The sequence below is a fragment of the Rhizobium sp. FG113 genome, from assembly GCF_057809895.1.
Genome location: NZ_JBMDKV010000013.1, coordinates 112,169 through 166,718, shown reverse-complemented (window position 1 = coordinate 166,718; position 54,550 = coordinate 112,169). Strand labels below are relative to the sequence as shown.

Genomic DNA, 54,550 nt, shown 5'->3' with positions numbered 1-54,550 from the left:
AACCCATGTTGATCGTCTGGGGGCCAGACCAGGTTACCTTGTACAATGACGGCTATGCACAGATGTGTGGTGCGCGCCATCCGGAGGCTTTCGGCAAACCGTTTCATGATCTCTGGTTTGACATCTGGGATCAGGTCGAACCAATCATCACCGCCGCGTACAACGGTGAAGGCACTGCGATGGATGACATCCAGTTCACCATGCACCGCAACGGATACCCCGAGGAAACACATTTTGCGTTTTCTTATACCCCGGTTCGCGACCCATGGGGAACAGTGCTCGGCATGTTTTGTGCGTGCACTGAAATCACGGCCCGGGTCGCGTTAAGCCGGGAAGAACGAAGCCAGCGGGAGCGTTTCCGCCAGGTCTTTGAGTTGAGCCAGGGCGGCATTGCTATGCTGGTTGGTCCGGACCACGTTTTTGACTACGCCAACGAGGCCTACCATTCAATGATCGGTGCTGGTCGTGAGATTATTGGCAAGACTGTCGCAGAGGCCGTGAACGAAGTCGTCAGACAGGGTTACATCGGCATCCTCGACGAGGTCTATCGAACTGGAGAGCCTTTCGTCGCGAAAAGCCTTTCGATCGATCTGAACCGGGGACCCGCAGGTGAATTGCAGACACGTGCGATCGATCTAGTTTACCAGCCGATGCGGCACGAGGGCGGAGCGGTCACCGGCATTCTTGTGCAGGCTCTGGATGTAACCCAGGTTCGAGCGGACGAAGAACGCCAAGCCCTGCTCTATCACGAGCTCGGCCACCGGCTCAAAAACCAGCTTGCCATGGTGCAGGCGATAGCGTCGCAGACACTTCGCAGCTCACCTGATCTGCCGACCGCGAGAAAGCGCCTCTCCGATCGCATTGGAGTACTCAGCGATGCTCACGACACTATTCTTGAAGGGGGGCGTGGTGCATCGACAGTTCCACAGATCGTCGGACAGATGGCCGCACTCCACGACGACCTGGGAAGTCCGAGGATTAGGACCAGCGGTCCGCCGCTGAAGATTGGCTCTCGTCCGTCACTGTCGTTATCTCTGATCCTTCACGAGCTAGCGACCAATGCCGTCAAGTTCGGTGCTCTCTCCGTCCCCGGCGGGCGCGTCGATCTTCGATGGGCCGTCGCTGGAGAGCAGCGGGACCGCTTTGAGATGACGTGGACCGAAACCGGTGGCCCCACTGCTCTCAAGCCTGGGACTACTGGGTCGGGGATGCGTTTGATCTCGGCAGGGCTCAACGGCACGGCTGATAGCAGCGTAGCCATCGACTATCCAACAAGTGGCATTGTCTGTCGTATCGCCGCTGATCTCCAGAGCTTCCAGAAAGAGCATTGAATGGCGAATCGTATTCTTGTCGTCGAGGACGATGGCCTTATCAGAATGGACCTGGTCGACATGCTCGAGGACATGAACTTTTCGGTGCTCGACGCGGCCAATGCCGATGAGGCGATGACGATCCTCGACGCGGAACCGGACATTACCGCCCTGTTGACCGACATCGACATGCCAGGTTCGATGAACGGCCTCGAACTAGCCCGTCAGACCGCCGCCAGGTGGCCGGACTGCAAAGTCGCCGTGATCTCCGGGCGCTACAACCCGGCCCAGGGCAAGATGCCCGACACGGCTCTTTTCGTTTCCAAGCCAGTGTCGGAAGTCGCGCTTTCGAAAGCCCTTCAAACGCTGGGCTTGCTGGGTTAGGTTCCGAAATGTGCTTCGGCAAGACTGTTTGAGCCTAAATAATAGAAAGTCGAGCTATGCTCGCTGAAGAACTCAACGATTTCGCACTGACACCCTCAGGATGGGACGAGGAAGCCCGCTCAGCGGCCTTACACTCTTTCAATATCCTTGATACACCTCGCGAACATGACTTTGACGATATCGCCAAGATCGCGTCGCATATCTGCGGCTCGCCGGTAGCGGTCGTCAATCTCGTAGACACGAAGCGACAGTTTTTCAAAGCCGAGGTCGGCCTTGGAGTTCGGTCGACGCCGCTGGAAACAGCATTTTGCCGCCACGCGTTGCTTGAGCAGGACGTCCTTGTTATCACTGACGCGACGATCGATCATCGCTTGGACGACAATCCACTCGTCACTGGTGAACCGCACATAAGGTCCTATGCCGGCGCGCTTTTGAAGACGGCCGATGGGCACCCAATTGGAACGGTTTGCGTTCTCGATTACAGAGTACGAGAATTCTCTGACGACCAAGTCGAAATGCTCAGGTTCCTTGCGCGGCAGGCGATGGTTCAACTAGAGCTTCGGAGGACAGTCGCGGCGCAGCAGAAACTGTTATCACGAACGAGGGCGGCTGAACGGCAGCGCGCGAATTTCGAAAGAGTGGTGCGTCAGGCGTCCGACTTCATCGGGATCGCCGATCCTCAAGGCAAAGTTCTCTTCTTGAATGATGCCGCCCGCGATCTCGTCGGACTACAGGCGGAGGAGCCCCTGCCCCCTGACGTCATGGATTACATTGTCGAGGCGGACCACCAGCTATTCAAAGAGCAGGTCGTTCCAGCGGTCAAGTCCGGACAGAGTTGCGAACAGGAAATCCGGCTTCGCCACTTCGGGACCGGCGAAGTAGTGCCGGCCCTTTACACCATGTTTCCCATGCGCGACGACGAGGCAGACGTAATCGGCTACGGAGTCGTCACCAAAGACCTCACCCAGCTCAAAGCGGAGGATGCTCGCCGAGACGGCATGATGGCCGAGGCAGCGCACCGGATTAAAAACACGCTCTCGATCGTTCAAGCCATCGTTTCGCAGTCTTTGAAGCGAGCCACGACAGTGGAAGATGCCAAAGCCGTCATATCAGACCGCGTCGCTGCATTGGCGAAAGCGCAAGACGTACTCACAGCGACTGACGGCGCTGTTGCGGATATATCGGATATTGTAGCTAGCGCACTCGCCCCGCATGACGCTGGTGCCAACCGTTTTTCCGTAAAAGGTTCAGCGCGCCATCTGGAAGCACGTCAGGCGTTGGGTCTCTCACTCGCCTTGCACGAACTTGCCACCAATGCCGCGAAATATGGAGCTCTGTCGGCCGACGACGGCAAGGTCGAAATCGAATGGACGATCGGCGATGACGGCGCATTCAAGTTCAATTGGACCGAACGCGGCGGACCCCTCGTAAAAACGCCGATCAAAACAGGGTTTGGTTCACAGCTGATCACGAGGATGGTCTCGCCGTATTTCGCGGGTAGCGCGGCCCTCGAATACCATCCCGAGGGAGTTTGCTTCACGTTGCGTGGCACCCTTGCGGTCGCACCACGGTAACAACCAATCGCTTAAAACGCCTCAGTCAGAGCCACAACCCGGTCGATCAATGTGAACGGCTTATCACCCAATCGGTGATGCCGACGTTTACACATGGCTTGCGAAAGCGAAGCTCTCTACCTCACGGATTTGACCACGAATATGCCAGCGGCAACTGCGGCGCGCCAAGGAAAAGCTTCCCGTTCGCAAGATCAAGTTCGTACCATTCTTGATTAACAATGTCCTCAACCCCTTTCCGGACGTATCGCTCGCGGCCGCATGAGCGCGCGCGAGGCTGAAGCCTCCCCAGCAACAATTTCGGGGAGCCCGAGGCGATTAGGGCTTCTTCTGCTTGCTGGATTCTACTGCCTTGGCCCCAAGCTTAGCCGGCGCTGCTGCTGGCGCGGCCTTGTCCTTCTTCGGCTTGCGGACCTCTTTGTTGCTCTTAGCTTGCCCCTTGGCCATCGATTCCTCCTGGTCGAGATAACGGCGCATTACCGATCAGCGCTGGAGAGAATGCAACCTATATCTTTGCTATAAAGCTTATAGATGGCAGGGCCACCGTGCGGGCCGGGCGGGCGTCTCCGGCCGAAGATCGTAGGTGAAATGAGATCGGTCAGTGGTTGCGACCGACACCCCACACCATGAACAAGAACGAGGCTGTAGCGGCAACCGCTGCGATGGCGAGATTGGTATCCATGGTGACCCCTGTCAATTTGTGCGCTCTGAACGCGCCAAAAGACGAGATAGTTCCAAGCGCGTATGACTTCCCCGCGCGCACCTTGTTATCGATATTATTGCCGCCGTCAGGCGACGCCAGCGCTCACCCACCCGTCCTCGATGCGGACTAGCGGCCGACAGTTGCCCAGCAACTTGGCGGGGCAGCCAAACGACAAATATCAACGGCTGATGAACGGTGCGATGTTGCCTGGGCCGTGCGCCTAATGTCAAATGTGAAGCAGTTCGTGGTTGGTCAAACCGAAACGCGGCAGGGCAAAAGGTGACGTTCGCCAGTTAAGTCCTACGTCCTCGCGTCCGCCCCGAAGACTGTCGGGATTCCTTCGCCGAATCCGAAAAACCTGGCGGTTTGCCTTTTACCCAGGCCACGAATGTCTGCACCGCAGGGTCCTCAAGGAGGGCCTCTACTGTTGAGAACTTCTTGGCGAGCTGGGCATCCGAAAAGATCGCATGTATCTGGTCGTGGCAGATGCGGTGCAGACAAACAGTTTGCTTTCCGCCCTTGCTCTTGGGGACGAGGTGATGATCGTCTTTCTGATCATCGGGTATCACCCTTTCGCACAGCGGGCAAAACACGGGTTCCGGCTCCGCAATGTCCCAGGAAGCCGGTTCAACTCGGTACTTGCGTGCCATCGGTCATCTTCCTCGAGCTTCTGATGTTGCGTCCATGTCGATTGGAGTGGTGCCCCTCCGTTTACCGAACCGATAGCTGGTCCTTCGAGCTCGAGCAATGCTGAGCAGGTTGACGCCGGCTGGCAGCGATCGCTTAACGCGCCGAGACAGCTGTCGGGCCCAAACCGGACATCGATAGACCCATCACCAAGCTATAGCTTGCTTACGGCATCGACAATGTCGCGGAGCGCAATCGGCTTCTGCAACCTTTGCACATCAGCCAGTTCATCCGGTATCACGTCTGGATCGTATCCTGTCATGAACATGAAGGGGATACCGCGCTCGATGAGGAGGCGTGCGATCTGGAATCTCGGACCGCCTCCACCAAGATTAAGATCAAGCACCACTGCTGTCGGGCTCTCATCCTGTAGAAGATGGAGCGCATCTTCCTCTGTGCCGCAGGGCCCGAGCACCGTCGCGCCTGCGCCACGCAGTGCCGCCGCCACGTAGTAGTCGTCTTCGACCACCAGAACCGTCTTTCCGCTGAGGTCTGGTGCTCCGGTCATGTCCACAGTTCCTCCATAAAGCTTCGTTGGCATTGGTGCATCTGTTTCGAGTATGCTTTCCGCGTCGCGAAGTGGGAGTTCGATACGGCATTGCGCGCCTTCGGGCGTGATCGTCGTGCTGCCTGCTCCACGAAGCTCGTAGGGGATTTTGCCTCAATGAGTTCAGAGCCAAACCCCCGGCGGGTTGGCGGCGGCCGCGGTGGCGCGCCTTCCTCCACCCAGTCGATTGCGAGCCACGGCTTTTCCCGCTTTTCGAACGGTGTCCACCGCACCGTAATTTTGCCATCGCTCACCGATCAGCGATGGATTGAGAGCCGCCGTTGAGCCGGGGGCCCTCCACCGAATTGCCTGCCAGCTCACGGCCGAGCATCTCGACGTCGGTCGGGTTGTTTATGCCGACGTCGTCCACGAGCCCGAGTTGACAGCGGTTGTTGTGGAACATCCATGTTCGTTTTGACAGACATGCCAACCCGCCCTCGAAGTCATTCGGGACGTACCTATGCAACTGGCGATTTGAGTTTGAAAAAGCACGCTGATACAATGGAGGCTGTCAGCGCAGCGGTTCTGGCACTCAGGCGAGAGCGGCCGGGCGACAGCCGGCTTTCCGCGAGTGGAGCGGTAGGGCCATGAGCCGACGATGCTCTGCTTCGGGCGTGCCGTAGGATTCACCTGCGAAAGCCAAGAGCTGCGGCCGATCCCTGATTTCCAGATGGCTTCTTGTCGATCGGACCAAATGTTCGCCCTCAAGAACGTGAAGGGCCTCCGTTACAGATGATCGTCTCGCGCCGAGCATGATCGACAGGTACTCGTGGGTTAGGCCAAAGGCGCTGGTCGCGGAGCGATCGTCGACCATCAGCAGCCAACGAGCCAGTCGCGTACGGACGTCGAACTTCCCATTCGCAAGGGCTGTATGGCTGACCTGGATGCCAAGCGACCGCGCGAAGCGGCCTGCGAGAAGATCGAGTTCCGGAAAGGTCGCCAATGCCTCTTCGAAATCTCTTGCAGCCATTACGAGCGTGTCGCCTTCGATTTGATTGATCAACTCATGCGGTGTGCGGTTATCGCCAAGCGCAATCCCCGTACCCGTCATTCCCTCGTTGCCGATCAATCCTGTCTCGATCCTGGTGCCTGCCGCACCGACTGCCACAAGCGACGCGATGCAGTCGATCGGAAAGTACACTCTACTGATCGTCTGGTTTGCGACTTCAAGCACTGCTCCTCGAGGCATACGGATCACACGAAGCATGGGAAGCAATTCGTGAACAATTGAGGTAGGCAGTAATCCCAGAATTTGGTTTCGCGTCGCTTGCTCAATGGAAACTGCCCGTGGGTGCGCGGCGTTGGACAGTCCGACCGCTAATCCCTCCTCATCGAAAGGCTTTCGAAGAACAATCTTGTCGGCGTGGCGAGCGGGGACGACCTCTGGATTGTAAGCAGTGGCAAAGACAAAAGGGAGTCCCAGTCGTTCCAGTTCATCGGCGACGGGAAAAGACATCTCACCACCAAGATTGATGTCGAGAATTACGCCGTCGAGATCGGGCGTCGATGCGATCAGCTCAAGCGCCTCGTCGACACCCGGCGCGGCTCCAGCAACGACAGCCGCCATCGCCTCAAGTCGCGACGCCAGCTCCGTAACTGTATAATAGTCGTCTTCGACGACCAGAATGCGCTTCCCGGCAAGGGATTCCTGCGCGACCATGAGGATTCAAAGCTCCTGTGTGGTTCCGGCTCAGTAAATGGAGCAGCGTGATCGGCTGACAAGCACTTTGATCCAGCGGCACCTTGTTGAGTGACTTGGCTATCAGGACGCCAGTTGCAGAACCGACGATTGATTTGCCGGGTCGGTAGCCCCATTGCGCATTCGGCCGACGAGGATCGCGACCGTTGCCCAGTCCGTGGGCTTGCTGCACACGAGGCTGGCTCGATAGAACGCGGGTAGGACACGGTTGTCATATCCGCTGACGAAGGCGAACGGAATTTGCTTCATCTTGAGAAACCCGGCCACGGGATAGGACATCTCGCCGTTGAGATTGACGTCCAAAAGCGCTCCGTCGATTTCCGGACCATGCTCGATGAGTTCCAAGGCTTCGCTGACCGTCGGAACCGGCCCTACTACTTCCGCGCCAAGGTCTTCCAGCCGACCCTTCGCCTCGATCGCGATAAGGCAGTCGTCCTCGACCAGCAGGAAGCGATACCCTTCGATCTCTGACTTCAAGGGGCGATATCTCTTCCATGCAGCAGCACGGCAGGCATTCGCGAGCCGTTCTGGGTCGACGAGCCCTTGTCGGTACTTATCGATCACATAGGTGGCGAAGTTGGCTCGATAAACCGATCCCTTGGAAAACCAGGGCTCGGCGACGATGCGGTCGTAAATTGCCTGAACCACAAGCAGGTCATCCGGTGAAAAAATGCCATGAGAAAGTATGGGCGAAACCATCGCAAACTCCTCCCAAAAGCTGTGCGAACGCCGAAAAAATGTGCCATGAGGCTGCAGCGGGATCAATCCAAAGCATGTGCTACAGGAGCTTTGGTGCGAAACCGACAAAGGCGATCTCTCGGCGCGGTATGACCGTGGTTGGCGCACTCCTGCCGTGAGCTTTCGGCTACGGGCCTTTGAAATCGATCCAGCCAGAAGCTCAGGGTGGGCTGCCAATCTACGAGCGATAAATTCAGTAGAAGGGCGCACACACGTTTCTTCTTGCGGGTCTCGCCTTGGGTTAGAAGCCTTAGCATGCACCGCCAAGCGACACTCGAGTGCCCTGCTCCACTCGAGACGACGGGAACGAAAACCTGCCGCACCCAGTGTACGCAAACGTACCAACATTTTCAGTTGAACATCAATGCTTTGCGGATATCTCTGGATATGGCTTCCAAGCCGCTTCAGTTATTATGGCTCAGCTTTTGCCTCGCTTAGTTGCGAGGCATTTTTCTTCTTGATAGCTGTCCGATCACATACCGAGGGACATCGCTTGACTAAGACCGACTGGCCGAAGGAGCCGCTTACGACCGCGGACCTGCAAATGTTACACGGCGTACTCATCGAGTGGTGCCGCAACAACGAATGCGATCCCTCCAGCGATCGCGGACGGCTCGCCGCCAAGACACTGGTGGGGTGGCATGAGTTCGGTATCCACGATGCGGCCGAGCTTGCCCACCTCATGCGCGATGAGGTTGCAACCCCGAAATCCTGAGAATTTTATGCGCGATCGGTCCCAGCCTCTTCGTCGCGCTTTTCGCCGTTCTCAGCGCTCTTGATATCCGGCTACCGGGCCCCAGCTTTTGCTAATGGGACATCTTCGATACCAGGTGAGCAAAAACGGGGCAGACGCCTACTTATCAATCGTAGACATATTTACGGGTTGGACTGCCGTTTATCATGGCGTGCGCCTGGACACGTTGGAACCTGGGGAAGCTGATCGGATGGTCGACGTTGTCAATCTCGCCGACCTCGCCAAACGCGGACAGCTCCGGCCCCATCGATGATCTATTTTACCAGCGACACCCACCTGGCCGATCCCCGCGTTCTGAGGATCGACCGAAGACCGTTTCCGAACATGGTCGAGCATGACGCAACTCTGATTTCAAGCTGGAACGCGGTAGTTGGTCCAGATGACGAAGTCTGGCACCTCGGGGATTTCATGGCAAAGGCTGCAGGGGATTGCGGCCAGATGCTACAGCGACTCAACGGCGTCAAGCACCTGATCATCGGCAACAACGATCCCGAGACAGTGGTGTCCTGCGAGGGCTGGACAACGGTGCAGCACTATAAAGAACTGAAGATTGACGGCATACTGTTGGTGATGTGCCATTACCCGTTACGCACCTGGAACCAAATGGGAAAGAAGTCGATCAACCTTCACGGACACTCACATGGCCGGCTAAAACCGCTCCCTCGTCAGTTTGATGTTGGGGTTGATGTTTTTGATCTCAAGCCTGTCGCACTCAACGATATCTTGTCATCGCGTTCGAGACGATTGCCCAGACACTAGGTGGGTACGCCGACCGGTTAGCAGCCGACGCACTGCGCAGGATACTTCCCCAGCCAGCGGTATTCCACGGTGGAGACTTTTGTCTTGCTCACCTTCCCCTTGCCGTCGTTGCCATCTGCGAAGCAAGCTCGCGACGGGCGGACGTCAACAACATGGTTGCGGTAGCGCTTTCTTTACCACGTCTCAATCGAATTGAGTTCGATGTGGCGCATATTAAGGCCCTTGTCATGTGGCCTCGATAAACCCTCTCTAAAAGTCAAAGCAGAGAGCTTGGATGGCCCGTTACGAAGTCGAGATGTCGGACGACCGATGGGTGGTCATTGATCGCATCACTGGGCTAGCTCTCCATAATGGTTCCAGTGAAAGGTGCACTCGACTAGAAGCTCAAGCTCTTGCTGATTTCCGCAATGGCATTGGAACCTCTACGCAATACCGTGTCCACTCACGCCTGCAATCCATCCGAGTTGCATGGAAAGCTATCTTTGGCAGCCATCTATAATTGGAAAATCATTGTGTTTGCCGATGAAACGAGAAAAACCCGCTCATCGCTGAGCGAGCCTTTCACTTCTGCCCGAACGCGTGGTCACTTATCGGACGCGCGGCCCTCGTTGCCGCCTTCGAAATCTAGCTAATCATGCTTTCCACCACGTTAACGGAGTTGCATAAGCAGCCCGCAAGCTCCGGTCGCGCCGGGGCGATCTCAGATCGCACTCCGATTACTGAACTGGGCTACTTTCCCGAGAGGCTAGGCTGTCAAGGATAACTTCGCCCGATAGTTGCGTGGGGCGGGAATCGAACCGCACAGGCGGGTCAGGTCGAGCTTGGGCATACAAAGATTGAAGCGCCAAGTTCTGTTTCTGCTCCAAGTCACGGAACACACGGAACAATGCCTGCTCTGGGTGCTTTAGGCTTTTACACTCATCCACAGGAAGAAAACGATGTCCAACGACCCCAAAACCGATCCAGCTCTCGCGCCATCCTCAGATAGCACAGCTCAAAACCGGGCGAAGCTGCGGTTCGGTCGAGCTGCACTCTGGGTGGGCGTAGGCATCGCAATTTTCGCTTTCGTCTTCTACATCGGCATCGGAATATATGGCGGATATCACGCGGCGGGATGACGGCTGAGCCAGCCCGCTTCATTGCTCCATATCGCGCTTGACGTCGGCGCGTTGCGATGGACGGCCAAGGTCGTCGGCATTTCGAAGCTCGTAATCGGACGCGGAAGCCATAAACAAACACCGTTCTAATGGGCCCTATCGCGAAGCGCGTTGGCACAGATGGTTCCCCCGACACCCGAGGGGCTCAAGGAGCATTTTTAGTGAAGTTCAGCTGTCGCGCTCATGCGACCGCACCCTGCGCAAAATTTGCACCGGCCTTTCGAAAGCTTGGCACGCATTCCTCCGATCAGCCAAGGAACCGAGACAACGCAGCCGCTAGGTCGGTAGGTTTCTCTTCCGCGACGTGATGCCCGCTGTCGATGCCAAAGCCGCGAACGTCCCTCGCCCACTTCCGCCAAATTTGCAGAGGGTCGCCTACAGTCTCGATGAGATCATCTTTTTTCGACCACAGGCAAAGAAGCGGGCACTTTATCTTCTGACCGGATGCGCGCGTCTCCATTTCATCGCGTCTGTCGACCGTCAGTCCGGCCCGGTAATCCTCGATCATGCCATGAACGACATCCGGGTTGGATATGGCTGCAACAACGTCCTGATAAGCGTCGTCACCCATCAAACTCGGGGACAGCTTGTCGTACCAGGCCAGCGGGTCGGAGTTGATCGCCCTCTCCGCCTTTTCGGGCTGTGCGAAGAAAAACCAGTGATACCAATCTCGAGCGAACCGCCAGTCCGTTCGCTCCAAGTGTTCGGTAATCGGGACACAGTCGATGACCACAACTTTATCAATGGCGTCGGGATGGTCCACCGCCAACCGAAACGCCACATAGCTACCTCGATCATGACCCACGACCGAAAAGCGGCTATGTCCAAGATGTCGCATGAGGGCTATGCAGTCATTCGCTTTTGCGCGTTTCGACGAATTTACATGCTCTTTTGCGTCTTCGGGCTGAAAGGATTGTCCGAACCCACGGATGTCGGGACAAACTACTGTAAAATCTGAAGCAAGCATCCCCGCAACTTGGCTCCAGGTCATGTGCGTCCGCGGGTGTCCGTGAAGCAGGAGAACGGGTGGCCCGGAACCGCCGTGACGAACTCTGAGCTTTCCCGCACCGACATCAATGAATTCAAGCGAAAACTCAACAAACACTGACTTCACTACCAGACCTCACGATCCTAAAATGCGCCATCGACATTGTATGAACTCGCTCGTTCAGCGGGTATTGCTACCTGGCCGCACAAATGCGGAGCTCAGTCTTTGTTCACTACGACTTTTCTAAACGAGAGAACCCTCGCCAGGGCTAAGCGAGGGTTCTCAATCGTGTCGCGACCTGTAAGGAGCAGGCTCATCAGATGGGCATCCGAAGATACGACTGCTAACGTAATCTCTGGAGGCGATCCTTGTTCCAGCGGGATGGCGCTTTTATTCAAACCTGTGGACTCTCAAGGGGTTTCGGTGGGGAAAAAGGTATCCACTCGAGCCACGGACCATTTGCTCTTCATCGCAAGAGCCCCTGCCCGCCGTCGACCCAAATTGGTGAGCCGGTGATGTGCCTTGCCTTATCTGACGCCAGAAACGCGATGACATCCGCAACATCCGAACTCGTGCCGGGTCTACCGCCGGTGATGGGAACCTGGCCTTCTGGCCAGATGACGGGGATAGCGGTTTGATCCTCCTGACGAAGGGCGGTGTTTGCGTCGATGTTCGTCTCGATCTCACCCGGGCAGACCGCGTTGATGCGAATGTGATGACGCGCGAGTTCAAGCGCCAGCTGCTGCACCATGGCGACTTGTGCAGCCTTGGTCGCCGTGTATGCAGTCGCACCCGGCGTTGTGAAGGTTCGGGTGCCGTTGATAGAGGAGACTACAATGATCGACCCACCACCTGCGCGCTTCAAGAAGGGGACTGTAGCGCGGATTGTCAGGAAGGTCCCGGTAAGGTTCGTGGAGATGGTCTTATTCCATTCTTCCAGTGTGAGATCATCGATGGGAGCCCAGACACCGTTGATACCGGCGTTTGCGACGACAACGTCGAGGCTCCCGTATCGATGCACCAGCTCCCTGGCCGCCTCTTCTATCTGCCTTTGGTTGGCTATATCGGCATTTAAGACAAAGGAGTTGCCACCACTTTCTGTGATTTCAAGCATCGTTGCATCAAGATCGTCCTGGCTGTGTCCAAGCAAGCCGACGCTGTAGCCTTCCAAAGCTAATGATCGGGCTGAGGCCCTGCCGATGCCTGATCCCGCACCTGTAACCAAGGCAACTCTATTCATGTGACCCTCATATACGGCTCGGCTGAACAACGTGCTCGTTAACTCGGTTCCGTTCAGACAGTTCCACGTACGCTGCGGTACCAAGATGGTCGGCTTGATGAGCTATTAGGAAATGACCAAAGTGCAGTCTGGGAGTCAGCCTAACTTAGGTAAGCGGTGTTTTCCTCGGAAATTGACCGATCGCGACTCGCGCCTCAAGTCACCAAGGCGAAGCGTATTTATGTTAATCTCTCGACTTTTTAGGAACCTCGAAAGTTGTCATAGACTCTAGGAGACTTAAATGCCCAATACTGCCGGTTTCGGCCCTGTGGCGGCGGTCGATGACGTCCTGATTACCGCAGAGCTGGCGAACCGCCCAAGCCGGACCCCAGACTATGAAAGCGAGAGCCAAGTGCTCGGGCTTCTGGCCCAAGAGATGGCTACCAATCCACGCGGCGTGCTCCAGAAATGCGCCGAACTGGTTCTGGAGCTGTGTCATGCGGATTCTGCCGGGATTAGCATTCTGGAGCCCGGCGAAACAACCGATACGCTCCGTTGGCAGGCAGCAGCTGGCGCTTTCGCGCCCAACCTTCATGGTACGATGCCCCGTGAAGCGAGCCCCTGTGGGACCGTGATGGAACGCGACTGCGTCCTCCTATTCAACGAGGCCGAGCGTTTCTTTCCAGCTCTCCAGGGGGTCGAGCCACGTATCTACGAGAACCTGCTTGCCCCTGGCATGTGAAAGGCAAGGCGGTGGGTACCGTCTGGGCCATCAAGCACACCGCCGATAGCCGGTTTGAAGCAGAAGATGCACGCGTCCTGCAAAGCCTCGCGCGGTTCGCCGCAGCCGCGTTCCAAATGGTCTCGGCTCTCAATGAGGCCATAGCGGAACGATCAGCGGTTCGCGAGCTCGAAAAACGCCAGTCCTTCCTCCTGGAACTGAGCGACGCGTTACGACCGGTTTCGGAAGCGCGAGAGGTGCAGGCTATAACGACGCGGCTAGTCGGCACTTACCTGGAGGCCGACCGCGCCATGTACGCTGAAGTCGATGGTAAGCCCGGCTTGGAGGCAGGTACAATTCGCGCCCAGTTCGTGCGACAAGCGGCTGATGGTGACACGCCGGTCGCACGGTTCCCTGATCACTTCACCTTCGACCCTTTCGGCGCTCACACGATGGCCGCCCGCTATCGCGGCGACCCGCTCGTCGTGACGGACGTCGCCAGCGATCCGGCCTTCGGAGCTTCGGAGCGAGCGGCGTGGCAGAAGGCGGGCGTTTGTGCCGCTATTGTCGCCCCACTTTCCAAGGGCGGCCGACTGGTCGCGGAGTTCGGCGTGCATAGCGTCGGACCGCGCGATTGGACGACTGACGATGTGGCTTTGGTTCAGGAGGTCGCCGAACGCACCTGGGCTGCCGCTGAACGAGCTCGAGCGGAAGAGGCGCTGCGTTGGAGCGAGGAGAAATACCGAACGGTCTTCGAGTCGATGGACGAAGGGTTCCTCGTGCATGAGATGATCCGAAACGAGGAGGGCAAGGTCGTCGATTACCGGTTGCTCGAAGCCAACCCGGCGCATCAACGCGCCACCGGTTTGCCTTCGGAAACTGTCGGCAAGCTTGGAAGCGAGTTCATGCCGGAAGTCGAAACGCACTGGCTGGACCTTTTCCATCGGGTCTCCACCGCCGGCGTCGCAGAGCGCAGCGAGATGTACAACGCGCCGACCTCCCGATGGTATAATGTCCAGGTCTCACCCGTTCGTGGCCATGATCGCATTGCCATCGTCTTTGACGACGTCACGACTCGCAAGCAGGCCGAGACGCAGTTGCGCGAGAGCGAGGAGCGGCAGACATTCCTGCTGAGGCTCTCCGATGCGATCCGACCTTACTCTGATCCTACCGACATACAGGGCGAGACCACCCGGCTGTTGCGCGAACATCTGAACGCGGGTTGGTGCTATTACGTTGATTGGAACCTGGACCGAAAGACCGGAGTCGTGCTTCGCGACAGCGCGCGTGAGGGACTTTCATCGCTCGCAGGCGTGCATGACGTGTCCGATGCGCTCGAGTTCCTCCAGGTTCTGGAGGGCGGCGCAGTGCTGACGGTTCGCGACTACGCCAGCTATGACCGGTTGAGCATGCGCATTCGTCAGCAGTTCACGGCTTTGGGCTTTCGGTCGATGGTGGTGGCTCCCCTGTTCAAAGGGGACCGTCTGATCGCCTCATTGCTTGTAGGCGACACCGAAGTTCGAGATTGGTCTGCAAGCGAGGCGTCACTCCTCCTCGAGGTGGCCGAGCGGACTTGGGTCGCGATTGAACGCGGGCGGGCGGAAGAAGGGCTGCGCGATAGCGAAGCGCGTTTTCAGCAGTTCGCCAACGCATCGGCTGCTGGCATGTGGATACGAGACGCCAAGACACTCGGGATGGAGTACGTCAGCCCGGCGATCGCACGCATCTACGGGGTCGAGCCGGACGCTTTCCTGGGTGACATGAAGCGTTGGGCAGCGCTGATCCTGCCAGAGGATCGTGAGGTCGCGCTCCGTCATATCGCGGCGGCCCGGTATGGCGAAGCCGTCGTGCACGAGTTCCGCATCCAGCGTCCCGACGACGGGACCTTTCATTGGATTCGCAACACTAACTTTCCGCTCTTCGATCCCCAAGGCCGAGTGCAGCGCATCGGAGGCCTTGCTGAGGACGTGACCGAAGCCAAACTGCTGACTGAGCACCAGCGCGTTCTTCTGGCCGAGCTGCAGCACCGGGTACGGAACATCATGGCCATGATCCGCTCGACGGCGGTCAGGTCGGCCGACGGCGCAGGAAATGTTGAAGATTACAAAACATCGCTCGCTGGCCGCTTGCTTGCTCTGGCCCGCGTGCAGACGCTGTTGACCCGCGAGGCCAATGCTGGTGGATCAATGCGTACCATCCTCGAAAGCGAGATCGGTGCACAAGCGCACGCTGAGAACCAGTACGAGTTAACCGGCCCCGATATCATGCTGTCGCCCAAGGCTGTGGAAGTCCTGACGCTGGCCTTCCATGAACTGGCCGCGAACGCCTTGAAATATGGGGCCTTGTCAGTCAGCGATGGCAAGATCACCGTGCAATGGACGCCCTTCGAGAAGCGGGAAAAGCCGTGGCTCGCTATCGACTGGGTCGAGGAAGGCGCACCGCCGCGCCCGCCACCGACCCGCCGCGGATTTGGCTCTGAGCTGATTGAGGCAAAAATTCCCTATGAGCTTCGTGGTACAGGCAAAACGACGATCACGTCTGAAGGAGCACGGTGCCATATCGAGTTTCCGCTCCGCGAGGCAGAAAGTATTCTCGAAACCGATGCACCGATGCCAACCAAGATGTACGGAGGAACTGTTGATATGACCGGAGCACCTGACCTCAGCGGAAAAACAGTTCTAGTCGTCGAAGACGATTACTACGTCGCATCCGACACGGCGTCGGCATTGCGCAGTGCGGGGGCGATAGTGCTTGGCCCGTGTGGCACGGAGGAGGACGCGCTCGAAATACTTCAGGATAAGACCCCGATGGCCGTCGTGCTCGATCTCAATCTGGGCGGGGGAGGTCCAAAATTTGAAATCGCACGCCGGCTCATTGGGCGAGGCATCCCATTCCTGTTTCTGACTGGCTACGATCCGGACGTAATCCCGGATGAACTGGCTAATGTACAAAGGCTTCAGAAGCCGATTGCGCTGCGCGATGTTGTCGAGGCTGTGAGCAGACTATGATCCGGGGCGTCTCCATCAATATCCGGCTTGCGTGACGTCCGACTTCAGCCGTTTGTTCGCCCAGAATTATCCCACGGCAGGAGTTCATCGATCTGACTTTGTGTGGCCGTGGACGATGGCGTTGAGCGTGCCGGTCAAATAGGAGAGCGGATCGACCGAATAAGCTTGCAGGTCTCGATGAGCGATGCGATGGTTGCCCAGTGCTTTTCTCCCGCATCGTGTCCGGCGGAGAGAGCATTCTTATGATTGAGGGCGATCGGCCTGATAGTTCGCTCAACCGTGTTGTTGTCGATCTCGATCCGACAGTCGGTCAGGAAAACACAAAGCCCATCCCAGCATTTGGCGATATAGCCCAGAGCTACGCCGACAAGCCAAGTCGCTCGGCAACCTCATTGACCATCACTGCGCCCCGAAGACTCTCGGAAACGATCTGTGCCTTTACCTCGTCCGGCCAGTGCCGGTGAACCTCACGTCCAGACTTCCTGGTCGTGATAACCTCCAATGTACTCTCCATGGGAAAACTCCCGTTGCTCGTCCATAGATAGGCGATTACAGATCAGGGCGGCGAGGACAACGTGGGTACGGAACACCGGTTACGACCTTAGCAAGCAGCTCTTCCGTAGAAGTCATATCCACCTGCACGGAAAATCTCGCCCCGAGCAGCTCCAGCGCGGCATCGTGAGTAGTGTCCGCGCCGCTACAGACAGCGTCGTGCGGAATAATGACGCGGTAACCAAGGTCGATCGCACCCACTACAGTCGCAAGGACACAGACGTCTGTTTCACCGCCCGTGACGATAACGGTATCAACGCCGCCCTGCGCTAAAAGGTGATGCAAGCGTCCATCGATCCAAGGAGAATATGTCCGCTTATCAAACAGTCGGGCGGGCGGAACAAATCGGTCTAACGCTGGAATTAGATCGACAAGCTCGTGGGGCATGCGATCCAGCGTCATTTGATCCCATTTTTCGTAGTATACCTTCCATGCACCGGGCATGTGGCTCGCCGAATGCGGCGGGATGAAGCGGGTGAAAATGGTATCGGCGGTGAGCCTAGCTGCCAATTCCTCGATTTGATCGGATACCTTCGCCATCCATGGCACGTTCCACGCGGTCTCCTCGTTGAACATGCGCTGCATATCAATACACAGGTGAGCCCACCGTGGCATGATCTCCTCCATGTTTGCTGGCGACTTCGAGGCTGTTTCCTACAGACCAAGTCCGAGTAATAGAGCCATTGCCATCAAAGCGATGAGGCCAATCAGCGCCAATCCCGTCGTAACGTAGTCAGAAAATCGGCTTGGCTCCGCGTTCCTGATTTCCCCCTTGGTCCCAAAAACAGCGGAGAAGCCGGCCAGCATCCAGCATAACAGCGTCAACGACCCTAAGATGATCGCCCAGTTCAATGTCACCGCTGAAATGGCTGTCATGCGAGCACCTTCGCCGCAACCGCGGCATCTATGAAGCTTTCGCGAGCCAGTTCTGCACTTCCGTGCTCGGTTAAGGCTTTCAGGCATCTCAGCGTTGCCAACCGAAATTCCGGGCTATCCTTCGATGGCCATTGGCATCGCAATGCCAGTAACGCGGCGTCTGGGCCATCGATCCTATCACGGGTATCGCCCCTCATCCGCACGTGAACCGGAACCGCCCATCGGAGTTGGAAATCGACATCTATAACCATCGGCATGAGGCACCTCTTTCTGAGACCTCATGTGAAACCTCATTGAGCACAGCGAGTTCCTACGGTTAGGGTTTGGTCCGCAACCGCACGAACGCCTGCTTCGCACAGGTCATCTGGAGCAAGCCGATTTCTGTCGGTGCGCTTGCTAGAGTCTGGGGAATGAATTCGTCCAGCTACTGGTTTGGCGTCTTTCTCTTAAAATCCGCGACCTTCACTGCTTCTCACCCGGATATTGGGTTTTGCTCAACAGACCCGCGAGATGAATCGTGTTGCGTACGAGCATGTCGACGGCTGTTGAAACCACCTCTGGGACCTCATCGAGGTCTACAAAGTTCTTGCTACCCATTGCTTCGTCTACCCAATAGGCAACTGCGTTGGCGGGGATGGTGAAGCCGACATCGTTCAGGGCTTGGTAAATCTCCGCAGAAACGTGATGTGCGCCGTCCTCGTTTCCTACCACGGCGACGGCAGCAACACGGCCATAGGAGACCATGCGCCCCTCGTCATCCGTTTCCTCGAGGAAAGCATCCATTCGCTCCATAGCCCGCTTCGCGACTGAAGATGGCTGCCCCAGCCAGATCGGTGTCCCGATTATCAAGATGTTCGCATCGAGGATCGCCTTTCTGATGTCAGGCCACGCGTCGCCCGGTCCTTCGTCGGAAGTGACGCCGGGTTTGATGTCATGATCAGCCAAGCGGATTGTTTCAACCTCGACATGGCTTTGGCGAAGCCCATGCGCTATCAGGTCGAGCATTCGGTCAGTGGATGACGGCTCGTCTCCGCTGGATTTCAGGGTGCCATTCAGAGCGATTGCCTTGAGGGTCATTGGTTTGTCTCCTTTGATGGACGCGACGGAACAAACGCGTAAGGTCCGCCTTTCGCTAGGGCCCGATGGTAGGCCGGACGGGCGTGGATACGCGTCAGCCAGTCTGCTACCGCTGGGTGATAACTTCCGAGAAGCCCACGAGCCGCTGCCGCCTCGAGCGGAAAGCTCATCATGACGTCGGCCGCGGTAAAATCGGAACCAGCGAACCATTCGCGACTTCCAAGTTCCTGCTCTACGAAGTTCAGATGGGCATCGAGCATCGGACGTATACGCTTCAACGCGAACCGACCGAAAAATGGAATCTTGGATGCGAGGAGGCTGGCGAACAGGATCGGCATGAGCGAACCTTCCGCATAATGGAGGAACTGCCGATATGAAACGACATCCCGCGGCGTAGCCGGGACGCCTAATCTGCCGCCTGCCGTGGCAACCAGATATTCGACGATTGCCCCGGTCTCTACCAACACCACACGGCCAGCAGGGCTGTCGAGGTCCTCAACGATGGGCGATTTTCCGAGCGGATGAACTGCCTTCAGCTCGGTGGGCGCAGACATATCCTTATTGCGCTTGTAAAAGCGGATGCCGTAATCGAAGCCCAGTTCCTCCATAAGCCAGAGGACACGTTGGGAGCGGCTGTTGTTTAGGTGATGGACGATAAACAGGTGCATTCTCCGCGGTCAGGATCAATGGAGAAGATGGACGGCAGTCAATAGTTCCATTGGTTATATATCGCCCTGCTCCGAGCTCAGCCGCCGAGCCAAAAATCCAGGCGCTCGAGTTCAAGGGATACCGGCCCCGACCGCACTGTGGTCCTAATGTTTCACGCGACTGGGTCGCGCTGCTATCAACTGATCACCCGTGCGAACCACCAAAATCTTGAAGCTGCAATTGTACGTTATGGTACAGAGGCTGATCGCAGCGTCATTGCCCTACGTGAATCGACGAACCTTGCATTAGATATCGTTTTGTTTTCAACGACGTTCCGAACAAGGGCCCCATGAAATCCATCCAGGTGTTGGCTGGCAAGCGCATCCTCGTCGTGGAAGATGAGTACTACGCGGCGGTTGAGTTCTGCTCGCACCTGCGGGAGTTGGGGCTGGACCCAATGCCGCCTGCTGCCAGTGTCAGTGAGGCTCTACGCCGGATCGAGGAGATGGACGACGCTGGCGGCGCAATTCTCGACATCAATCTTGGAGGCGAGATGGTATTTCCTGTGGCCGACGCACTTGAGCGAAAGTCCGTTCCATTCGTTTTCGTGACCGGCTACGAACCGGATGTCGTTCCCCATCGGCACGCGAATAAAATTCTACTTAGAAAGCCTCTCGCCAGCGCTGATCTAGCAGCCGCCTTGCTAGGCAGCACGAACTACAGTGCTGTCAGTCCACGTCACCTGGAAGGCAACGGCATACTGCGCGCTCTTCCTCCGGCTCAGTTGAAGCGCCTCGCACCTAAGTTCAGGATGGCGAGCATTGGTAGAGGGGCCGTTTTGAAACGGCATGCCTCGGAGGCTCAACACGTCTATTTTCCGCTGGAGTGCGTGGTCGCGATGATCGCCGTAGGTCGATCGGGCACTAGGGTCGAGACAGGAATAATCGGCAGAGAGGGCATTACGGGCTTCGACATCGCCCACGACGACAGACATACCCCACACGAGTTAGTGGTCCAAATACCTGGTGCCTGCCTTTCCCTTTCGACAGACGACTTCCAGTCGGCGATCGCGGCAGTACCTGAACTGGCGGCACTTACGTCGCGCTTCGCGCGTGCCATGGCCACCCAATTGGCCTACACTGCTCTGGCAAACGCTAAGCTGGACGTCCGAAGCAAGCTCGCCAGGTGGCTTCTGATGCTTGACGATCGGTCCGCTTCGCATGCACCGCTCGAACTGACCCACGAGCACTTGGCATCCATGATCGGCGTAAGAAGATCGTCAGTTACCGATGCCCTGCACCTGCTGGAGGGCGACCATCTCATTCGGTCGTCCCGGAGCGCCGTCGAGATACTGAACCGGAAAGGATTGATTGCCTTCGCTGGAGAGGCTTACGGAATTCCTGAAGACGAGTTTACCCGCTTGATGAGCCTTCCACTTGCCGACCAACGCCTGTAGCAGGATCATCGGCGGTCGGGGCAGCCAACTGCTTGCTTTCCGCCCTTACAAGAGGTCGTGCGCCTTACCTGGCGTTGCTCCGCTATAGATACAAAAAGCCCCGGCAAGCGGGGCTCCTTGCAAGCTTGATAATCAAGGGCAATTGGTGGGCACCTGACTACCCGATGTGGAAGTGCCTGCGCCATCGGTGGCAGTAGACGAACTGCCTGCGGTTCCAGGCCCGCGGTTCGCTGCTCCAGCGCTGCAGTCCGTGTTGTTGGTGTTACCTCCATTCGACTGCCCGTCGCCCGTGTTCGAATTCGCTCCATTTGATCCGGTGTCGCTGCCGGTGCCGGTGCCACTACCGTTCGTTCCCGCTCCGGTTCCAGAATTGGTCCCGCCGTTGGTTCCGGACCCGGCCGATGATCCACCGGTCGAGCCACCTGCACCGCCGCCGGACGACCCGCCTGACGACTGCGCGATTGCCGAGGTTGCGAGACCAAGCGAGAGTACGGACACGGCGATCAGTTTGTAAACCATGATAGGCTCCATATTGGGTTGCTACCATTGCGCAACTTCGCCAGCTAGTCATTGTTCCCTACCCATCCAGCGTCGTCGCGATCCTCGAACAGTCATCTTCCGCACACCCTCACGCTGCATTCGGGAACCGTGTCGAATGCGATTTAGTTACCTCTTTCGACTTCTTGGAGGGATGAGGAATGACTGCTCACCGCGCTCAGTGGAAAGGCCATCTCAAGATCGGCGAACTAAGTTGTGCCGTCGGCCTCTACACCGCCGCTTCTACTTCCGAACGCATCAGCTTCCACATGTTGAACCAAAAGACCGGAAACAGGTTGAAGCGGGAATTCATCGACAGCGAAACCGAAGAGGTTGTCGAACGAGACCAGCAGGTGAAGGGTTTCGAGACGGGAAGCGGCGAGTACATCATGATCGACCCGGAGGAGGTCGCAGCGGTCATCCCGGATTCAGACAAGATGCTGGAGGCAGAGGCATTCATATCTTGCGGCGAGGTTGATGAAGTCTATTTCGACAAGCCGTACTACCTGGTGCCCGTTTACGACGGGGCCAACGACGCTTTCAACTGCATCCGCGACACCTTGGCCAAGACGAACGTGACAGCAATCGCCAGGACCGTTCTGTTCCGACGAATGCGTACCGTTTTGATCAGGCCACACGGAAAGGGCTTGATCGCAACCACACTCAATTTCGACTACGAGGTGCGGTCGTCCAGGGAGGCGTTTAAAAGCGTCGCGAAGGTTAAGGTCGAAGGCGAGATGCTCGACTTGGCCAAGCACATCATCGATACCAAAATCGGGAACTTCGACCCCGCCAAGACAGACGACCGGTATGAGGCCGCCCTCGCCGCCTTGGTGAAGGCAAAAGCTGAAGGAAAAGCGCTTCCGAAACCAAAGGCGGTCCAGGTCTCCAAACCCAATGATCTTCTGAAGGCACTGAGAGAGAGCGCTGGAATAAACGAGGCTTCATCCAAGAAGCCAAAAGCCGCAAACGCAAATGGTGGCAAAAAGAAACCCAAGGCGAATGCCAAGGCGTCGTCTAAGACCACTCATAAGAAGGCAAGCTGACCATGGCCCCACGTCGTCCGTACTGGCGAGGTTACTTGAAGCTTTCGCTGGTCACCTGCCCTGTGGCAATGGTCCCAGCGACCTCAGAAAGCGAGAAGGTCCGTTTTCATACGCTTAACGAAAAGACCGGCAACCGGGTTGTTTCGCAGTACATCGACAGCGTCACAGGCAAACCAGTCAAAGATGAAGACGAGGTCAAGGGATGTGAGCGCGGCGAAGATGATTACGTCATTCTTACCGATGAAGAACTGGAATCGGTCGAGCTCGAGAGCGTGCGCACCATCGACATCGAGAAATTTGTGCCTCGGGAGAAGATCGAGTGGATTTATCTCGACACACCGTTTTACCTGACCTCGAATGAGACAATAGGCGACGAAGCGTTTGCTGTCATTCGAGAGGCCATGGAAGCTAAGGACGTCGTGGGCGTCGCTCGCGTAGTCCTGGGGCGTCGAGAACGTTCTGTGATCCTCGAACCTCGCGACAACGGCATTGTCGTGTGGACTCTTAGATTTGGTGACGAAGTCCGGCCGGAAGGAGATTACTTCACCGGCATAGATAAGAATTCGGACGCCAAAGGCGTCGCCGCACTCGAAAAGATCATCAAGAAGCGGACCCAAAAATGGTCGCCAGCCATGGCGTCCGATCCAATCCAGGACAGCTTGCTAAAACTCATTGCATCAAAGAAGAACCGTCCAAAGCCCGCAAAGAAAGCTACATCAAAGACGAGAGGCTCTGATGACGAGAGGCAGAGCAACGTCGTTAACATCATGGATGCGCTGAAGAGGTCGGTCCAAAAGGAACTCAAGTCCCGCAAGGCTGGCTGATCAGGAGCCGCGTCACTTCGCGACTGCTTCGCGTGCAGCTCTCAGTCGCTCCGTCTTCTTTTTTCGAGCATCGGCTTCTGACGCTATCGTAGCCATAGCGGTTTCGTGGGTTGCTTCAAAGCGGTCACGACGCTCTTGGGACGTAAGCGCATTCCGGCGGCGGATATCTTGATCATTGCTTTCAGACATAATCCCTAACTGTTGGCCTACTCGCAGTTGGCAAGGATTTGTGCGCGACCGTACAAAGCACCGAAAGTGCGCTGAGGATTGCAGAGGCCGGAGGACGGGTGCATCGGCTAGATCGCGCTTCAACGCGGGCAATGATCGACCAGGGTCAATGAAGAAAAGCCCACGACGTGGAGGCGTGGGCTTTTCACTTCTCTGCTGTTGGGGGCTGGCAGAGTGAAACAGGTCCCGAGTTCAACAGGCCCGTTCAGAGGCAAAACTAGGTTTTCGCTCAAAGGTTCCTCGAACCTAAACAGATTTCTGGTCAAGGAAGGCGTGGTTTGCTCATTCGACAATTGCTCCAAGCAGACCGTGTTCCTTGGCTCCCCAACTCAGCCTCGACTCGCAACAACCCTTCTGTTCGCTTCCGGCGACGGGTTCGCCTCGCCACAGTCTTCCAGCTGGCACATACTCAACCAGTCAGGCAGCCCGCGTTTTAGCCTTGTTCAATCGCTTGATCGCCTGCTCCAGCGACCGCTGGCCGTCGCAATAGTCCTGCCACGCCGTGCTATTCTTGAGGATACCGGGGACCGTTCTGATCGTGAACCTCTTCGGATCAAGTCCTGCCTTGACCTGCGTCCAGTTGAGCGGCATCGACACCGTTGCTCCGGGCCGGGCTCGTGGTGAAAGTGGCGCGACCGCAGTCGAGGTGCGGTCGTTTCGCAGGTAATCCAGGAAAATGCGACCATTCCGCAAACTTTTCGTCATCTTGATGAGATAGAGGTCCGGGTTGTCCCTGGCCATTTCCTGGCAGACATCGTGCGCGAAGGCCTTCCCTTCGTCCCACGTCAGCTTTTTGCCCTTCGGCACGGACAATGGCGTCACCACATGGAGACCCTTGCCGCCGGTTGTCTTGCAAAAGCTGACGAGGCCGAGCTCCTCTAATCGATCTCGTATCTCGCGGGCACCTTCTATAACGGTGTCAAAATCGACGTCCGGACCAGGGTCAAGATCGAACACCAAGCGTCCGGGCACCTCGGGATGATTGGGCTCGCAATTCCAGGGATGCAGCTCTGTGCCTCCGATTTGGGCGATGGCGGCTAATCCTTCGACGCGGTCGATCTGCAGGTAGGGCTGTTTATCGCCCGACACTTTAACCTGCTCAATCAGGTTTGACGTTCCCTGCATTGCATGCCGCTGAAAGAACTGTTCGCCCTCGATACCGTCTGGCGTGCGAATGATCGAACAGGGCCGTCCCTGTATGTGATCGATCAGCCATGGACCCACGGCCTCATAGTAGTGAGCCAAATCAACCTTGGTGACCGGCTTCTTGTCCAGAACATCGGGCCACAGTGGTTTATCCGGGCTGGATATCAGGACGCCCATGACATCGACTTTCGCTCCCTTGCGGAATGTCGACGCCTTGGGCGGTTTCGGTGCTTCCGTCTCAGGATCGGGAACAACAGTTTCGTCTGGGCTCGCGGGTTGCTCTGCCTCAACCTCATCAGCAGGCTTGTCCTCGCGCAAACCTTTGAACGCGGCTTGTCGGACCTGGCCGTCCCCTGTCCACCCGGCAAACTCGATTTCAGCAACCAGTTCGGGTTTTAGCCAAACAATATCTGGCGTCTTCTTCGGAGCGCCGATGCCGGTGAACGGAGATTTTTCTGTCTCGATGTTTCTCAGCTTTGGCAATAATCTGTCGACAACGCTCGCCCTGTAGCCGGTTCCGACGCGGCCGACATAGACAAAGTGGTCACCGCGATTGACACCGACCAGCAGGGAACGAAATTTGCCGTTGGTGGTGGCATAGGCACCAATCACCACTTCGTGGCCTGCTCGGCATTTTGATTTTGCCCACGTCTTCGTTCGTCCCGACACGTAGGTTGCGTCGGCCTTCTTCGAGACTATGCCTTCAAGCGACAACTTGCAGGCCGATTTCAAAACCGCGTCACCGCCGGTCTCGAAGTGTTCGACAAAGCGTATACGCGGGTCGTCTCCTGCCTCCGACAGAAGAGCAGCCAGCCGCTCTTTACGCTCTGTCAGCGGCAAATTGCGAAGGTCTTCCCCGCCAGCAAACATCAGATCGAAGGCGAAGAAGACGAGATCGTCGGTCTTCCCCTCGGACAGCGAGGCCTGCAGCGCCGCAAAATCCGGTGCACCGTTCTCGTCGAGAGCACATATCTCGCCGTCGATTAGCGCGTCCGGGATATTTTCGCCAGAACCCGCGATAGCAGGATACTTCTTGGTCCAATCGAGGCCCTTGCGGGTCTTGAGGGTGACCTCACCACCCTGGATGCGCATCTGTATGCGGTAGCCGTCGAACTTGATTTCATGAATCCAGCCTTTGGCCGACGGCGGTCGTTCCAATGTTTCGCAGAGCTGTGGCTCAATGAAGAGAGGCATCGCAGCCGCAGCGGCCTTTTGCGCAGATTTCGGTTTCGCCTTGCTGCCTGCGTTTCGTTCGTCGGCGGCAAGGCCCTCGCTGCTGTCCCAGACCGCATCTGCCTCGACGGCCACACCTGTTGTCATGAACGGCTTCGGCTTTCGGCCTTTGCCGGATGCGATGACATCCATGCTCCGTCCGGAGGCAACAGACGTTTCATTCTCTTCGAGCACCGCCGCGCCGTTTCTGTCGACAGAGAAATCATCGTGATGTTTGATCAGAAGCCAGTTGGTTCGCTTCTCGCCTTCCCGTCCACGCATTCGCACGAGGACGAAGCTCCCGTGAAGTCGTTCGCCTTCAAGGGTGAATTTGAAATCGCCTTTGGCGAGCGCCTGCTCCGGCGTTTTGTTCCCCTCTGGCTCCCAGTAACCCCGATCCCAGAGCATGACCGTGCCTCCACCGTACTGGCCCTTGGGGATCGTGCCTTCGAAATCGCCGTAGTCGAGCGGGTGATCCTCGACCTCTACCGCTAGACGTTTGTCTTGCGGATCGAGCGATGGCCCTTTGGTGACCGCCCAGGATTTGAAGACCCCGTCTAATTCCAGCCTGAGGTCGTAGTGGAGGCGTGTGGCGTCGTGTTTCTGGATGATGAAGCGTCGGCGGTTCGAGGATTTAACCTGCGCCTCTCCGCTGGGCTCAGCGGTCTTCTTGAAATCCCGTTTTGCACGATATTTGGAGAGGTTATCGGCCATGGTTTTTTCTCGCAATCGATCACTAATCGAAATGCCTCGAATGCGACTACGGTTCCAAGACGGTTCAGACTTTGATCGGGGTGTTATAGTCTTGGCTGGCTGTGCGCTGTTGGGCGGCCTAGATCGAGGCCTGCCCCCCGATGCTTGGCGTCATCATCGAAAATCCGGGCGATGTCCGCTTTTCAAGTAGTGGTCGGCGCGGAACGAACTGCTCGGTCAGAGGTTCACCTTCCAGAGGCAATCAGGTCTCGCAAAGGAGTTTTTCAAATGGGCAGCACAGCTGACAAGATTTCCGGCAAGGCCAATGAACTCGCTGGCAAGGCTCGCCAAGGCGTCGGTGAAGCGACCAATGACCGTGAGATGCAGGCGAAGGGCATGGCACAAGAAGCCAAGGGTGACGCCCAACAGGCAAAGGGCGAGGCCAAGGACGCGATCAAGAAGGTCGTCGACAAGGCATAAAGCCGCCGACGGACCGACTGGTTCGCTGGAAGTGCTACCCTAGCGGACCAGCCCCTTCCACGAGATCGCCGCGGCACTTACGCGGGATAGGATTTTCAATGTCTCACGACGACAATCCGGCAATTGATCCGGTTTACGCCTTGCTCGCAGAACTTGGCATCGTTGATCCTGTCGCCATAGCAGATGCACAGGGAAAGCACGCGGAGGTCATTGCGGCCTACAGGGGCGGCAGGCTCACCGAAGCTGCACTTCGGCACAGCATCGCTAGGTCTTCTGGCGAAACGGACGTTGACACTTTCGACATCAAGGCATTTGATCCTGAGCAAAACAAACGATGATAGTCTCGCGAGGCCCCATTAATTGGTTTCGCTGGCTTCTCCGTTGCCAGCGTCTCGACGATACTGACTCCTCTCCGCCCCTCATCTGAGACCAAAGACGTGCGCCGAACGACATTCAGCTCGTCCATCATAATCTCAGCAAAGATAATAGCGTCTTCGTCATTCTGAAAACTACCGGCTGACATGCGGAATGCTGTCCCCATGAAACTCGACCGTGATCCTGCCCTCAGCCGGTACCGCTCGGGCATGAAGTTCGTTTCCTCCTATTGGTCCAATGGAGCCATATCCGTGCCCCTTCCACACGTAGTGTAGAGCGAATGCGGTCGGAAGGTCAGAAGGGCCAGTTGCGAGCAATAACGTAGAACGACGTGATCAGGAGAGCCACGAGGACTACCACCACCCAAGTAGAGCGTGCCTTTCCCGGTCGGGCTGGGTGCCGACCTTGTGCCTTGTAGGGCGTTTGCTCGTTCGCGGAACCTGATTGGTCTTTGTCCTTCAAGTCCCACCCTCCCCGATCGCTGGTTGAATATTCACTGACAGGCGAACGCTGCGTCGCGAGAGCGGTTCCGCCGGATATCTGGTACTAAGCCGAAATTGGTACGTGAGTTCCCGCAACCTTTCGTCGCTGCAGTGGTTGATAGATCGCCGACCCCCACGTTCGTCAGCCTGTTCGGACGTTCGGCCACAGAGGGGGGCCGCCTAACACCGGCCCTCCTCGCGAGTTTTTTCGTGGTTGCATGTATCTACGCCCAGCTACAGGAGACGGCCTTGAGCCGGCGTACGCTCCCGGGCAGGCATCTCGCCCCGTCGAGCGATCTCAGTCTCGGCGGTAAATCGGACATCTCGATCTCTATCCGAAAGGAAGTGCTGCACGATCCCCATGTCAACTTGATCCCACGGCTTTCCCCGATCTGGGCCGGATGGAATGCGCGGCAGAAGGCCTGGCTCAGCGCTCCACGCAAGCAACTGTTCCAGTGAAATCTCATTGAGCATGTCGCGGAGATGGTGGGCGGTGACGTAGGCGTCGGGTAGTGCGCGGTGGGCCGGGAGGCCTAACTCGTGAACCAGTCCGCGGGGCATGCGCAAGTAGCGAAGCATCTGGTTAGAAAAACGCGGCAGGTCAGGCCATAGCCTCAATGCGCACTTCCATGTGCAAATCCATTGAGCACCTCCGGTCAGACGCGGAGTGCAATAGCGTTGTTCGAACGCAGCGCGGTGAGCGGCCAGTGCTACCAAAGGCCGGCGCGGTTGCAGCACCGACGATGCGACTTCCCTCCACAAAGGCGCTCCGGCGATATCACTGTCGAGGATGTGATGAACGGCCATCGTTTCTGGCGAGATAGGTCGTCCCGGATTGACCATCAATGAGCCACGCTCAACATCAAGTTGCCATCGGCCATCTTGATTTTGGACCACGTCCTGCCAACCGATTTCGCAAACCTCGTGCGGGCCATTGCCGCCGGTCTCAAGATCGACAACGCGGACAACGGCGATTGGGTTTGGATTGGCTAAGGTCATCGGAAGCGTTTACGTCCTTGTGCTTCCCGGTATGCTGGTGACGATGGCCGAGATCGGATCACTGGCAGGAAAGCTGTCCTCAAGCCCCTCCTCAAGTTCGGCTTCCAGCTCGACTTTATCCTGGCTTCCACGAGCGCTCGGTACCGGTTCAAGGCCCTTGCTGCCTTCGTCAAAGTTGCCGTTACTCAAGGCGTCGTACCGATTAACGCTACCCTCCGGTCGCTCGGCCAGCATCTGGGACAAGGTCGTCGCTATCTCGCTGTTGCCTGTGCGGTCGGTTGCCAGTCGTTGGAAGACACCTGCCATTCCAGCGAATATGTCGGCAGCCGGATCATCTGCACCCAAGAACGCAGCAATCTCTTCCATTTCAGCGATCCAGCGATATGCTTTCGGGTACATGTCGGGGATGCCTTTTGCGAACTTCGCTACGAGCTGCGACTGACTTTCAGAAAGCTCGGCCATGAGAGCTTTGTCCGCTCCATTCTTCGCGGCAGCTAGGAGCATCGAGGTGCCGAGACCGATGAGGCCCTTGTTGATGCCCGCGTAGCACATTTTGAGGGCGGACGCGGCACCGATATCGCTGTCCAGGGCACGAGCACCCAAGCCGTATTCGACGAGAATCGGTACAATCTCTTCCGCGTCGCCGCTCAGATAGAATCGCGGACCTAGATTTGCCGTCGGCGGCCCGCCGATAATGCAGCCGTCAAGCACCTTGGCATTGGTATTGTCGAACGCCTGAGCGACCGAACGCATCGTCTGAGGTGAAATGGCATTGCAGTCGACAAAGGTCGCAGAAGACCGCGACGTGCGCATCGCCTGCGCAACTAGGTCGGCCACTTCCATAGCCTGAGACGGCGGCACGATTGATAAGATAATTTCCGTCTCAACCAACGCCGTCAGATCAACTTCGCGGATGCCCGCAGCTGCCGCGCGTTCTCGTGTTCCGGATGACCGTCCCTCTAGGTGGGTTACGATTTCCGCGCCAAATGACAGGAGAGCCTTTGCAACGGCACTTCCCATCGCGCCCATTCCGATAACTGCGATCCGGTGCACGGTCACCCCCCACAATTCAACTCACTCTGGAACTAGGGGCGATGAGGCTCGGTGCAAGGCTTCAAGACATCCAGTTTAGAGGGATAGCGCCGCGCCCCTGAAACAGCCTGCTAGCGTATAGTCCTCGCCGGCCTGTTCAGACGTGTATGCCTTTTGGGCACGGCTGCGCGTCCGCGTTACTGCGTTTCCGGACGTGGATGCCAAAGACATGGAGGGCATGGCCAGTCGCGTCTAGCAATAGTGCAAGGAAAGAATACGACGGTGCACAAGCTGTACAAGCCGATGAGTGTCAGCTTTGTCCGGGAGCTGTCGAACCGTTTTCGATGCGAACGCTGTGAGTGCTACGCCGTTAATAGGATCAGGGGACTCCAACCCTACACTGCTGAAATGCTGAGCTATCAAATCACATTCGCGTTCTCGTCGGTTGCCGCGCCACATAAATTAGCGAAGCCTTATTTGTCGGGCTCATGGCTGATAAGAGATCGCTTGGCTTCGACCCCAAACCGATGCCAGGCGATCTCAACGATCACAGTTAGTGTCTAACATCCGTCATTGAGCTGCCAAGCGCTGTTAAACTGGAGCGGATGTGTGACTTTGAACGAGGCGAAGAGAGGGTTTCGTGTTGATCAGGTCAGTGCGAAGGTGTTCCTGCGCGGTCTCAGAGGTCTTCATGACTTCGTCTTTCGCCATATCGATTAAGTAGATCAGAAACGACTGGTTGCTAAGTTCTGCAATTCTCTTGGCAGCATCGAGATGATCGACGAGATGCATATGGGACATAAACGGCCTCCTTTTCCGATTGCATATGCATAATTTCTAATGGGAATTAATGAGGCCTTAAATCAGTTTCACCTATCAGAAACCGTACAATCAGCGACGTCGCGAACACCACCAACCGGCTGGAGCACTCCCCCCTCGAATCTGCATCGTAGCGCCTTAGTTGGTAAACCTAATTTCCTAGGCGCGAATGGTTCCGTTTCACCGGCGTCGTCATCCACCGACTGCCATCGTGCCGCGCACCAGATAATTCCTGTCTCCGAAAGCCAAAGTGGCTGATAGGTCCGAGCTGCGCTCGTCTGCACCGTGAATCTGCATCGTGCCGCCTATTATTGGGGTCGAAGAAAGGCAAACGAGCGCAAGGGTTCCGACCCGTCCAGAATGCCCCTCCGGGAAGTCTGCCGTTGACTGCTCTGCAAAAGTTTTCTAAGCCGCGCCGCCGCGCCTACTTATAGGGCTGTGTTGGGAAAGTTCGGCCTGACGAGAGGCCGGACTTTCGCCGCCACGTTTCACCCGACGAGATTGAGCTGACGGGCGCTGTCGGTCAAAAGTCAGCGCTGGGCCTTCTTACTTAACCTGAACAGCGCGAAGCTAAGTTGGTCGTATGATCGCAGATGCTATGGCGGTCCGAAAGAGCAGGCCATCTCATCCGAACTGGCCAAGATGCCGTGAACCTAAGTGTCGCCGGCGTTTAGTGCGCGTTACCCCCAGCCTCGCCGACGGCTTCGACGAAAATTACGCGAGCGTCATCTGCGCTCAGCCGACCGTCCAGCGCGGCTTTGCATGCCATGCGGGCGCGTAGGAACTTAATTCCACTCATGTTGGGCCATCGGTCTGTAAGGCACGTCATGGCCTCGAATGGGCTGCCGACGACCTTCTGTTCTTGGTGCGGGAAATTGACGGCAACTGGTGCATTCCAAGCATTGTTCGGCATCTTATCCTCCTAACGACGCAAAAACTCTCGTCTCCGCCAATATCTAGGGAGCTGAGCGCTTCAGCAAAGCCGCTTATTTCGTTGGTACGGTCTCAGACGGAATACATTGCTCAAGCGCCTTTCTAACGGAATCTCGTCAACATCGTTGACTCCGGCATCAAAGGGAACATAATAGGAACATTCAATTCTGTGAAGGGATGACGGCGATGACAAAGACGCCGATCGGACAGCCGTGGGCTGACGAGACTGGCACATACTGGGCAAGCCCAAGCGAGGCGACGCTCGCAGAGGTCCATCCACTTCTGATGGCGGTCCTTCTCATGGTGCCGGACCACCCGGACTGGTCTTTGTGCTCGGTGGATGTCTACGACATGGGTTCAGGCGCGCCCCTTGGCTCGTTCGACATCGGCTTTGATCCAAGGAGTGGCAGAGCGTGCGGCTACTTTAACGCCGTGGGTTACGAACAACGTATGAGCAAGCCGTTGTGGTTCGATTGCTCCGGCGAGGAGAGCGATGTCATCGAGGGATTCTATTTGCTCATGAAAAATGCCAGTCATGTCCAGTAAGTCAGATCAGGCCTCGCCAACCTATGAAGTCGAAGCCGCCCTCGCCCACCATGACGAGGATGCCAAGGCCACAATCGCGACGCTTCTCGGAGACATCAAGCATCTTCGACTGCAATTAGCATTGGCCGAGGCGGCAATGAGCCAAGGGATGACGCGCGGTTGGAAACCGAAATTCGAGCGCGATCTCTAGTTTTCATGCAACGTCACACCAAACCGCTGAAAGGAGTTTCAAATGAGCGACATCGATCGTCAGACTTTACAACGGGCACCAAAGCTGGTCGCACATAAATGTCACTGCGGCGACTGGGCTGGCTTTGGCTTCAGCACAGCCGACTCCCAGGATTGGTGGTGCTGGAAGCACTACCCTTACAAGACCTCAGCCCGACTAGAGGCCGCGGAGATCGCTGCTGCATTGGCGAAAACCGCTGCGTAGCGCACTTCGTTCGCGCTTGCCCTGTCGCTGGCTTAGATGTCGATGGCTGCCGCAATTTCGAGGACCGCTTCGTTCGGTTGCCAAAATGCCACGCCAATCGATGGAAGCACAGATGCTCGATGCTACGAGACCGATCATTCGTTGCAGAGCTGGTTGTGACCACTAAAACTCGCTGGACAGCCAGAGTGGACTGAAAATGTTTCAGCGATCGAATATTCGACCAATAGTCCGGACGTTCTTCCATGAGGCGGCACCTTGCGCCGCTGCTTTCTTGCTAAGTGGCGCGGACATGCGCGCCCAGACCGCCACTTAGGTCGCGCCTTTCTCACTTGTCGCAGCCGAACTCGACTTGTTGGTGAGCGAGGATACAAGAGCGGCAAGAGTGGACGGCATCAGTTACTTCGTCATCGACGACCGTGGCGCTGTGGTACGCGGACCCGTCGTTATTGTGAAAGGATCACCTGCTCCCGCTCGGGAGGCGTTCGAACGGGATTTTCATGCTGCGATATTGAAGGCAGCGCCTTTCGACCCACTCAAGGAGTATGTCGGCAAAGTCCTTGTACTGCGCTTATCGACGTGCGGCTCTGGTGCGGACGCCTCTTGTGGGCATGAGCTCAATTCGACGCCACCAAAGGTCGTGCAAAGCTGGCGAGCCCAGAAATAGAAAGCTTCTTGGCCGCGGCGAGCCACTGGACGGTGTTCGCCGCTCCCCCACAGAGACTTCCTGGATTCTTCGGACAATTTGGGAGTCCGTAGTTACATCGGGCAGCGTGGAATGCCTTTTACTCGGTTCGCTGGAATTGCCCGAGGACAAGGAAGCGCAGCCTGCTGTAAACCGCACGCCTTCGCATGCCAGTTATGTTGACGCGCTCTCTGGCGCTGTCTTTCGCCCGAATATCGGTGTGACGTTGGATGGTTCACTCGGAACCTGCCGCGCGGATTGAGCCCGCCGTTTCCAGAACTCTTCCATCTCCGATATCTTTGCGATGAACTCGCTGCGAGGGTCGTAGTAATCGGGGCGGGTTGGCAACGGCAATTCATGGTCAGCGCAGATACGTTCAACGAGGTCAATCGCTCGCAAGCCGAGGCGGGCAAAGTCATCCTGTCTGTGCTCGAACAGATCATTGAAATCCGGCGGTTCGATTTCGATCGATTCCAGCGCATCGCGGACATTTCGTAGCCGGTTAGGCAGCCACCTGATTTCGTCGGCGAGATCGCGGTTTAGAAGCGACCAGTCGGCGTCTTTGGGAAGCACGAGTACGGGATCATCGGAATGGAGGAAGAAGTTCTCAGGTTCATCGACGTCGTACTCAGGGTAATCGTGAGCTGCGATATAGCAGGCCCCGACGAAGTCATCGATCGCCAGCACCCACTGCATCGCAAGGTCGCGAGTTGCCTGGCTGCTTGAACTTCGTCCGCCTAATTCACCTCTCGCCCAGAGCCAAGCTCCAATCGACGTCGCGCCGATCAGGGCTCCGCCTGCGAAAGTCACTGCAGCTAGGTCGAAGGGGATCATGAGATGTCCTTGAGTGTCAGCTGTGGCTGACCGATAGGAGCACGATTCTCGGAAACAGAGAACGAGTGTTCATCATCAAATTTGCATCTGCAAAGCAAAATAGAATGCAAGAACCCAGTTTAAGGCCGTTAAGGACCCCAGAGACAAAATTGCTAAACGCAAGAAAATTCCGATCGATAGGAGGCTCTCCTAAACGAGTCCCGGACGAAAACGTTCAGCGTAAGCCTAAGTTTCGATCTCGAAATTTGATGAGTGAGGACTTCACAAGCTTGTAGCCGCCCCATGCAATGCTCGTTCAAGCCGAACCAAACCCGCGGAGGAGACCGGCTATCTTCATTAACTCAGCATTCGAGCTTTGGAACTCAAGACACTGTTAACGCGTTCCTTTTCGCATTTAGATAGGAGTGAAACAGCTTATGCCCACAGGTAACGACGCTCGCCGCCGCATGTACGCATTCGTAGCAGTGATTTTCGCAGCAGGGATTGTGATCGCGGGTGCCTATGTCATTCTGGCCAAGCCGGGCGAGAGTGCAGACAAGTCGGTCTCCGAGGTGGTCAATCCGAACAGCTAGCGAGCGGGAGCGGTGTCTTGGGAAGGGTATTCATAACAGGGTCGACTGACGGTCTAGGCCTTGCAGCGGCGCGGAGCTTGGCGCGTGCTGGACACGAGGTTGTCCTGCACGCACGATCTGGACAGAGGGCTGATGCCGTTTCCCGCCTCCTCCCCGACGCTCGTCACGTGGTCATTGGCGATCTGAGCAACGCTAGTGACGTTCGGTCGCTTGCATCACAGGTGAACGATATCGGCCGCATGAACGCCATCATCCACAACGCAGGCGTCTACTTGCAACCTGATCGAGGCGACACAGCCGAGCGCCATGCGACGACCCTCGCTGTGAATACCCTCGCCCCCTACATGCTAACTGCCCTCATCGAGCGGCCCGACCGCCTGGTTTACCTCAGCAGCGGGATGCATCGGAGCGGTGACAGCTCATTGTCCGACATCGATTGGCAGACCCGGAGGTGGCAGGCGAGTAGCGCGTATTCCGAGAGCAAGCTGCATGTCGCCGCCCTCGCATTCGCAGTCGCAAGACTTTGGCCTGATACGTTGAGCAACGCCGTCGATCCCGGCTGGGTACCGACGAAGATGGGCGGGCCCAGCGCGACCGATGATCTTGAGATGGGTCATCAAACCCAAGTGTGGCTCGCGGTCGAAGACGACCGGGAGGCCATGACATCTGGAGGGTATTGGTATCATCGACAACACCAGCAGCCCTCACCCGCAGTACGAGACGTCCGGTTTCAGGACCGTCTGATACAACGAATCGCAGAAATGACGGGGGTCATCCTTGGGTAAAACCTCCCTCCCCAGCGCCCCGAGCACTTCTACGTAGGCCAACGACCTACTTAGCTTGGGAAGCCGGTTCATGGCCCGCTTCAGACGTCGGTTGAGGAGGAACAAATGACGGTAATCCGGATAGTCACGAATGTCGCCACGCCCGATACGGAGCTAGCTAGGTCATTCTACGGCGACCTACTTGGCCTTGACGTCGTGATGGATCAGGGTTGGATTGCCACATTCGCAACCACGGTAATTGGTAGACAGCAAATCAGTTTCGCATCTGAGGGCGGCTCAGGAACAGCTGTGCCCGACCGATCGAGGTCGACAATGTTGAAGCCCTCTACGACCGAACTCGTGCAATGGGATTCGATATCGTCTATCCGCTCGCGGACGAACCGTGGGGCGTGCGCCGCTTCTATGCGCGCGACCCTTTCGGAAGGGTCGTGAATATCCTGTCCCACATCACATAAGTCCCTCGTTGCGTACAAAGTGCCAGAGAGGCAAAGGCTGTTTGTCGATCAGCTGCGGTCACCTCTTTCGTTCATCCTTGGGCGGGTCGCGGTCCCGCTGCAGAGCAGCGATGATCAAAGGCGCTGCCGCAATGACAATACGCCCAAGCGGCACCCGGCGAACGATGCGGGTTGCTACTGCGCTGCCGGCGATGCCGGCAATCACTTTCCCCCAAGCGAATGACCCAGACGTCTCCGCATTATCCGACTTCGTTGTCCTTCTCGGCATGTCCAATTCCTAATCTGTCCCGTGCCACCTGGCCTTTTGGGAGGGAACTACTGAGACCCAATACTTGACCGAGTAAACGGACTGGCGACGTTAAAGGTTCAATCGACGATCCATGGAGGCATCCCTTTCTAAGACGCTGCTCGGTGTTCAAAGCAGCATCGCCTCAACGATCCCTTGGATTCTGCTCTGGAGCGCAACCTTACCAGGCGCTCTACCGCGCGGCGAACTCGCCTTTTATCGATTGAAGCGTTCAGCCTACGGTCGTTTTATCACGCGCGACGTTCGCATGACGGAGAAGGACGATAGCCTCGGCATAAATCTCGCGACGTCGCTCTTCTCGCATCGAGTACAGCCGTTTGCGTTCGTTCGGGGAAACTCGACTGCTTGGGCTTTGCGGCTTGATGTCCTCGGCCTCCACAAGGTCGATCAGCAGGTTTCTCATTACGCCGTTGAGTTCGCGAAGGTCGCGTAGCTCCGAAGTCAGAGGCGAGGCCTCTAGCCTCCTGGCGATAGCTTCGTCGATGGACTTCTCTGCAAGCCTGGTCTTCACGGCGAAATAGCGGACAATGGCGATCGCACAGATCGATGCCAGCGCGAATAGGACGACGACAATCATGGTAGCAGCTCCTGACACCGACTGTAGATCGTCATCCTCTTGCTGATGTTCAATATCCAACCGCCGCTTTACCGGCACAAACCTGCCCGTCGCGAATTCGGCTCTTATGCAAAGCGGGGTGAGTTGAACCAATCATGGCCTGCATCGTTGTGCTGGAAACCAGGAGAGCTATTCATGTTTCAGCAGCAGCCGTTCGGTCACGATCATTCCCTCGCCGGCAACGAAGCGTGGGTCCTGCACGCTGCAAACGAGGCGGTCAGCGAATTCGTTCGCTTCGTCCGCGACAACAGCGTTGGAAACGATCTCCTCGATGAAATCGAACTCCCTCTCCCCAAGTCAGTATTGATCGAAGCATTCAAGCGGGTAATCGTCGCCGAGCAGCGACCGGAAATGCGTGCGCTGCTCCTCAAAGCCGGGCTGATGCTATCTCATTACCACGTCGGCCTTGGCGAACGCATAAAGGTGACGCCGGTCGCTTCCCACAGGCGCGAAAAGTCGGCAGACCCGAGGTTCGAAGTCAAATTCAAGCGTATTCTGTTATTTACGGCTTCGGAGAAAACGCGGTTGACGAAAGTCTACCAGGAGGCGCTGAAGCGCGCCCTACACTAACGTGCCGGCTTTCCACCGGCTTTCGAAAAACGCCCTTGGAATGGTACGGAGCGATCGGCGACGGCTCGGTTCCTACCACCACTCTTCGCAAGGTAGAGGGCCTTATCCGCGCGCGATATCATATCGCTCATTTCGGAGGCGTCGCTACGCGAGGTGAACGAGACACCAATACTTGCTGTCATCGTCATTGAGTTCTCGCCTTCCAGCGGAATACGCATGGCTTCAATCCGCCGGCACACGAAAGCCGCATCCAGCAAAGCCTGGCCCTCGTTATCGGCGTTGTAGACGATCACGAACTCTTCGCCTCCATATCTCGCCGCCATTGAGTTCGGGAGGTGATCTAGCGAGAGAAGAAGGAGGGCCAAACTCTGGAGGCATTGGTCACCGACCTGATGTCCGTAGCGGTCATTGATGGATTTGAAGTGATCCAGGTCGATCAGCAATACCGCAGTGCCGCCAATCTTGTTGGTGTTGGCAAGCGCGGACTGCAAAAAGGTCTCGAATGTTCGACGGTTCGCCAGTCCGGTCAGCGGGTCTTCCTCGGCGAGCGCCTGTAACACCACGTTCTTTCGTCGGAGTTCGCTTGCGGTATCCCCATAGGAAAGGACGGCGTCTCCAATCATCGCAAGCTCCGAAAGGACCGGGCGCGTTTGAACGGGTATGGTTTGGCTGTTTTCGCTGATCTTCTTCAGGTTTCCGATTGCCGAAAGGATGGGCTTTGCGAGATGCCGTCGAGCGAGCAGCAGCAAGACGACGCAGAAAAATCCGGGCATCACCAGAGTCACCAATACGGTGTTTCTAGTGCTTGCTGCTCCCGCCTCGATCTCCTGTGCAAGCCTGTCGGCCGCGAGCGCCGCGTCTCCGCTTAGTTCCTTCCCCATCTCGTCGATAGTTTTGATCGCTTCGCTATACGCGGCGGTCGCACGTTCTTCAAAGGTGAAGGCGGTAATGTTCTGCCCAGCACTGTCACGGGCCTGCTGCCGAGCGGTGGCGATCTCTTTCGCAAGGGTCGCCACGTTTTTCGACCCGGAAACGACGCGCTCACCTGCATCGAAGGGAAAGCCCTGGGCTAAAGCTTGTATCTGAAGCTGGATTTGCCGTTCGAGGCGTCGGTCTCGTGCCAGATAGATCGCCCTGACCAGAGACGCCAAGCGCTCGGCTTTGACGGCATTACGTGTCTGCGAAAGGATGAGCGGCAACTGCGTTTCGCGGGTGAACCTGGCTTCCCTCTCGATCTTCGTTAGCAGAACGCCAGTGAAAATGGCTGCCGCGCAGGTGTATACGAGCGCAATTAGGAAAAGCCCCCTGCCAGCTGACCTAAGCGAGATTTGACGCGACGACCGCCACCGTGACCAAGACCTCAACATCGGCAGCCTTAGTAGATGCTGAACGGGAAGTAGGCGTCATTGATCCGGTCGTATGTGCCGTTGAGCTTGATTTCCTTGAGAGCCGCATTCACGCGGGCGAGAAGCGCCTGGTTGCCCTTGTGGGCGGTGATGTGTGCAGAGCTTTGCAGGAAGTCGCTCGAGATCGGGTCTCCGACGTAGCTATACGCAGACCCTTCTGGTGTCTCCATGAATGTCAGGAGCTCAATAGCATCACCGATGAGGAGATCGGCCTTCTTTTCGATCAGGAGTTTTCGTGCAGCTGGCTGGTCTTCGCCAAGCAGGATCGTGCTCTTGGAATAAGCCTTCTTGAGATACTCGGCTTGGATCGTCCCGCTCTCCACGGCGATCCGCACGCCTGCCAGCGCTTCCGGTGAGCTGTCCTGGAACTTCTCATCGCCCACCAGGACGGAGTGTGAGCGGTAATAGGGTTCGGAGAAATCAATCCGGGCAGCGCGCTCTTTCGAGTAAGCCATACTGGCCACGACCAGATCGTATTTGTTGGCTTCCAATCCTCCAATGATGTCGTTCCACGGGACGGCCTGGAAGGTGCAATCCACAGACATCTTGGCGCAAATCGCCTTGGCAATGTCGACGTCAAATCCCTTAAGCTCGCCCTTGTCGATGAAGTTGAACGGCGGGTAAGCGCCCTCGGTCGCAATCTTCAGCGTCTCCGAATGGACTGCCCCAGCCGCCAACACGGTCGCCAGGCCGAATGCGATACTCAATTGTCGAAGCATTGTGTGATCTCCTCAAGGCTCGACTCTAACCCGGAGCAGCTAATGAAGGTTTTCGAAATACAGTTAAATGTTACCCTGCTAACAAAGCGAACGTGCAGATTAGAAACTGGTTCTGGAACACGGAACTCTCGCTAAGCATGAGGTCCTGCTCATGGCAACGAGGATCGCGCTGACTGAGCCTGCTAGTTCATCATGCGTTCGATGATACCGTTCAGGCTGCGATCTGCAGGGACCCTAGCGCCAGCCTCGCGAGGGTCTCACGTCTGTGAGCTCGGGTTTCCCCTCACTTGAGCGTCCAACGAAGCTCAGAACCATCCCCTCCGCCAAAACCAGACCAGTGGAACGATGCCGCTCGCTATGATTACCGCCCATGCGAATGGATATCCAAACGTCCAGCTTAGCTCCGGCATGAATTTGAAGTTCATTCCCCAAATACCTGCCATCAAGGTTGGAGGTACGCCGACCACCGATGCGATCGTGAGAACCTTGAAGATGTCGTTTTGCTCGATTGTGATAAAGCCCAGCACAGCATCCAGCAGAAACTGCGCCGTGTCCGACAGATGACTTTCATAGTCACTGAGAGAGGAAATGTCCTTGGAGACGGCGTGAAGCTGATCGTGGAACCCATCCGGAAGCTGGTCGTGACACATGTCCAAGGTAAAAGTGGCCATCCTCCCTATACCCAGGAGGACATCTCTTGCTTTCGAGGACCTGTCGGCCAAGGTGCCAAGTTTTGTAAGGGCCCGCCTTAACGTGAAATCCGAGGTCCGTGATGATGCTGAACCCCTCAAGTTGCCGTGAAACACCGCCTTGGAAAGTTCGTCCACCGCGGTAGCCAGGTGTTCCAGAACGTCAGCTCCGCGATCTACGACGGCTTCCATCAAAGCGATAAAGACAGCCATTCCTGTCTTCAACGTCTCATCGTGCTTGAGGCGCTCGGCGACAAGGTCGAATGTCGGCAGGGTATCGAAGCGAATGGTAACGAGAACCTGTGGGGCAACAATAAATCCGGCTGGGGTGAGCTCCGCATGCTCGATTGTGGCTTTTCCAATCACGGGAGAGCTTAGATAGATTGAACTCCCCTCCTTGGCCAACCTACTCGATAGCTCGATCTCACTTAGGTCGTCGCGAGAGGGCACCCGCACGTCAAAATGCTCATGTGTCCAGGCAACTTCATCATTCGTGGGGTTCAGAAGGTCGACCCATATCACGTTGTCCGGCGCACTCGCGGTCTGTGCGTCTACCTGTGTAGCGATACCGCCGTGAGAAATTAGTTTCAGCACTTTCTGCCCCGCACTTCCGGACTCACCGGCATTACCTTGAGCGAGAAGCGCGACTAGGTCGAGGCCCATTGACGGCATGACGAACGAAAGGATCGGTCAGGGCCGGCTTTACTGCCCCGGTTGACGACAGTCCCTCGATAATCGTTCCGCCGAACGACCGGGCACTGCTCAGCCGGTCAAAGGGTAATTTGATTTCTCTCACGCGCATTGATGGCAAGGTGCGCCACGAAAAAACCCCGGTGATCGCGCCGCAAGAGGCTCAGAGCAATATCCGGGACGGCACGCCGTCGCCCTGTTGCTCCGATGAAAGATCAACGACATCATCTGTGCTAGCCCAGTCTTGGGTCTGTTCGTATCGTTCGGAGACACTTGCAACGTAGCTGATCCCTTGCTCCAACAATATCTCGGCCGCTTTAAGCGTCTCGTCTGAACTTCCCAAGCCGAACCCGCGGTTTGGGCACGCAAGATAGGTCGCGTTCAGAGCGGGATTGATCGTCGCCGCGCTCTTCAGCGTCGTCTGCGACACTTTCCAAGGCCTCCGCGACGAGCAAGATCATGTTCGTCCTCTCGGGTGGGGACATTTCACTCAAACTACGTGCAGTCATTATCGCGATCCATCAATCTTCCTTGGCCACTCCACAGGCATTGCGGCAAGGCCGAGACCTTTGTGTTGCCTGCAATTCCCCGCCACGCGTTCCAGACCTCTTGCTTGAGCGGAGTTGGAAGCGCGCAGTGTTCCACCGGCGCATGCTGATAGCAGCCGGAACCCTTTCCGGTCTCCTCGGTTTTCTTGCAAACGCAAGGAGCTTTCGCATGACAAAAGAACTCGACCGCGATCAGATATGGAAAGACTTCGACGACGCCGTCAACATAACCCCTTCAGCTCTCGAAAAGTGGCTGCAGACCGACGAAAGCCGCAAAAGCGGGTGGAAAGAGGACGACGGGAGCGACACCATCGGTCACCATTCCGGCCGCCGGATCATCGCAATCAAGGGCAAGAAGAAGGCCGACCTTTCTGACGAGGACTACGAGCACATGCGCAAGGTCGTAGGATATGTTCACCGTCACTTGAAACAGGGCGGCCCGAAGGAGGACAAGGAGCACTCCCCCTGGCGGTACTCGCTCATGAACTGGGGTCACGATCCGCTGAAGAAGGGATGATGGCACCCTGCTCGCTCAAGAACCGCAAGCGCCCGCGGATACGCAGACCGTCGCGTAGCAACCGAAGACACCACATTGACGAGCAACCGGACCTGCACCATCTATTCAACATGCCCAGACAAGAGAAAAACGACGTTGAACTCATACGGGGATGGACGCTGCTTACGACAGCGACTCTTGGGTCGGCAGTCCGCGCGAAGGGTATCCTGCAGGAGATACAGGCCCGTCTCCCTGCGGCTTCAAAGAAGTCCATTTCGTTGGAAGGCGTCGAACTGACATTGTCGATGCCGACCAGCAGTAAATCCGCATTTAACGCTGCAGTGGCCGTCATCTCGGATACTGTCGCAGAAGCCGAGAACCTCCCTGTCATACCTCGCGAAATTCAGGACATCCTGACAATTAAGCCGACCGAGAGGCACCGCTGGCTTGCAGACGGCCGTCTTCCGAGCGCGGGAACCCGAACCGTTCGATTAAACGGGCGTGCCCGGCAAATCACCTTTCACGTCTTCGATCCTAAGGTGATTGAGGACCTGCTCGACCGGGGAGTTGTTGACGAGTGGCGCGTGGAAGACGCCGAAGCTAAGGCAGAAAAGCGACGTAGAACGGCCTACCAGGCAAAGTTGGCGAAGTCCGCGAAGCGCGCCAAGAAGAAGAAAGTCGAGCCGAAGGACGCGGAGGACGGGGCTTCACAGCTAAGAGGCTGGGAGGAGTTCGACGTCCATGGCTTGCTTCGCTGAGTGCGACAACTAGCTACTCCTCGTCCCTCGCCATTTTGATAAGATATCCGAAGCCTGGCCCGATTAGGATTCCGCCAATCACCCACTCGACCAAGGTGAGGGGAGTTTCGTCGGGGTCGTGTCCGGTGAGATATAGGAAAAGGAAAAACGCAGCGACGCCAGCGACTATCAGCGACAACGCAACGAAGAGATTTTTGCGCGAACCCCGCATGGGAATCCTTTTCCAAACTGAGACCGTCGCGGCAACGCCGGCTCACCGGCACTGCAATATCCTAATTGTCATCGAGCCAGGCGCTGCCTGGAACCGCTGAGCGGTTGAAACAATCCGGAGCCGCGCGTCGTCGCGTGGCTCCAGTCAATGAACGCTATCGCATTTGTCCTTCGTTTTCGTCCGCCGGATCGTAGTTGATGTCCCAATCCTTGACGGGCTTCTCGCCTGGCGGCGTCTTATGTTCGGTTGCGTCTTCCGAGCCGGTGATTACGGTCGGCTTGGCGCTGTGGACACCACTCGACTTTCTGTCAGCCACCGACTTGGCAAACTGACCTTTCGCATCCTTTTCGATGTCCGGCATCTTACTCACCCTTTTGCTTGAGGCCATCCGAGACTTTTTTCACCTCGGGATCGCTATTGGTTTCACCGTTGGCGTCCTTCGCCCGGTCTGGGTCGTCCTTCGCAGGCAAATAGCCCGGCGGCATATTCTCCTGCGGGCCTTCCCATCTCGGCGACTGATCGGTGGTGCCTGACGCACCGTCCTTAGGCTTGTCCATACCCATGATCGATTCTCCTCTTGATCTTGACTAACATTGGGAGCGCGCCGTTGTTCCTTGCGTCGTTGCGGGAACCATCTCGAAGGCTCGACATTCCCTTTATTGGGCGCAAGCCGTCTCAGTCGGACGCAACAGGGATGGTAAACATTGCTGTTTCTCCGATTTGTCGCGATGGCCAACGAAACGGCAGACGAGCGCCACATTTGTTCGGCATTGCCCTCACCCTTCATCCACAGGAGCTCGGATGTCCAACGATCTGCAGTCGGAGAAGATCGCGTGGTTCGGATCGCTGCCACCCCTCCTCCCGGCCGAGTTGACCGGGCTCTGGCGCGGCAAAGGCATTCGGTCGGGGCATCCATTGGACGGCGTGCTCGAAAACCTCCATTGGTTTGGCAAGAGATTTCACCCCGACCTGAAGGCGGACGCGTTACTTTTTCAATGGCGGCCGGACGGGCTTGTTCCCCTCGAGCCGTATTTCTTCCCGATCAGAATCGTAATCCGCATTGGAGCTTTCGGGAGGACGTCTGTCGCTCGAAACTGGTTTTCATATACCAGTAAAATTGCTCGCGCCCGCGGCACCACGGCGTCTTTGAAACTACGGATGGTCGACGGCGCGGAGACTGCGGCAATGGTTTATGACCGGCAACCAATCGTCGACTACTTTCGTCGAATTGATGACGACCAGCTTGCCGGCATGATGGTCCTCGAAGGGGACGAACGCCGGTACTTCTTCCGGCTCCGGCGCGTCGATCCAGCAGGCTAGATCATGAAAGCTGCAACCCTCGAAACGCCGGATGGCCGCTATATTATCGTGCGCGGACGTCTTTGGAGAAAGACCAACCCTCACCTGCCGGATGATGAGCGACAACGCCTCGTGTCCGATTTGATGTCAGCGCGCCGGGCGGTCAAAGACACCGCGGGTGACGAAAGAAAAACCCGAACGGCGCGAGATGCAGTCGATGCCGCCAAGGTCGCGCTGGGCGAACGGGGCCCTGTGTGGTGGACGGATGGAGCGCCCGACCTCACCCGTCGTATGGCGCGAACGACGGAATACGCGGACTGGTATCGCGACGCGTCCGCCCCTTCCGATGACGGATGCGCTCAATGCTAATCCACCGATATCGGACTTGGCCCGCGCTATCGCGCGTCCTCACCTTGAGCAGCGATCGCGATCTGTGGTCCCAAAAAGTCGTCGACAAGGCCGCTGGGTGCCACTCTTTGCGCGTCGACGTGGATCGGGAGTTGGGAGCACGGTTTAACTAATAAACTCGGGGGCCGCACTGGCGTGGGAACCGCCTGCAAGCCTGCGAGTTGTGATCCTAGAAGGAGAACACTGATGACATCGAACTCTATCCCGAGCTCTGCCAAGCTTCCTCCAAAGTCCCTGAACGAGGACACCCAGGACGACGAGCTTCCCGAAGCCAATGTCGACGACCAGCGCGCTCCTCCGGTCAACATGGGCGGCAGCCGCGAGGCTGGCGATGGCGTGACCGACACCGGCCCGACGACGGGTCGCGCCGACACCAAGGATCATATCCCGGCTCCCCAAACCGCGAACCGGGAGTGACGACTGCCGGCAACCTATTGCAGCTTGAGCCGAAACCGCTCGGCTGACGGCTGGATAATGGATCGACGAAGTTCCGACTTCGAAAATTGCCGGGTGAAGTTCCTTATTCTCCAATTTCCAGGCGAGGTCGCCCAGTGGTCCAACACGCCAAGGGCGTTCTGCTCGCTGAAACGGATCACCGCCCCACACACCGAGCTTTCCGCGGCCCATCCTTCCCGGTCTTCTTGATCGAACCGGACAGGCCTGCAGCGCACTTCGGGAAATGCTTCGTCGAAAGGCACCTCAATGGTGGTGTGCACGATGAGCCGTTTTCGTATTTATAGTGTCTCCTCCGCCGAATTTGGTCGGCGGAGGTACAAAGTCGCCCACGCGATTGCAGTTCCAGCTCGACGCGGTCGCATCTCAGCCGTTCGGCCGGATGACGACCTTGACGCAACCATCCTGCTTGTCGCGGAATGTCTTGTACGCTTCGGGTCCCTCTTCCAATCCAATGCGGTGGGTAATAAGGAATGAGGGATCGATCTTCCCTTCTTCGATCAAGTCCATGAGCGGCTTCAAGTATTTCTGGACATGGGTCTGACCCGTTTTCAGCGTAAGACCTTTTCCGACGAATGCGCCGAGCGGGGCTGGGACTGCCGGACCGACGAATACGCCCGGTAGCGAGACGACGCCACCGGGACGGCAGGCCATGATCGCCTGGCTCAACGCGTAGGGTCGTTCGGTTGAGGTCAATTTTGCCTGCATCGTCTCCATCATGCCGCCTGTACCATGGCTCTCCATGCCGACCGCCTCGATGACGGCATCAGGACCTTTACCGCCGGTAAGCTCCAAGATTCGTTGCTGAAGGTCTTCGTCGGTGTAGTCCAGCGTTTCAGCACCCGACTGCCGGGCGAGCTGCAGCCGCTCGGGTACGGTGTCGATGGCGATCACTCGTTCAGCGCCGAGCAAGAACGCGGACTTGATCGCGAAGAGGCCGACCGGGCCACATCCGAACACAGCGACCGTATGGCCCTGCTGGATGTCACAATTTTCGGCCGCCATATAGCCTGTCGGGAAAATGTCCGACAGGAAGAGGACCTGCTCGTCGGAAAGTCCATTCGGAACCTTGATCGGACCGACGTCAGCATAAGGCACACGCAGGTACTGCGCCTGGCCGCCCGGGAAGCGACCGTAGAGTTCGGAGTAGCCGAACAAGCCCGCGGTCGGGTAGCCGACCTGCTTGGCCTGTTCCGCACCGTTCGGGTTCGAGCGCTCGCAAAGCGAGAAATGGCCCCATTTGCACTGGCGGCATTCTCCGCAGGAAATGGTGAAAGGCACCACGACGCGGTCGCCGACCTTGAGTTTCGAGTTGCCGCGACCAACTTCGACGACCTCCCCCATCGTCTCGTGTCCCATGACGTCCCCGGCGTGCATGCCCGGCACGAAGCCACCGTAAAGATGAAGGTCGGAGCCACAGATCGCGCAGCTCGTTACCTTGATGATGGCGTCGCGATCATCCTGAATGATTGGATCATCGACTTCTTCGCAACGGATGTCTCCGCTGCCGTGCCAAGTAAGTGCTTTCATTTCGTTCTCCTCGTTGAATTGCGGTGCGTTTGCGATCGGCTCAGGGCTGTCCGCCTCCGCCCGCCGCTCCGTAGACTTGGCCAGTTGCATAGCTCGCTTGCGGGTCGGCAAGCTGGACGTAGATTGAGGCGAGTTCCGCCGGTTGGCCGGGGCGACCCATTGGCGTGTCGCCACCGAACTTCTCGAGCTTCTCCATGGTCGCGCCACCGCTAACCTGCAGCGGCGTCCATATCGGCCCTGGCGCGACGCCGTTGACGCGGATGCCCTTCGGGCCAAGTTGCTTCGCCATCGATTTCGTGAAGTTCATCACCGCCGCCTTGGTCATGGCGTAATCGACGAGGTTTTCGGACGGATCGTAGGCCTGTTCCGACGTCGTCTGGATGATGACTGATCCAGGCTGCATGTGCTTGAGCGCAGCCTTGGTCAGGAGAAAGGTAGCGTAGATGTTTGTCTTCATCGTCGCGTCGAAGGCTTCATAAGTGATCTCGTCGATCGACTGGGCCTGCTGTTGCCGTCCCGCGTTGTTGACGAGGATGTCCAACCCGCCGAGAGCCTCGACTGCGTCTTCGACTAGCTTCTCGCAAAAGGCTTGATCACGAAGATCGCCGGGAAGCGCCACGCCCTTGCGGCCCTCTTTCTCGATTAGGGCGAGTACCTCCTTGGCATCCGGCTCTTCGTCAGGGAGATAGTTGATGGCGACGTCGGCACCTTCGCGCGCATAGGCGATCGCGGCCGCTCGCCCCATACCCGAGTCGCCGCCGGTGATAAGCGCCTTGCGACCGACGAGACGGCGGGAACCCTTGTAGGAAGTCTCGCCGTGATCGGGCTTCGGATTCATCTTTTCGGCAAGGCCGGGAAACGGTTGACTCTGCTTTTCGAACGGAGGCTTCGGATACTTGGTGGTCGGGTCTTCCATTGAATTCAACTCTTTCTTTCCGAGGGTCTGGCTGTTGACGGAAACGCGGAGGCGGCAAGCGTCGCGCTCGCGGCTGCGAGGACGGACCGTCGTGACCAATTGGGGTCGCTGCATGGTCGATCTTCCTCGTCGGGAAAAGCCAGGCGACAAAGCCCGGCCTCCAACTGTCAATCCGTTGGTGACGATGCCTAACCTACGTTGGCGCTCATAGTTCCTCGGCGGAGCCCACTATAAGTTCGGAAGGAGCGGTGATCTTTTGTCATGGACCAGCGCCTGTCGCTTCGTTTCAGCGGCGCGAATCTAAACGGTGTGAACGCGTCAGGGGCTCCGCGACATCACGCGAATATTGAAATCGTTCGCTCGAAACTATCCGTCACTTCGGGAAACAATGGCGGAACTTCCGTTCGTTACGCAGCTTTAGGCCATATCGCGCCAACAAAGGAATGCACCATGACGACGCCAGTCCGCTTCTCCCCCGATGTCGAAACCATCCTTCCGGACGAACGGGAGACCGTGTCCAAGCTCAACGACACTTTCGACACCATCCTGGAAACAACGGCCAAGGACTACGGACACGCCGTCCGCTCGGTGCATGCGAAGGCACACGGTATTTTAAAAGGCAGACTGACGGTCTTGGATAATCTTCCTGCGGAGCTCGCGCAGGGTTTGTTCTCCCAACCGGGGGAATACGACGCCTATATCCGCATCTCGACAAACGCCGGCGACATCCTGCCGGATGCAATTTCCCTGCCGCGAGGACTAGCGCTGAAGGTCGTCGGCGTGAATGGCGCGCGTCTGCCGGACGCTTCCGGCGACACACAGGACTTCGTGATGGTCAATGGCCCGGTGTTTCAGGCGCAAACCGCCGAGAAGTTCCTCGGCAGCCTTAAAATGCTCGCGAAGACGACAGACAGGATGGAGGGCACAAAAAAGGCGATGTCGCGCGTATTGCAGAGTGTCAACAACGCTCTGGAGTCGGTTGGCGTATCGAGCACGACTGTGCAGTCGATGGGCGGCGCTCCCAATGTCGACCCGTTGGGCGAGACATACTTCAGCGTGACGCCATTTCGTTACGGCGACTTTATCGCCAAGTTCAGCCTGAAACCGTCTTCAAAAGACCTAATCGATCTGACGGGCAAGGAAATCGACGTCGCGAACCGTGATGACGCCATACGCGAGACCGTCCAGGCTGACATGAATCACCTTGTTGCGGAATGGGACTTCCGAGTGCAGCTTTGTCGCGATCTCGAGAAACAGCCTGTCGAGGACCCAACCGTCGAGTGGGAGGACGACGAGGCACCGTTTGTAACGGTCGCACGACTCCGTGCAGAGCCGCAGGATAGTTGGGAACCGGAACAGGTCCGAAAAGTCGACGAGGAAATGAGGTTCAGCGTCTGGACTGGTCTGGAGGCGCACCGTCCGCTCGGCAACATTAACCGGGCTAGAAAAGCGCCCTACGAACACTCGGCGCAGTTCCGGGCGCACTTCAACGGCTGCCCGATGCACGAGCCCAGCGCCTGAGCCACCAGTCATCTCATCGATACACTCGGTTTGGAGCACGCAATGGCTGACCAAATTCATAATCCCGATGGCGAGAGCCCTGCAGGCGGCTGGGGTTCGCTGAAATCGATCGCCAGGATTTACGGCGAAAGCTGGCCGACGCCTGCAGCGATCGAGACCCTGAGCCAGCAGAACAAGCCGGGCGGCTTTATGTGCGTGTCTTGTGCGTGGCCCAAGCCCGAGAACTACCATCCATTCGAGTTCTGCGAGAATGGCGCAAAGGCGACGCTTTGGGAGCTTACGTCGCACCGCTGCACTCCGGATTTCTGGAGCGATCATACAGTCACCGAGCTTCGGGGTTGGAAGGACCACGACTTGGAAATGGCCGGTCGGCTGACGCACCCCCTGAAATACGATCAGGAGACGGACCGCTATGTCGAAGTTACCTGGGATGAGGCCTTCGCCGATATCGGTGAGGTTTTGAAAAGTCTCGAAAGGGAGAGCGTCGTCTTTTACTCGTCCGGCCACGCGGGTCTTGAGGCGTCATATCTCTACGCTCTGCTTGCCCGCGTCTATGGCAATAATAACCTCCCGCAAAGCTCGAACATGTGCCACGAGACGACCTCCGTTGGCCTGAACAATGTCATCGGGTCGCCGGTGGGGACGGTCGTCTGGGAAGACTTGGAGAAAGCCGACGCGTTCTTCTTCTTCGGACAGAATCTAGGGTCAAACAGTCCTCGCTTTCTCCATCCGCTTCAGGACGCAAAGAAGCGGGGCGCTCGGATCGTCACCTTCAACCCAATCCTTGAGCAGGGCCTCGTCTCCTTCGTCAATCCGCAAAGCCCTGTCGACATGCTAACGGGGCGCGAAACCCAGATTTCCGACCAGTACCTTCAGGTGAAGGCCGGCGGCGACATTGCAGCGATCCTTGGCCTCTGCAAGCACGTTGTCGACGCCGACGATTTGGCTCTTCGTGATGGTCGCGATCGCGTGCTCGACGTCGCCTTTATCGAGGAGCACACAACAGGGTTTTCGGAATTCATCGCAGTGGTCCGCGATACGTCCTGGATAGACATCGAGCGTGAGAGCGGTCTGACTGAGGCCGCGCTTCGGGACGCCGCCGACATCTACATCGGCGCGAAAAACGTTATCGGCGTCTACGGGATGGGCTTGACCCAGCATGTGGAGGGAGCGCTCAACATCGGCATGCTCGTGAACCTCCTTCTCCTGCGCGGCAACATCGGACGCGAGGGCGCGGGCTGCTGTCCGGTCCGCGGGCACTCGAATGTCCAGGGGCAGCGAACAGTCGGGATTGCCGAAAAGACCAAGCTGATCCCGATGGACAAGCTCAAGGAACTCTTCGACTTCAACCCACCGACGAAAGACGGCGTACCCATCGTCGAAGCGGTCAAGGGCCTAATAGCCGGCGAGGCCAAGGCCTTCATCTGCCTCGGCGGCAACCTTGTGCGGGCGGTTCCTGATCAAGAGGAAATGGAACGCGCCTGGGCCGCTCAGGAGCTTTCGGTCATGGTCTCCACCAAGCTCAATCGAAGCCATCTCTTTCCGGGCAGAGTATCCTACATCCTCCCTTGCCTCTCGAGGACTGAGATCGACAATCAGGCGACCGGGCCGCAGGCAGTCACGACTGAGGACAGTTTCTCGCATATAAGTGGAAGTGTCGGCAAACGAACGCCGGCTTCGGAGCACTTGAAGAGCGAGCTGGCGATCGTCGCGGCGATCGCCAAAGCCACGCTGCCTCCAAGTCAGAAGTTGAAATGGGACGAGTGGACCGCCGACTACAATCTCGTCCGTGATCTGATCGAATACACCTACCCGAAGGATTTCAAGGACTACAACGCGCGCATGTTTCAACCTGGCGGCTTCTACCGTGGCAACGCCGCCCACGAGCGAGTCTGGAACACGAAGCCAAAGAAGGCGATCTTCACCGCTCCTCAAAGACTGAATGCGCTATCCTTCGAGGATCGGCCCGGCAGATATCGGCTGGTGACCATAAGGTCCAACGACCAGTTCAACACCACGATATATGGCTATTCTGACCGCTTTCGTGGTATCGAGGGAACGCGTGACATCGTTCTTATGGCCGAGGCGGACGCTGTCGATGCCGGCCTGCAGGAAGGTCAACACGTCACACTGGCGAGCGACTTCGAGGATGGAAAGCGGCGCGAACTTGCCGGCCTAACCGTGAGGTTTCACGATCTGCCGCGCGGAACCATCGCTGCCTATTACCCGGAATGTAACGTCCTCAATGCAATTGACCACCACGACGTCCTTTCGAAGACGCCGGCATCAAAGGCTATCCCGGTGACGATTTCGGCTCAGGTATTTGGCCCACGGAGGAGAAAGTCGGCGGATAGCCGCTAATGCTTTTGGGTTTCCTCGGCGGCTTGATGGACGATCGATCCCAAAGCCCGTCGCATCGGCAGCCCAGTCGCGCCATATCGCGACGTGATCACCGTAGATTTTTTTTGAGATCGTCTCGCCGCAGGTTGCCGCCTCGCGCCCGCAAGGAGGAAGTAAGCGTATTGAACAGCTACGTCGACACCCTGCTCATCTTCGGTGCGGTTGTGCTCCTAACCGCTTGGCTACCCATGGCGCTTCGACGTATTCCGCTTTCGCTTCCAATCTGCTGCATCGCGATCGGTATGTTGCTGGCGTGGTCGCCGTTCACACCGCTTCCGCGGTTCAATCCGCTTGAAAACACTGTCTGGGCCGAGCATCTTACCGAGTTCGTCGTAATAGTCGCTCTAATGGGCGCGGGCCTCAAAATCGATAGGCCGATCGGTTGGCGAAGATGGATGATCACCTGGAGGCTTCTCGGTATCGCAATGCCTCTTTCCATCGCTGCGATCGCACTCCTCGGATGGAGCGTACTGGGCCTGAGCTCGGCGACGGCGCTGCTGCTTGGCGCGGCGCTCGCGCCTACCGATCCGGTGCTCGCGGCTGACGTTCAAGTCGGCCCACCTCAGACCGGCGAAGAGGACGATATCCGCTTCGCACTGACGTCGGAGGCAGGTTTGAACGACGGTCTGAGCTTTCCCTTCGTGATGGCGGCGATCGCGATGGCGGGTAGCGAAGCAGACAGTATGCGGTGGGTCGGTCAATGGCTGGTCTTTGACGTCATTTGGAAGCTGGCGGCTGGCCTGGCTATGGGGTTGATCGTCGGACGCATTCTCGGATGGCTGACATTCCAGGTCCCGGAAAGCGGAAGGATATCGCGGACCGGCGACGGCCTTGCGGCGCTCGGCTTCACCTGCGTGGCTTACGGGCTTACCGAGCTCGTGCATGGATACGGTTTCGTGGCGGTCTTCGTGGCCGCTCTCACCCTCCGTAGCGTAGAAAGAAAGAGTGATTTCCACGGACAGCTCCACGATTTCGGCGAGCAGATCGAACGCATGCTGATGATGGTCTTGCTGGTCTGCTTCGGGTCGATCGTGGCGGAGGGCTACCTCCTTCAACACGTCGACTGGCGTGTGGCCATCATGGCAGCCCTCACCCTTGCGATCGTCCGACCTCTTGCCGGATGGATCAGCCTTCTGGGCTGCCGTCGACCGGCTGCGGAGAGAGTGATCGTCTCTGTGTTCGGCATACGCGGACTGGGGTCGGTGTACTACCTCGCCTATGCTACAAGGAATGCGCAGTTCGAAAACGTGGAGACCGTATGGGCAACGGTGTTCGTCATCATTCTGGCGTCCATAGTGCTTCACGGTGTCGCCGTGACACCGGTCATGCAGTGGATCGACCGTCGGCGCGGCGTCGACAGTATGAAGCCTACGGCGAGATAACACCAAACATCGTGTTAGAAACACTCCGTCCTTTATTGCGGAGCGGCGTGTAACGCCGAGGTAGGTTTCTAGCTGGACGAAGAAACGGACGAATATTTCGCCGGGCAACCGATAATAGGCGACGGGACATTGGAGACAGCTATCGCCTCGGGCAGCCGAAAACACAACCAGATCGCCCCTCGCCCCGTGCTTGTGGCTATTGTGGTTTGGTCAGCTTGAGCCAAAAATAGGCATAGGGCTGGAAGGTCAGCGGGTAGCTGTCCCGGCCTATAGCGGGAAACGATGCGCCGCCCGACAGCTCAACCGGCACCAAACCTTCGAGGTTGGGAAGGGAAAGCTTCACCGCCAGCGACGTTTCGGAAAGATTGGCGGCGCAGAGGATTACATCGTCGCCGCATGTCCTGATATAGGCGATCACGCTGTCGTTGTCCGTCTTGGCGAACCGCATCGTGCCGCGTCCGAAAGCACGGTGCTTTCGGCGCAACGCCAACATCTGCCGGGTCCAGTTCAAGAGCGAATGCGGATCATCGTCCTGCTCGGCGACGTTGATCGCAGCGTAGCTGAATTGCGGGTCTTCAATGATGGGCAAAGCCAGCTTGTGAGGCTCCGCATTCGAGAAGCCCGCATTCTCGGCACTCGACCACTGCATCGGCGTCCGCACCCCGTCACGATCGCCGAGATCGATATTGTCGCCCATACCGATCTCGTCACCGTAATAAAGAACCGGACTTCCGGGCAGCGAGAACAGCAGCATGTGCAGCAGCTCGATCCTCCGTCGGTCCTGATCCATCAACGGCGACAGCCGGCGGCGGATGCCGAGGTTCAGCCGGGCGCGCTTGTCGGCGGCATAGGTCTCCCAGAGAAAGTTGCGTTCCGCCTCCGTCACCATCTCCAACGTCAGTTCGTCGTGGTTGCGAAGGAAGATCGCCCATTGGCATTCCTCGGGTATGGAACTCGTCTGCCTCAGGATCGTCTTGATCGGTCTGGCGCTTTGCTTCGCCAGCGCCATGAACATACGTGGCATGAGTGGAAAGTGAAATGCCATATGGCATTCGTCGCCGTTGCCAAAATATTCGCGCGCTTCTTCCTGCCAGAGATTGGCCTCGGCGAGCAGGATCACATTTGGATGTTTTTCCGCAAGCTTAGCACGGATATGTTTCAGCAGGGCATGGGTTTCGGGGAGGTTCTCGTTGTCGGTATGCTCACGCTCGACAAGGTGGGGAATGGCATCGAGCCGGAAGCCGTCCACACCCTTCTCCAGCCAGAAGTTCATGGTGGAGAGCAGTTCCTCGACCACCTCAGGATTTCGGTAGTTCAAATCTGGCTGGTGCGAATAGAAGCGATGCCAATAATAAGCCTTGGCGACGGGATCCCAGCTCCAGTTCGATTTCTCCGTGTCGATGAAAATGATGCGCGTTTCCGCGAATTTGTCATCCGTATCCGACGAGACGTAATAATTCCGCTCGGGCGATCCTGCGGGAGCGCGGCGGGCGAGCTGAAACCATGGATGCTCATCGGAGGTATGGTTGACCACAAGCTCGATGATGACGCGGATATGTCGGAGATGCGCCGCATCGACGAAGGCTTGGAAGTCGTCGATCGAGCCATACTCGGCGCTGACATTACGATAGTCCGAGATATCATAGCCGTCGTCCCGGCGCGGA

At 57.3% G+C, this 54,550-nt stretch carries 57 protein-coding genes and 5 pseudogenes (2 of these 62 cut by a window edge); 28 read left to right on the top strand and 34 right to left on the bottom strand.

Features of this window, described 5'->3' with window-relative positions; genetic code table 11:
- The 3 genes in view from ACODTZ_RS25135 to ACODTZ_RS25125 are tightly spaced (at most 56 nt apart) and all read left to right on the top strand, a layout consistent with a single transcriptional unit that may run on beyond the window.
- Nucleotides 1-1,331: the 3' portion of a PAS domain-containing protein gene (locus ACODTZ_RS25135; protein ID WP_081993149.1), read on the top strand. 130 nt of this gene lie to the left of the window's left edge; the window shows 1,331 of its 1,461 coding nt (coding positions 131-1,461); the start codon falls outside the window, past its left edge; the stop codon is at nucleotides 1,329-1,331.
- The gene (locus ACODTZ_RS25130) at nucleotides 1,332-1,694 is read left to right on the top strand and encodes a response regulator (protein ID WP_489029010.1); all 363 of its coding nucleotides are present in this window, start codon (nucleotides 1,332-1,334) and stop codon (nucleotides 1,692-1,694) included.
- 56 nt (nucleotides 1,695-1,750) lie between these two features.
- Nucleotides 1,751-3,268: a sensor histidine kinase gene (locus ACODTZ_RS25125; RefSeq protein WP_489029008.1), complete on the top strand. Its 1,518-nt coding sequence runs from the start codon at nucleotides 1,751-1,753 to the stop codon at nucleotides 3,266-3,268.
- Between the two features lie 315 nt (nucleotides 3,269-3,583).
- On the opposite strand, the gene ACODTZ_RS25120 is transcribed toward ACODTZ_RS25125, so the two are convergent.
- From ACODTZ_RS25120 to ACODTZ_RS25095, 6 genes are all read right to left on the bottom strand, one after another.
- Entirely contained in the window at nucleotides 3,584-3,712 is a 129-nt protein-coding gene (locus ACODTZ_RS25120; protein WP_489029007.1) for a hypothetical protein, read from the bottom strand.
- Nucleotides 3,713-4,261: 549 nt separating this feature from the next.
- Entirely contained in the window at nucleotides 4,262-4,618 is a 357-nt protein-coding gene (locus ACODTZ_RS25115) for an HNH endonuclease signature motif containing protein (RefSeq protein ID WP_489029005.1), read from the bottom strand.
- Between the two features lie 191 nt (nucleotides 4,619-4,809).
- Entirely contained in the window at nucleotides 4,810-5,163 is a 354-nt protein-coding gene (locus ACODTZ_RS25110) for a response regulator (protein WP_489029004.1), read from the bottom strand.
- A gap of 289 nt (nucleotides 5,164-5,452) precedes the next feature.
- Nucleotides 5,453-5,605: a hypothetical protein gene (locus tag ACODTZ_RS25105; protein ID WP_489029002.1), complete on the bottom strand. Its 153-nt coding sequence runs from the start codon at nucleotides 5,603-5,605 to the stop codon at nucleotides 5,453-5,455.
- 129 nt (nucleotides 5,606-5,734) lie between these two features.
- Entirely contained in the window at nucleotides 5,735-6,862 is a 1,128-nt protein-coding gene (locus ACODTZ_RS25100) for a helix-turn-helix domain-containing protein (protein ID WP_489029000.1), read from the bottom strand.
- Between the two features lie 102 nt (nucleotides 6,863-6,964).
- The gene (locus ACODTZ_RS25095; protein ID WP_489028998.1) at nucleotides 6,965-7,600 is read right to left on the bottom strand and encodes a response regulator; all 636 of its coding nucleotides are present in this window, start codon (nucleotides 7,598-7,600) and stop codon (nucleotides 6,965-6,967) included.
- A 532-nt stretch (nucleotides 7,601-8,132) separates the two neighbouring features.
- Here ACODTZ_RS25095 and ACODTZ_RS25090 point away from each other — a divergent pair.
- The 3 genes from ACODTZ_RS25090 (at nucleotide 8,133) to ACODTZ_RS25080 (ending at nucleotide 10,270) form a co-directional block, all read left to right on the top strand.
- Nucleotides 8,133-8,354 carry a hypothetical protein gene (locus ACODTZ_RS25090; protein WP_489028997.1) on the top strand — a complete coding sequence of 74 codons (222 nt, stop codon included), beginning with the start codon at nucleotides 8,133-8,135 and terminating at the stop codon, nucleotides 8,352-8,354.
- A 288-nt stretch (nucleotides 8,355-8,642) separates the two neighbouring features.
- Nucleotides 8,643-9,152, top strand: a complete 510-nt coding sequence (locus ACODTZ_RS25085; protein WP_047513770.1) for a metallophosphoesterase family protein — start codon at nucleotides 8,643-8,645, stop codon at nucleotides 9,150-9,152.
- A 938-nt stretch (nucleotides 9,153-10,090) separates the two neighbouring features.
- Nucleotides 10,091-10,270 carry a hypothetical protein gene (locus tag ACODTZ_RS25080; RefSeq protein WP_047513772.1) on the top strand — a complete coding sequence of 60 codons (180 nt, stop codon included), beginning with the start codon at nucleotides 10,091-10,093 and terminating at the stop codon, nucleotides 10,268-10,270.
- A 286-nt stretch (nucleotides 10,271-10,556) separates the two neighbouring features.
- Here ACODTZ_RS25080 and ACODTZ_RS25075 read toward each other — a convergent pair whose 3' ends face one another.
- The gene (locus tag ACODTZ_RS25075) at nucleotides 10,557-11,414 is read right to left on the bottom strand and encodes an alpha/beta fold hydrolase (RefSeq protein WP_489029056.1); all 858 of its coding nucleotides are present in this window, start codon (nucleotides 11,412-11,414) and stop codon (nucleotides 10,557-10,559) included.
- A 349-nt stretch (nucleotides 11,415-11,763) separates the two neighbouring features.
- Nucleotides 11,764-12,537: an SDR family oxidoreductase gene (locus ACODTZ_RS25070; protein WP_047513774.1), complete on the bottom strand. Its 774-nt coding sequence runs from the start codon at nucleotides 12,535-12,537 to the stop codon at nucleotides 11,764-11,766.
- A gap of 280 nt (nucleotides 12,538-12,817) precedes the next feature.
- Here ACODTZ_RS25070 and ACODTZ_RS25065 point away from each other — a divergent pair, with 280 nt between their 5' ends.
- Both ACODTZ_RS25065 and ACODTZ_RS25060 read left to right on the top strand, forming a co-directional pair.
- Complete coding sequence (locus tag ACODTZ_RS25065) at nucleotides 12,818-13,258, top strand: hypothetical protein (RefSeq protein ID WP_489028995.1); 441 nt, start codon at nucleotides 12,818-12,820, stop codon at nucleotides 13,256-13,258.
- An 11-nt stretch (nucleotides 13,259-13,269) separates the two neighbouring features.
- Nucleotides 13,270-16,245, top strand: coding sequence for a GAF domain-containing protein (locus ACODTZ_RS25060; RefSeq protein WP_489028993.1), 2,976 nt, complete (start codon nucleotides 13,270-13,272; stop codon nucleotides 16,243-16,245).
- Nucleotides 16,246-16,289: 44 nt separating this feature from the next.
- Here the strand turns inward: ACODTZ_RS25060 and ACODTZ_RS25055 are convergent.
- The 7 genes and pseudogenes from ACODTZ_RS25055 to ACODTZ_RS25025 form a co-directional block, all read right to left on the bottom strand.
- Nucleotides 16,290-16,613: pseudogene (locus tag ACODTZ_RS25055) on the bottom strand (transposase domain-containing protein); the annotation flags it as partial.
- Nucleotides 16,604-16,759, bottom strand: coding sequence for a transposase (locus ACODTZ_RS25050; protein ID WP_489028991.1), 156 nt, complete (start codon nucleotides 16,757-16,759; stop codon nucleotides 16,604-16,606). The gene ACODTZ_RS25050 and the pseudogene ACODTZ_RS25055, both read right to left, overlap by 10 nt.
- A gap of 35 nt (nucleotides 16,760-16,794) precedes the next feature.
- Nucleotides 16,795-17,412: a cysteine hydrolase family protein gene (locus ACODTZ_RS25045; RefSeq protein ID WP_489028989.1), complete on the bottom strand. Its 618-nt coding sequence runs from the start codon at nucleotides 17,410-17,412 to the stop codon at nucleotides 16,795-16,797.
- A 39-nt stretch (nucleotides 17,413-17,451) separates the two neighbouring features.
- Nucleotides 17,452-17,673, bottom strand: a complete 222-nt coding sequence (locus tag ACODTZ_RS25040; RefSeq protein WP_047513776.1) for a hypothetical protein — start codon at nucleotides 17,671-17,673, stop codon at nucleotides 17,452-17,454.
- Nucleotides 17,670-17,924 (bottom strand): DUF982 domain-containing protein, encoded by a 255-nt coding sequence (locus ACODTZ_RS25035; protein ID WP_489029054.1) that lies wholly within the window; start codon nucleotides 17,922-17,924, stop codon nucleotides 17,670-17,672. Before ACODTZ_RS25035 ends, ACODTZ_RS25040 begins: the two co-directional genes overlap by 4 nt.
- Before the next feature lie 211 nt (nucleotides 17,925-18,135).
- On the bottom strand, nucleotides 18,136-18,750 hold the full coding sequence (locus tag ACODTZ_RS25030; RefSeq protein WP_489028987.1) for a flavodoxin family protein: 615 nt from the start codon (nucleotides 18,748-18,750) through the stop codon (nucleotides 18,136-18,138).
- Nucleotides 18,747-19,412, bottom strand: a complete 666-nt coding sequence (locus ACODTZ_RS25025; protein ID WP_489029052.1) for a glutathione S-transferase family protein — start codon at nucleotides 19,410-19,412, stop codon at nucleotides 18,747-18,749. The genes ACODTZ_RS25030 and ACODTZ_RS25025 overlap by 4 nt, the downstream gene beginning before the upstream one ends.
- Before the next feature lie 335 nt (nucleotides 19,413-19,747).
- On the opposite strand from ACODTZ_RS25025, the gene ACODTZ_RS25020 reads away from it, so the two are divergent.
- Nucleotides 19,748-20,854: a helix-turn-helix domain-containing protein gene (locus ACODTZ_RS25020; protein ID WP_489028985.1), complete on the top strand. Its 1,107-nt coding sequence runs from the start codon at nucleotides 19,748-19,750 to the stop codon at nucleotides 20,852-20,854.
- 132 nt (nucleotides 20,855-20,986) lie between these two features.
- Here ACODTZ_RS25020 and ACODTZ_RS25015 read toward each other — a convergent pair whose 3' ends face one another.
- Entirely contained in the window at nucleotides 20,987-21,373 is a 387-nt protein-coding gene (locus ACODTZ_RS25015) for a hypothetical protein (RefSeq protein ID WP_489028983.1), read from the bottom strand.
- Nucleotides 21,374-21,552: 179 nt separating this feature from the next.
- Between ACODTZ_RS25015 and ku (ACODTZ_RS25010) the strand changes: the two genes are divergently transcribed.
- Together ku (ACODTZ_RS25010) and ku (ACODTZ_RS25005) are read left to right on the top strand one after the other, a co-directional pair.
- Nucleotides 21,553-22,437 (top strand): non-homologous end joining protein Ku, encoded by an 885-nt coding sequence (gene ku / locus ACODTZ_RS25010; RefSeq protein WP_489028981.1) that lies wholly within the window; start codon nucleotides 21,553-21,555, stop codon nucleotides 22,435-22,437.
- A gap of 2 nt (nucleotides 22,438-22,439) precedes the next feature.
- A complete protein-coding gene (ku, locus tag ACODTZ_RS25005) occupies nucleotides 22,440-23,261 on the top strand; it encodes a non-homologous end joining protein Ku (RefSeq protein WP_489028979.1) in 822 nt (273 codons plus the stop codon).
- A gap of 645 nt (nucleotides 23,262-23,906) precedes the next feature.
- Here the strand turns inward: ku (ACODTZ_RS25005) and ligD are convergent.
- Entirely contained in the window at nucleotides 23,907-26,561 is a 2,655-nt protein-coding gene (gene ligD / locus ACODTZ_RS25000) for a DNA ligase D (protein WP_489028977.1), read from the bottom strand.
- A gap of 267 nt (nucleotides 26,562-26,828) precedes the next feature.
- Here ligD and ACODTZ_RS24995 point away from each other — a divergent pair, with 267 nt between their 5' ends.
- Nucleotides 26,829-27,020 (top strand): CsbD family protein, encoded by a 192-nt coding sequence (locus tag ACODTZ_RS24995; RefSeq protein WP_489028975.1) that lies wholly within the window; start codon nucleotides 26,829-26,831, stop codon nucleotides 27,018-27,020.
- Between the two features lie 98 nt (nucleotides 27,021-27,118).
- Nucleotides 27,119-27,358 (top strand): hypothetical protein, encoded by a 240-nt coding sequence (locus tag ACODTZ_RS24990; RefSeq protein WP_489028973.1) that lies wholly within the window; start codon nucleotides 27,119-27,121, stop codon nucleotides 27,356-27,358.
- Nucleotides 27,359-28,111: 753 nt separating this feature from the next.
- Here the strand turns inward: ACODTZ_RS24990 and ACODTZ_RS24985 are convergent.
- From ACODTZ_RS24985 to ACODTZ_RS24965, 5 genes and pseudogenes are all read right to left on the bottom strand, one after another.
- A complete protein-coding gene (locus ACODTZ_RS24985) occupies nucleotides 28,112-28,876 on the bottom strand; it encodes an exonuclease domain-containing protein (protein WP_489028971.1) in 765 nt (254 codons plus the stop codon).
- A 9-nt stretch (nucleotides 28,877-28,885) separates the two neighbouring features.
- Nucleotides 28,886-29,092: pseudogene (locus ACODTZ_RS24980) on the bottom strand (hypothetical protein); the annotation flags it as partial.
- 78 nt (nucleotides 29,093-29,170) lie between these two features.
- Nucleotides 29,171-29,929, bottom strand: a pseudogene (locus ACODTZ_RS24975) (NAD(P)-dependent oxidoreductase); the annotation flags it as partial.
- A gap of 570 nt (nucleotides 29,930-30,499) precedes the next feature.
- Complete coding sequence (locus ACODTZ_RS24970) at nucleotides 30,500-30,709, bottom strand: hypothetical protein (protein WP_489028969.1); 210 nt, start codon at nucleotides 30,707-30,709, stop codon at nucleotides 30,500-30,502.
- A 688-nt stretch (nucleotides 30,710-31,397) separates the two neighbouring features.
- Nucleotides 31,398-31,640: a DUF982 domain-containing protein gene (locus tag ACODTZ_RS24965; RefSeq protein WP_489028967.1), complete on the bottom strand. Its 243-nt coding sequence runs from the start codon at nucleotides 31,638-31,640 to the stop codon at nucleotides 31,398-31,400.
- A 206-nt stretch (nucleotides 31,641-31,846) separates the two neighbouring features.
- Here ACODTZ_RS24965 and ACODTZ_RS24960 point away from each other — a divergent pair, with 206 nt between their 5' ends.
- From ACODTZ_RS24960 to ACODTZ_RS24950, 3 genes are read left to right on the top strand one after another with little or no spacing between them, the layout of a single operon-like run.
- Entirely contained in the window at nucleotides 31,847-32,206 is a 360-nt protein-coding gene (locus tag ACODTZ_RS24960; protein WP_489028965.1) for a hypothetical protein, read from the top strand.
- Nucleotides 32,196-32,396, top strand: coding sequence for a hypothetical protein (locus ACODTZ_RS24955; RefSeq protein WP_489028963.1), 201 nt, complete (start codon nucleotides 32,196-32,198; stop codon nucleotides 32,394-32,396). Before ACODTZ_RS24960 ends, ACODTZ_RS24955 begins: the two co-directional genes overlap by 11 nt.
- A gap of 42 nt (nucleotides 32,397-32,438) precedes the next feature.
- Entirely contained in the window at nucleotides 32,439-32,639 is a 201-nt protein-coding gene (locus ACODTZ_RS24950; protein ID WP_047513891.1) for a hypothetical protein, read from the top strand.
- An 856-nt stretch (nucleotides 32,640-33,495) separates the two neighbouring features.
- On the opposite strand, the gene ACODTZ_RS24945 is transcribed toward ACODTZ_RS24950, so the two are convergent.
- Nucleotides 33,496-34,155, bottom strand: a complete 660-nt coding sequence (locus ACODTZ_RS24945) for a hypothetical protein (RefSeq protein WP_489028961.1) — start codon at nucleotides 34,153-34,155, stop codon at nucleotides 33,496-33,498.
- Nucleotides 34,156-34,571: 416 nt separating this feature from the next.
- Here ACODTZ_RS24945 and ACODTZ_RS24940 point away from each other — a divergent pair, with 416 nt between their 5' ends.
- From ACODTZ_RS24940 to ACODTZ_RS24930, 3 genes and pseudogenes are all read left to right on the top strand, one after another.
- Nucleotides 34,572-34,727 carry a hypothetical protein gene (locus ACODTZ_RS24940; protein ID WP_489028959.1) on the top strand — a complete coding sequence of 52 codons (156 nt, stop codon included), beginning with the start codon at nucleotides 34,572-34,574 and terminating at the stop codon, nucleotides 34,725-34,727.
- A gap of 17 nt (nucleotides 34,728-34,744) precedes the next feature.
- The gene (locus ACODTZ_RS24935; RefSeq protein ID WP_489028957.1) at nucleotides 34,745-35,512 is read left to right on the top strand and encodes an SDR family NAD(P)-dependent oxidoreductase; all 768 of its coding nucleotides are present in this window, start codon (nucleotides 34,745-34,747) and stop codon (nucleotides 35,510-35,512) included.
- Between the two features lie 105 nt (nucleotides 35,513-35,617).
- Nucleotides 35,618-35,967 (top strand): annotated as a pseudogene (locus ACODTZ_RS24930) (VOC family protein).
- A 518-nt stretch (nucleotides 35,968-36,485) separates the two neighbouring features.
- On the opposite strand, the gene ACODTZ_RS24925 reads toward ACODTZ_RS24930, so the two are convergent.
- Nucleotides 36,486-36,851, bottom strand: a complete 366-nt coding sequence (locus ACODTZ_RS24925; RefSeq protein ID WP_489028955.1) for a hypothetical protein — start codon at nucleotides 36,849-36,851, stop codon at nucleotides 36,486-36,488.
- 174 nt (nucleotides 36,852-37,025) lie between these two features.
- Here ACODTZ_RS24925 and ACODTZ_RS24920 point away from each other — a divergent pair, with 174 nt between their 5' ends.
- Nucleotides 37,026-37,460 (top strand): hypothetical protein, encoded by a 435-nt coding sequence (locus ACODTZ_RS24920; RefSeq protein ID WP_489028953.1) that lies wholly within the window; start codon nucleotides 37,026-37,028, stop codon nucleotides 37,458-37,460.
- Here ACODTZ_RS24920 and ACODTZ_RS24915 read toward each other — a convergent pair.
- From ACODTZ_RS24915 to ACODTZ_RS24900, 4 genes are all read right to left on the bottom strand, one after another.
- The gene (locus ACODTZ_RS24915; RefSeq protein ID WP_489028951.1) at nucleotides 37,457-38,659 is read right to left on the bottom strand and encodes a GGDEF domain-containing protein; all 1,203 of its coding nucleotides are present in this window, start codon (nucleotides 38,657-38,659) and stop codon (nucleotides 37,457-37,459) included. The two genes, ACODTZ_RS24920 and ACODTZ_RS24915, sit on opposite strands and share 4 nt — an antisense overlap.
- A 176-nt stretch (nucleotides 38,660-38,835) precedes the next feature.
- On the bottom strand, nucleotides 38,836-39,585 hold the full coding sequence (locus tag ACODTZ_RS24910) for a transporter substrate-binding domain-containing protein (protein ID WP_489028949.1): 750 nt from the start codon (nucleotides 39,583-39,585) through the stop codon (nucleotides 38,836-38,838).
- Nucleotides 39,586-39,890: 305 nt separating this feature from the next.
- Nucleotides 39,891-40,868: a magnesium transporter CorA family protein gene (locus tag ACODTZ_RS24905; RefSeq protein ID WP_489028947.1), complete on the bottom strand. Its 978-nt coding sequence runs from the start codon at nucleotides 40,866-40,868 to the stop codon at nucleotides 39,891-39,893.
- Between the two features lie 259 nt (nucleotides 40,869-41,127).
- Nucleotides 41,128-41,394, bottom strand: coding sequence for a hypothetical protein (locus ACODTZ_RS24900; RefSeq protein WP_047513813.1), 267 nt, complete (start codon nucleotides 41,392-41,394; stop codon nucleotides 41,128-41,130).
- A 287-nt stretch (nucleotides 41,395-41,681) separates the two neighbouring features.
- On the opposite strand from ACODTZ_RS24900, the gene ACODTZ_RS24895 reads away from it, so the two are divergent.
- Together ACODTZ_RS24895 and ACODTZ_RS24890 are read left to right on the top strand one after the other, a co-directional pair.
- The gene (locus ACODTZ_RS24895) at nucleotides 41,682-42,029 is read left to right on the top strand and encodes a DUF3140 domain-containing protein (RefSeq protein WP_489028945.1); all 348 of its coding nucleotides are present in this window, start codon (nucleotides 41,682-41,684) and stop codon (nucleotides 42,027-42,029) included.
- A 110-nt stretch (nucleotides 42,030-42,139) separates the two neighbouring features.
- Nucleotides 42,140-42,766 carry a hypothetical protein gene (locus tag ACODTZ_RS24890; protein WP_489028943.1) on the top strand — a complete coding sequence of 209 codons (627 nt, stop codon included), beginning with the start codon at nucleotides 42,140-42,142 and terminating at the stop codon, nucleotides 42,764-42,766.
- Nucleotides 42,767-43,131: 365 nt separating this feature from the next.
- On the opposite strand, the gene ACODTZ_RS24885 is transcribed toward ACODTZ_RS24890, so the two are convergent.
- Nucleotides 43,132-43,338, bottom strand: a complete 207-nt coding sequence (locus ACODTZ_RS24885) for a hypothetical protein (RefSeq protein ID WP_489028941.1) — start codon at nucleotides 43,336-43,338, stop codon at nucleotides 43,132-43,134.
- A 1-nt stretch (nucleotide 43,339) separates the two neighbouring features.
- Nucleotides 43,340-43,540, bottom strand: a complete 201-nt coding sequence (locus ACODTZ_RS24880) for a hypothetical protein (protein WP_489028939.1) — start codon at nucleotides 43,538-43,540, stop codon at nucleotides 43,340-43,342.
- A gap of 238 nt (nucleotides 43,541-43,778) precedes the next feature.
- Here ACODTZ_RS24880 and ACODTZ_RS24875 point away from each other — a divergent pair, with 238 nt between their 5' ends.
- From ACODTZ_RS24875 to ACODTZ_RS24865, 3 genes are all read left to right on the top strand, one after another.
- Nucleotides 43,779-44,297, top strand: coding sequence for a DUF4334 domain-containing protein (locus ACODTZ_RS24875; RefSeq protein WP_489028937.1), 519 nt, complete (start codon nucleotides 43,779-43,781; stop codon nucleotides 44,295-44,297).
- A gap of 3 nt (nucleotides 44,298-44,300) precedes the next feature.
- Nucleotides 44,301-44,645, top strand: a complete 345-nt coding sequence (locus ACODTZ_RS24870; RefSeq protein WP_489028935.1) for a hypothetical protein — start codon at nucleotides 44,301-44,303, stop codon at nucleotides 44,643-44,645.
- Between the two features lie 225 nt (nucleotides 44,646-44,870).
- Complete coding sequence (locus tag ACODTZ_RS24865; protein ID WP_489028933.1) at nucleotides 44,871-45,101, top strand: hypothetical protein; 231 nt, start codon at nucleotides 44,871-44,873, stop codon at nucleotides 45,099-45,101.
- 14 nt (nucleotides 45,102-45,115) lie between these two features.
- Here the strand turns inward: ACODTZ_RS24865 and ACODTZ_RS24860 are convergent, their stop codons facing one another.
- From ACODTZ_RS24860 to ACODTZ_RS24850, 3 genes are all read right to left on the bottom strand, one after another.
- Nucleotides 45,116-45,400 carry a hypothetical protein gene (locus tag ACODTZ_RS24860; protein ID WP_489028931.1) on the bottom strand — a complete coding sequence of 95 codons (285 nt, stop codon included), beginning with the start codon at nucleotides 45,398-45,400 and terminating at the stop codon, nucleotides 45,116-45,118.
- 103 nt (nucleotides 45,401-45,503) lie between these two features.
- Entirely contained in the window at nucleotides 45,504-46,667 is a 1,164-nt protein-coding gene (locus tag ACODTZ_RS24855) for a zinc-dependent alcohol dehydrogenase (protein ID WP_489028929.1), read from the bottom strand.
- A gap of 40 nt (nucleotides 46,668-46,707) precedes the next feature.
- The gene (locus ACODTZ_RS24850) at nucleotides 46,708-47,583 is read right to left on the bottom strand and encodes an SDR family oxidoreductase (RefSeq protein ID WP_489029050.1); all 876 of its coding nucleotides are present in this window, start codon (nucleotides 47,581-47,583) and stop codon (nucleotides 46,708-46,710) included.
- Between the two features lie 450 nt (nucleotides 47,584-48,033).
- Between ACODTZ_RS24850 and ACODTZ_RS24845 the strand changes: the two genes are divergently transcribed.
- The 3 genes from ACODTZ_RS24845 to ACODTZ_RS24835 all read left to right on the top strand — a co-directional run bounded on the left by ACODTZ_RS24845 (nucleotide 48,034) and on the right by ACODTZ_RS24835 (nucleotide 52,886).
- The gene (locus ACODTZ_RS24845; protein ID WP_489029048.1) at nucleotides 48,034-49,104 is read left to right on the top strand and encodes a catalase family protein; all 1,071 of its coding nucleotides are present in this window, start codon (nucleotides 48,034-48,036) and stop codon (nucleotides 49,102-49,104) included.
- Between the two features lie 42 nt (nucleotides 49,105-49,146).
- Nucleotides 49,147-51,465, top strand: a complete 2,319-nt coding sequence (locus tag ACODTZ_RS24840) for an FdhF/YdeP family oxidoreductase (RefSeq protein ID WP_489028927.1) — start codon at nucleotides 49,147-49,149, stop codon at nucleotides 51,463-51,465.
- Nucleotides 51,466-51,626: 161 nt separating this feature from the next.
- On the top strand, nucleotides 51,627-52,886 hold the full coding sequence (locus ACODTZ_RS24835) for a cation:proton antiporter (RefSeq protein ID WP_489028925.1): 1,260 nt from the start codon (nucleotides 51,627-51,629) through the stop codon (nucleotides 52,884-52,886).
- Nucleotides 52,887-53,097: 211 nt separating this feature from the next.
- Here the strand turns inward: ACODTZ_RS24835 and treS are convergent.
- Nucleotides 53,098-54,550, bottom strand: a pseudogene (treS, locus tag ACODTZ_RS24830) (maltose alpha-D-glucosyltransferase); its annotated part runs 209 nt beyond the window's last position; the annotation flags it as partial.

What these genes read in the sequence shown, in the direction of transcription:
- ACODTZ_RS24985 (WP_489028971.1), bottom strand. Translation starts at nt 28,876, where the DNA reads ATGACCTTAGCCAATCCAAACCCAATCGCCGTTGTCCGCGTTGTCGAT.
- ACODTZ_RS25100 (WP_489029000.1), bottom strand. Translation starts at nt 6,862, where the DNA reads ATGGTCGCGCAGGAATCCCTTGCCGGGAAGCGCATTCTGGTCGTCGAA.
- ACODTZ_RS24890 (WP_489028943.1), top strand. Translation starts at nt 42,140, where the DNA reads ATGCCCAGACAAGAGAAAAACGACGTTGAACTCATACGGGGATGGACG.
- ACODTZ_RS25125 (WP_489029008.1), top strand. Translation starts at nt 1,751, where the DNA reads ATGCTCGCTGAAGAACTCAACGATTTCGCACTGACACCCTCAGGATGG.
- ACODTZ_RS24850 (WP_489029050.1), bottom strand. Translation starts at nt 47,583, where the DNA reads ATGGAAGACCCGACCACCAAGTATCCGAAGCCTCCGTTCGAAAAGCAG.
- ACODTZ_RS25085 (WP_047513770.1), top strand. Translation starts at nt 8,643, where the DNA reads ATGATCTATTTTACCAGCGACACCCACCTGGCCGATCCCCGCGTTCTG.
- ACODTZ_RS24855 (WP_489028929.1), bottom strand. Translation starts at nt 46,667, where the DNA reads ATGAAAGCACTTACTTGGCACGGCAGCGGAGACATCCGTTGCGAAGAA.
- ACODTZ_RS24960 (WP_489028965.1), top strand. Translation starts at nt 31,847, where the DNA reads ATGACAAAGACGCCGATCGGACAGCCGTGGGCTGACGAGACTGGCACA.
- ACODTZ_RS24965 (WP_489028967.1), bottom strand. Translation starts at nt 31,640, where the DNA reads ATGCCGAACAATGCTTGGAATGCACCAGTTGCCGTCAATTTCCCGCAC.
- ACODTZ_RS25040 (WP_047513776.1), bottom strand. Translation starts at nt 17,673, where the DNA reads ATGACAGCCATTTCAGCGGTGACATTGAACTGGGCGATCATCTTAGGG.
- ACODTZ_RS24945 (WP_489028961.1), bottom strand. Translation starts at nt 34,155, where the DNA reads ATGATCCCCTTCGACCTAGCTGCAGTGACTTTCGCAGGCGGAGCCCTG.
- ACODTZ_RS24840 (WP_489028927.1), top strand. Translation starts at nt 49,147, where the DNA reads ATGGCTGACCAAATTCATAATCCCGATGGCGAGAGCCCTGCAGGCGGC.
- ACODTZ_RS24995 (WP_489028975.1), top strand. Translation starts at nt 26,829, where the DNA reads ATGGGCAGCACAGCTGACAAGATTTCCGGCAAGGCCAATGAACTCGCT.
- ACODTZ_RS24940 (WP_489028959.1), top strand. Translation starts at nt 34,572, where the DNA reads ATGCCCACAGGTAACGACGCTCGCCGCCGCATGTACGCATTCGTAGCA.
- ACODTZ_RS24955 (WP_489028963.1), top strand. Translation starts at nt 32,196, where the DNA reads ATGTCCAGTAAGTCAGATCAGGCCTCGCCAACCTATGAAGTCGAAGCC.
- ACODTZ_RS25095 (WP_489028998.1), bottom strand. Translation starts at nt 7,600, where the DNA reads ATGGTTTCGCCCATACTTTCTCATGGCATTTTTTCACCGGATGACCTG.
- ACODTZ_RS25030 (WP_489028987.1), bottom strand. Translation starts at nt 18,750, where the DNA reads ATGACCCTCAAGGCAATCGCTCTGAATGGCACCCTGAAATCCAGCGGA.
- ACODTZ_RS24880 (WP_489028939.1), bottom strand. Translation starts at nt 43,540, where the DNA reads ATGGGTATGGACAAGCCTAAGGACGGTGCGTCAGGCACCACCGATCAG.
- ACODTZ_RS25015 (WP_489028983.1), bottom strand. Translation starts at nt 21,373, where the DNA reads ATGGTTTACAAACTGATCGCCGTGTCCGTACTCTCGCTTGGTCTCGCA.
- ACODTZ_RS24990 (WP_489028973.1), top strand. Translation starts at nt 27,119, where the DNA reads ATGTCTCACGACGACAATCCGGCAATTGATCCGGTTTACGCCTTGCTC.
- ACODTZ_RS25065 (WP_489028995.1), top strand. Translation starts at nt 12,818, where the DNA reads ATGCCCAATACTGCCGGTTTCGGCCCTGTGGCGGCGGTCGATGACGTC.
- ACODTZ_RS24970 (WP_489028969.1), bottom strand. Translation starts at nt 30,709, where the DNA reads ATGTCCCATATGCATCTCGTCGATCATCTCGATGCTGCCAAGAGAATT.
- ku (WP_489028979.1), top strand. Translation starts at nt 22,440, where the DNA reads ATGGCCCCACGTCGTCCGTACTGGCGAGGTTACTTGAAGCTTTCGCTG.
- ku (WP_489028981.1), top strand. Translation starts at nt 21,553, where the DNA reads ATGACTGCTCACCGCGCTCAGTGGAAAGGCCATCTCAAGATCGGCGAA.
- ACODTZ_RS25050 (WP_489028991.1), bottom strand. Translation starts at nt 16,759, where the DNA reads ATGGAGAGTACATTGGAGGTTATCACGACCAGGAAGTCTGGACGTGAG.
- ACODTZ_RS25020 (WP_489028985.1), top strand. Translation starts at nt 19,748, where the DNA reads ATGAAATCCATCCAGGTGTTGGCTGGCAAGCGCATCCTCGTCGTGGAA.
- ACODTZ_RS24895 (WP_489028945.1), top strand. Translation starts at nt 41,682, where the DNA reads ATGACAAAAGAACTCGACCGCGATCAGATATGGAAAGACTTCGACGAC.
- ACODTZ_RS25045 (WP_489028989.1), bottom strand. Translation starts at nt 17,412, where the DNA reads ATGCCACGGTGGGCTCACCTGTGTATTGATATGCAGCGCATGTTCAAC.
- ligD (WP_489028977.1), bottom strand. Translation starts at nt 26,561, where the DNA reads ATGGCCGATAACCTCTCCAAATATCGTGCAAAACGGGATTTCAAGAAG.
- ACODTZ_RS25110 (WP_489029004.1), bottom strand. Translation starts at nt 5,163, where the DNA reads ATGACCGGAGCACCAGACCTCAGCGGAAAGACGGTTCTGGTGGTCGAA.
- ACODTZ_RS24920 (WP_489028953.1), top strand. Translation starts at nt 37,026, where the DNA reads ATGTTTCAGCAGCAGCCGTTCGGTCACGATCATTCCCTCGCCGGCAAC.
- ACODTZ_RS24845 (WP_489029048.1), top strand. Translation starts at nt 48,034, where the DNA reads ATGACGACGCCAGTCCGCTTCTCCCCCGATGTCGAAACCATCCTTCCG.
- ACODTZ_RS24865 (WP_489028933.1), top strand. Translation starts at nt 44,871, where the DNA reads ATGACATCGAACTCTATCCCGAGCTCTGCCAAGCTTCCTCCAAAGTCC.
- ACODTZ_RS24885 (WP_489028941.1), bottom strand. Translation starts at nt 43,338, where the DNA reads ATGCCGGACATCGAAAAGGATGCGAAAGGTCAGTTTGCCAAGTCGGTG.
- ACODTZ_RS24875 (WP_489028937.1), top strand. Translation starts at nt 43,779, where the DNA reads ATGTCCAACGATCTGCAGTCGGAGAAGATCGCGTGGTTCGGATCGCTG.
- ACODTZ_RS25130 (WP_489029010.1), top strand. Translation starts at nt 1,332, where the DNA reads ATGGCGAATCGTATTCTTGTCGTCGAGGACGATGGCCTTATCAGAATG.
- ACODTZ_RS24870 (WP_489028935.1), top strand. Translation starts at nt 44,301, where the DNA reads ATGAAAGCTGCAACCCTCGAAACGCCGGATGGCCGCTATATTATCGTG.
- ACODTZ_RS25105 (WP_489029002.1), bottom strand. Translation starts at nt 5,605, where the DNA reads ATGTTCCACAACAACCGCTGTCAACTCGGGCTCGTGGACGACGTCGGC.
- ACODTZ_RS24950 (WP_047513891.1), top strand. Translation starts at nt 32,439, where the DNA reads ATGAGCGACATCGATCGTCAGACTTTACAACGGGCACCAAAGCTGGTC.
- ACODTZ_RS24910 (WP_489028949.1), bottom strand. Translation starts at nt 39,585, where the DNA reads ATGCTTCGACAATTGAGTATCGCATTCGGCCTGGCGACCGTGTTGGCG.
- ACODTZ_RS25120 (WP_489029007.1), bottom strand. Translation starts at nt 3,712, where the DNA reads ATGGCCAAGGGGCAAGCTAAGAGCAACAAAGAGGTCCGCAAGCCGAAG.
- ACODTZ_RS24925 (WP_489028955.1), bottom strand. Translation starts at nt 36,851, where the DNA reads ATGATTGTCGTCGTCCTATTCGCGCTGGCATCGATCTGTGCGATCGCC.
- ACODTZ_RS25070 (WP_047513774.1), bottom strand. Translation starts at nt 12,537, where the DNA reads ATGAATAGAGTTGCCTTGGTTACAGGTGCGGGATCAGGCATCGGCAGG.
- ACODTZ_RS25035 (WP_489029054.1), bottom strand. Translation starts at nt 17,924, where the DNA reads ATGGTTATAGATGTCGATTTCCAACTCCGATGGGCGGTTCCGGTTCAC.
- ACODTZ_RS25115 (WP_489029005.1), bottom strand. Translation starts at nt 4,618, where the DNA reads ATGGCACGCAAGTACCGAGTTGAACCGGCTTCCTGGGACATTGCGGAG.
- ACODTZ_RS25080 (WP_047513772.1), top strand. Translation starts at nt 10,091, where the DNA reads ATGTCCAACGACCCCAAAACCGATCCAGCTCTCGCGCCATCCTCAGAT.